Annotated in this window: 52 protein-coding genes (1 of these 52 only partly in view); 27 read left to right on the plus strand and 25 right to left on the minus strand. The window is 62.1% G+C overall.

Annotation, left to right across the window (positions count from 1 at the left end):
- Window positions 1–147: 147 nt before the first annotated feature.
- Together istB and istA are read right to left on the minus strand one after the other, a co-directional pair.
- Window positions 148–966, minus strand: coding sequence for an IS21-like element helper ATPase IstB (gene istB / locus ACFTR6_RS19205; protein ID WP_377959082.1), 819 nt, complete (start codon window positions 964–966; stop codon window positions 148–150).
- Window positions 963–2,639 (minus strand): IS21 family transposase, encoded by a 1,677-nt coding sequence (gene istA / locus ACFTR6_RS19210; protein ID WP_377959137.1) that lies wholly within the window; start codon window positions 2,637–2,639, stop codon window positions 963–965. The genes istB and istA overlap by 4 nt, the downstream gene beginning before the upstream one ends.
- A 75-nt stretch (window positions 2,640–2,714) precedes the next feature.
- Between istA and ACFTR6_RS19215 the strand changes: the two genes are divergently transcribed.
- Window positions 2,715–3,380: a hypothetical protein gene (locus ACFTR6_RS19215; RefSeq protein WP_377959083.1), complete on the plus strand. Its 666-nt coding sequence runs from the start codon at window positions 2,715–2,717 to the stop codon at window positions 3,378–3,380.
- Between the two features lie 21 nt (window positions 3,381–3,401).
- On the opposite strand, the gene ACFTR6_RS19220 is transcribed toward ACFTR6_RS19215, so the two are convergent.
- Together ACFTR6_RS19220 and ACFTR6_RS19225 are read right to left on the minus strand one after the other, a co-directional pair.
- On the minus strand, window positions 3,402–5,675 hold the full coding sequence (locus tag ACFTR6_RS19220) for a tyrosine-type recombinase/integrase (protein WP_377959084.1): 2,274 nt from the start codon (window positions 5,673–5,675) through the stop codon (window positions 3,402–3,404).
- A 203-nt stretch (window positions 5,676–5,878) separates the two neighbouring features.
- Window positions 5,879–7,030 carry a tyrosine-type recombinase/integrase gene (locus ACFTR6_RS19225; protein WP_377959085.1) on the minus strand — a complete coding sequence of 384 codons (1,152 nt, stop codon included), beginning with the start codon at window positions 7,028–7,030 and terminating at the stop codon, window positions 5,879–5,881.
- 40 nt (window positions 7,031–7,070) lie between these two features.
- Between ACFTR6_RS19225 and ACFTR6_RS19230 the strand changes: the two genes are divergently transcribed.
- Window positions 7,071–7,973, plus strand: coding sequence for an ATP-dependent DNA ligase (locus tag ACFTR6_RS19230; RefSeq protein ID WP_377959086.1), 903 nt, complete (start codon window positions 7,071–7,073; stop codon window positions 7,971–7,973).
- Here the strand turns inward: ACFTR6_RS19230 and ACFTR6_RS19235 are convergent.
- From ACFTR6_RS19235 to ACFTR6_RS19260, 6 genes are all read right to left on the minus strand, one after another.
- Entirely contained in the window at window positions 7,970–8,116 is a 147-nt protein-coding gene (locus ACFTR6_RS19235; RefSeq protein WP_172411828.1) for a hypothetical protein, read from the minus strand. The two genes, ACFTR6_RS19230 and ACFTR6_RS19235, sit on opposite strands and share 4 nt — an antisense overlap.
- 9 nt (window positions 8,117–8,125) lie before the next feature.
- Entirely contained in the window at window positions 8,126–8,842 is a 717-nt protein-coding gene (locus tag ACFTR6_RS19240) for an SOS response-associated peptidase (RefSeq protein WP_377959087.1), read from the minus strand.
- Between the two features lie 297 nt (window positions 8,843–9,139).
- Window positions 9,140–9,895 carry a TIR domain-containing protein gene (locus tag ACFTR6_RS19245; protein WP_377959088.1) on the minus strand — a complete coding sequence of 252 codons (756 nt, stop codon included), beginning with the start codon at window positions 9,893–9,895 and terminating at the stop codon, window positions 9,140–9,142.
- A 5-nt stretch (window positions 9,896–9,900) separates the two neighbouring features.
- A complete protein-coding gene (locus ACFTR6_RS19250) occupies window positions 9,901–10,071 on the minus strand; it encodes a hypothetical protein (protein ID WP_377959089.1) in 171 nt (56 codons plus the stop codon).
- Between the two features lie 47 nt (window positions 10,072–10,118).
- Window positions 10,119–10,379 carry a hypothetical protein gene (locus ACFTR6_RS19255; RefSeq protein ID WP_377959090.1) on the minus strand — a complete coding sequence of 87 codons (261 nt, stop codon included), beginning with the start codon at window positions 10,377–10,379 and terminating at the stop codon, window positions 10,119–10,121.
- Window positions 10,380–10,383: 4 nt separating this feature from the next.
- Window positions 10,384–11,400 (minus strand): hypothetical protein, encoded by a 1,017-nt coding sequence (locus ACFTR6_RS19260; protein ID WP_377959091.1) that lies wholly within the window; start codon window positions 11,398–11,400, stop codon window positions 10,384–10,386.
- Window positions 11,401–12,093: 693 nt separating this feature from the next.
- Here ACFTR6_RS19260 and ACFTR6_RS19265 point away from each other — a divergent pair.
- Together ACFTR6_RS19265 and ACFTR6_RS19270 are read left to right on the plus strand one after the other, a co-directional pair.
- Complete coding sequence (locus tag ACFTR6_RS19265) at window positions 12,094–12,993, plus strand: ParA family protein (RefSeq protein ID WP_377959092.1); 900 nt, start codon at window positions 12,094–12,096, stop codon at window positions 12,991–12,993.
- A complete protein-coding gene (locus ACFTR6_RS19270) occupies window positions 12,990–13,736 on the plus strand; it encodes a hypothetical protein (RefSeq protein WP_377959093.1) in 747 nt (248 codons plus the stop codon). Before ACFTR6_RS19265 ends, ACFTR6_RS19270 begins: the two co-directional genes overlap by 4 nt.
- A gap of 187 nt (window positions 13,737–13,923) precedes the next feature.
- Here ACFTR6_RS19270 and ACFTR6_RS19275 read toward each other — a convergent pair whose 3' ends face one another.
- From ACFTR6_RS19275 to ACFTR6_RS19300, 6 genes are all read right to left on the minus strand, one after another.
- Window positions 13,924–15,765 (minus strand): MarR family transcriptional regulator, encoded by a 1,842-nt coding sequence (locus ACFTR6_RS19275; RefSeq protein ID WP_377959138.1) that lies wholly within the window; start codon window positions 15,763–15,765, stop codon window positions 13,924–13,926.
- Between the two features lie 202 nt (window positions 15,766–15,967).
- Window positions 15,968–16,204 (minus strand): hypothetical protein, encoded by a 237-nt coding sequence (locus tag ACFTR6_RS19280; protein WP_087874225.1) that lies wholly within the window; start codon window positions 16,202–16,204, stop codon window positions 15,968–15,970.
- A gap of 194 nt (window positions 16,205–16,398) precedes the next feature.
- Complete coding sequence (locus tag ACFTR6_RS19285) at window positions 16,399–17,841, minus strand: chromosome partitioning protein ParA (RefSeq protein ID WP_377959094.1); 1,443 nt, start codon at window positions 17,839–17,841, stop codon at window positions 16,399–16,401.
- Window positions 17,842–17,847: 6 nt separating this feature from the next.
- Window positions 17,848–18,381, minus strand: coding sequence for a hypothetical protein (locus ACFTR6_RS19290; protein WP_377959095.1), 534 nt, complete (start codon window positions 18,379–18,381; stop codon window positions 17,848–17,850).
- Window positions 18,378–19,463: a CHAP domain-containing protein gene (locus ACFTR6_RS19295; RefSeq protein ID WP_377959096.1), complete on the minus strand. Its 1,086-nt coding sequence runs from the start codon at window positions 19,461–19,463 to the stop codon at window positions 18,378–18,380. The genes ACFTR6_RS19290 and ACFTR6_RS19295 overlap by 4 nt, the downstream gene beginning before the upstream one ends.
- A 22-nt stretch (window positions 19,464–19,485) precedes the next feature.
- Window positions 19,486–19,761 (minus strand): helix-turn-helix domain-containing protein, encoded by a 276-nt coding sequence (locus ACFTR6_RS19300; RefSeq protein ID WP_377959097.1) that lies wholly within the window; start codon window positions 19,759–19,761, stop codon window positions 19,486–19,488.
- Window positions 19,762–19,904: 143 nt separating this feature from the next.
- Between ACFTR6_RS19300 and ACFTR6_RS19305 the strand changes: the two genes are divergently transcribed.
- The 11 genes from ACFTR6_RS19305 (at window position 19,905) to ACFTR6_RS19355 (ending at window position 31,653) form a co-directional block, all read left to right on the plus strand.
- Window positions 19,905–20,519, plus strand: coding sequence for a DUF6668 family protein (locus ACFTR6_RS19305; protein ID WP_377959098.1), 615 nt, complete (start codon window positions 19,905–19,907; stop codon window positions 20,517–20,519).
- A 14-nt stretch (window positions 20,520–20,533) separates the two neighbouring features.
- A complete protein-coding gene (locus ACFTR6_RS19310; RefSeq protein WP_377959099.1) occupies window positions 20,534–20,821 on the plus strand; it encodes a hypothetical protein in 288 nt (95 codons plus the stop codon).
- A 12-nt stretch (window positions 20,822–20,833) separates the two neighbouring features.
- On the plus strand, window positions 20,834–21,559 hold the full coding sequence (locus ACFTR6_RS19315; protein ID WP_377959100.1) for a hypothetical protein: 726 nt from the start codon (window positions 20,834–20,836) through the stop codon (window positions 21,557–21,559).
- Window positions 21,559–22,905: a hypothetical protein gene (locus ACFTR6_RS19320; RefSeq protein WP_377959101.1), complete on the plus strand. Its 1,347-nt coding sequence runs from the start codon at window positions 21,559–21,561 to the stop codon at window positions 22,903–22,905. Before ACFTR6_RS19315 ends, ACFTR6_RS19320 begins: the two co-directional genes overlap by 1 nt.
- A gap of 1 nt (window position 22,906) precedes the next feature.
- A complete protein-coding gene (locus ACFTR6_RS19325; RefSeq protein ID WP_377959139.1) occupies window positions 22,907–24,418 on the plus strand; it encodes an SCO6880 family protein in 1,512 nt (503 codons plus the stop codon).
- The gene (locus ACFTR6_RS19330) at window positions 24,418–26,055 is read left to right on the plus strand and encodes an ATP/GTP-binding protein (protein ID WP_377959102.1); all 1,638 of its coding nucleotides are present in this window, start codon (window positions 24,418–24,420) and stop codon (window positions 26,053–26,055) included. The genes ACFTR6_RS19325 and ACFTR6_RS19330 overlap by 1 nt, the downstream gene beginning before the upstream one ends.
- Window positions 26,055–27,824 (plus strand): type IV secretory system conjugative DNA transfer family protein, encoded by a 1,770-nt coding sequence (locus ACFTR6_RS19335; protein WP_377959103.1) that lies wholly within the window; start codon window positions 26,055–26,057, stop codon window positions 27,822–27,824. Before ACFTR6_RS19330 ends, ACFTR6_RS19335 begins: the two co-directional genes overlap by 1 nt.
- Entirely contained in the window at window positions 27,817–28,239 is a 423-nt protein-coding gene (locus ACFTR6_RS19340; protein ID WP_377959104.1) for a DUF4913 domain-containing protein, read from the plus strand. Before ACFTR6_RS19335 ends, ACFTR6_RS19340 begins: the two co-directional genes overlap by 8 nt.
- Window positions 28,240–29,035: 796 nt before the next feature.
- Window positions 29,036–29,389 carry a CU044_2847 family protein gene (locus ACFTR6_RS19345; protein ID WP_377959105.1) on the plus strand — a complete coding sequence of 118 codons (354 nt, stop codon included), beginning with the start codon at window positions 29,036–29,038 and terminating at the stop codon, window positions 29,387–29,389.
- 50 nt (window positions 29,390–29,439) lie between these two features.
- Window positions 29,440–31,047, plus strand: coding sequence for a CHAT domain-containing protein (locus ACFTR6_RS19350; RefSeq protein WP_377959106.1), 1,608 nt, complete (start codon window positions 29,440–29,442; stop codon window positions 31,045–31,047).
- Between the two features lie 234 nt (window positions 31,048–31,281).
- Window positions 31,282–31,653, plus strand: coding sequence for a hypothetical protein (locus ACFTR6_RS19355; RefSeq protein WP_377959107.1), 372 nt, complete (start codon window positions 31,282–31,284; stop codon window positions 31,651–31,653).
- 400 nt (window positions 31,654–32,053) lie between these two features.
- Here ACFTR6_RS19355 and ACFTR6_RS19360 read toward each other — a convergent pair whose 3' ends face one another.
- The 3 genes from ACFTR6_RS19360 to ACFTR6_RS19370 all read right to left on the minus strand — a co-directional run bounded on the left by ACFTR6_RS19360 (window position 32,054) and on the right by ACFTR6_RS19370 (window position 34,193).
- The gene (locus ACFTR6_RS19360) at window positions 32,054–32,533 is read right to left on the minus strand and encodes a hypothetical protein (RefSeq protein ID WP_377959108.1); all 480 of its coding nucleotides are present in this window, start codon (window positions 32,531–32,533) and stop codon (window positions 32,054–32,056) included.
- A gap of 11 nt (window positions 32,534–32,544) precedes the next feature.
- On the minus strand, window positions 32,545–33,204 hold the full coding sequence (locus ACFTR6_RS19365; protein ID WP_377959109.1) for a DUF6152 family protein: 660 nt from the start codon (window positions 33,202–33,204) through the stop codon (window positions 32,545–32,547).
- Window positions 33,205–33,566: 362 nt separating this feature from the next.
- Window positions 33,567–34,193 carry a hypothetical protein gene (locus ACFTR6_RS19370; RefSeq protein WP_377959110.1) on the minus strand — a complete coding sequence of 209 codons (627 nt, stop codon included), beginning with the start codon at window positions 34,191–34,193 and terminating at the stop codon, window positions 33,567–33,569.
- A 500-nt stretch (window positions 34,194–34,693) separates the two neighbouring features.
- Between ACFTR6_RS19370 and ACFTR6_RS19375 the strand changes: the two genes are divergently transcribed.
- The gene (locus tag ACFTR6_RS19375; RefSeq protein ID WP_377959111.1) at window positions 34,694–35,581 is read left to right on the plus strand and encodes a helix-turn-helix transcriptional regulator; all 888 of its coding nucleotides are present in this window, start codon (window positions 34,694–34,696) and stop codon (window positions 35,579–35,581) included.
- A 485-nt stretch (window positions 35,582–36,066) separates the two neighbouring features.
- Window positions 36,067–37,209 (plus strand): alpha/beta hydrolase, encoded by a 1,143-nt coding sequence (locus ACFTR6_RS19380; protein ID WP_377959112.1) that lies wholly within the window; start codon window positions 36,067–36,069, stop codon window positions 37,207–37,209.
- A gap of 1,468 nt (window positions 37,210–38,677) precedes the next feature.
- Here the strand turns inward: ACFTR6_RS19380 and ACFTR6_RS19385 are convergent.
- On the minus strand, window positions 38,678–39,613 hold the full coding sequence (locus ACFTR6_RS19385) for an aldo/keto reductase family oxidoreductase (protein WP_377959113.1): 936 nt from the start codon (window positions 39,611–39,613) through the stop codon (window positions 38,678–38,680).
- Window positions 39,614–39,919: 306 nt separating this feature from the next.
- Here ACFTR6_RS19385 and ACFTR6_RS19390 point away from each other — a divergent pair, with 306 nt between their 5' ends.
- The 8 genes from ACFTR6_RS19390 to ACFTR6_RS19425 all read left to right on the plus strand — a co-directional run bounded on the left by ACFTR6_RS19390 (window position 39,920) and on the right by ACFTR6_RS19425 (window position 47,661).
- The gene (locus ACFTR6_RS19390; RefSeq protein ID WP_377959114.1) at window positions 39,920–40,135 is read left to right on the plus strand and encodes a hypothetical protein; all 216 of its coding nucleotides are present in this window, start codon (window positions 39,920–39,922) and stop codon (window positions 40,133–40,135) included.
- Between the two features lie 127 nt (window positions 40,136–40,262).
- On the plus strand, window positions 40,263–40,982 hold the full coding sequence (locus ACFTR6_RS19395; protein WP_377959115.1) for an ABC transporter permease: 720 nt from the start codon (window positions 40,263–40,265) through the stop codon (window positions 40,980–40,982).
- A 108-nt stretch (window positions 40,983–41,090) separates the two neighbouring features.
- The gene (locus ACFTR6_RS19400) at window positions 41,091–42,092 is read left to right on the plus strand and encodes an ABC transporter substrate-binding protein (RefSeq protein ID WP_377959116.1); all 1,002 of its coding nucleotides are present in this window, start codon (window positions 41,091–41,093) and stop codon (window positions 42,090–42,092) included.
- Window positions 42,093–42,252: 160 nt separating this feature from the next.
- Window positions 42,253–43,086, plus strand: a complete 834-nt coding sequence (locus ACFTR6_RS19405; protein ID WP_377959117.1) for an ABC transporter ATP-binding protein — start codon at window positions 42,253–42,255, stop codon at window positions 43,084–43,086.
- 237 nt (window positions 43,087–43,323) lie between these two features.
- Window positions 43,324–44,838 (plus strand): aldehyde dehydrogenase family protein, encoded by a 1,515-nt coding sequence (locus ACFTR6_RS19410; protein ID WP_377959118.1) that lies wholly within the window; start codon window positions 43,324–43,326, stop codon window positions 44,836–44,838.
- A gap of 146 nt (window positions 44,839–44,984) precedes the next feature.
- On the plus strand, window positions 44,985–45,725 hold the full coding sequence (locus ACFTR6_RS19415; RefSeq protein ID WP_377959119.1) for an SDR family NAD(P)-dependent oxidoreductase: 741 nt from the start codon (window positions 44,985–44,987) through the stop codon (window positions 45,723–45,725).
- Window positions 45,726–45,869: 144 nt separating this feature from the next.
- A complete protein-coding gene (locus ACFTR6_RS19420; protein WP_377959120.1) occupies window positions 45,870–46,886 on the plus strand; it encodes a zinc-dependent alcohol dehydrogenase family protein in 1,017 nt (338 codons plus the stop codon).
- Window positions 46,887–46,989: 103 nt separating this feature from the next.
- Window positions 46,990–47,661: an SDR family NAD(P)-dependent oxidoreductase gene (locus tag ACFTR6_RS19425; RefSeq protein ID WP_377959121.1), complete on the plus strand. Its 672-nt coding sequence runs from the start codon at window positions 46,990–46,992 to the stop codon at window positions 47,659–47,661.
- Window positions 47,662–48,440: 779 nt separating this feature from the next.
- Here ACFTR6_RS19425 and ACFTR6_RS19430 read toward each other — a convergent pair.
- The 5 genes from ACFTR6_RS19430 to ACFTR6_RS19450 form a co-directional block, all read right to left on the minus strand.
- Complete coding sequence (locus ACFTR6_RS19430; RefSeq protein WP_377959122.1) at window positions 48,441–49,427, minus strand: ketopantoate reductase family protein; 987 nt, start codon at window positions 49,425–49,427, stop codon at window positions 48,441–48,443.
- Window positions 49,428–49,463: 36 nt separating this feature from the next.
- Window positions 49,464–50,255: an HpcH/HpaI aldolase/citrate lyase family protein gene (locus tag ACFTR6_RS19435; protein ID WP_377959123.1), complete on the minus strand. Its 792-nt coding sequence runs from the start codon at window positions 50,253–50,255 to the stop codon at window positions 49,464–49,466.
- Between the two features lie 30 nt (window positions 50,256–50,285).
- A complete protein-coding gene (locus ACFTR6_RS19440) occupies window positions 50,286–51,737 on the minus strand; it encodes an aldehyde dehydrogenase family protein (protein ID WP_377959124.1) in 1,452 nt (483 codons plus the stop codon).
- A gap of 35 nt (window positions 51,738–51,772) precedes the next feature.
- A complete protein-coding gene (locus tag ACFTR6_RS19445; protein ID WP_377959125.1) occupies window positions 51,773–52,594 on the minus strand; it encodes an SDR family NAD(P)-dependent oxidoreductase in 822 nt (273 codons plus the stop codon).
- A gap of 525 nt (window positions 52,595–53,119) precedes the next feature.
- Window positions 53,120–53,914: an IclR family transcriptional regulator gene (locus tag ACFTR6_RS19450; RefSeq protein WP_377959126.1), complete on the minus strand. Its 795-nt coding sequence runs from the start codon at window positions 53,912–53,914 to the stop codon at window positions 53,120–53,122.
- A gap of 472 nt (window positions 53,915–54,386) precedes the next feature.
- Between ACFTR6_RS19450 and ACFTR6_RS19455 the strand changes: the two genes are divergently transcribed.
- Together ACFTR6_RS19455 and ACFTR6_RS19460 are read left to right on the plus strand one after the other, a co-directional pair.
- Complete coding sequence (locus ACFTR6_RS19455) at window positions 54,387–55,904, plus strand: aldehyde dehydrogenase family protein (RefSeq protein ID WP_377959127.1); 1,518 nt, start codon at window positions 54,387–54,389, stop codon at window positions 55,902–55,904.
- A 675-nt stretch (window positions 55,905–56,579) separates the two neighbouring features.
- On the plus strand, window positions 56,580–57,153 hold the 5' portion of the coding sequence (locus ACFTR6_RS19460; protein WP_377959128.1) for an extracellular solute-binding protein. The gene runs 548 nt beyond the window's last position; 574 of the gene's 1,122 nt are visible here — the first part of the coding sequence; the start codon lies at window positions 56,580–56,582; its stop codon lies off the right edge, out of view.

Below are 57,153 nucleotides of genomic sequence, written 5' to 3' on the forward strand. Positions count from 1 at the left end.
AACAACGCCATCAAAAAACTCAACAGCCTAGGCTTCAACGTCACCATCACCCCGGCCACCGCAGCCTGACGAACCTTACTTTCGTATTAGACCTAACGAACTGTGCCGTGACGGGTTGGATGTGCGGTGGTTGGCCTGATCGCCCGGCTAGCCTGCGGCTTGTTGGGCGATGGTGTGGGCGAGGCGGTAGGAGTCGGTCCCGGTTTCGATGATGGCACCGTTGAAGGTGAGCCGATCCACGATCGCAGCGCAAAGACGTGGGTCGGTGAAGGTCTTGGTCCAGCCTGAAAATGACTCGTTCGAGGCGATGGCGATGGAGTTTTTCTCTTCCCGTTCGGTCAGGACTTGGAATAGGAGTTCGGCGCCGCGCCGGTCCAGTTCCATATAGCCCAGCTCATCAATGCACAGCAGATCCACCCGGCCGTAGCGGGCGATGGTCTTGGCCAGGACCTTCTCGTCGGCAGCCTCCACGAGTTCGTTCACCAAGCGCGTGGCGAGGGTGTATTTGACCCGGTAGCCCTTCTCCGCCGCGGCGGTGCCGAGCCCGATGAGCAGGTGGGATTTGCCGGTTCCGGAGTCTCCGATCAGGCACAAGGGTGCACACTTGCGGATCCAGTCCCCGGTCGCGAGGGTGTGAATGGTGGCTGGGTTGATGTTCGGGTTCGCGTCGAAATCGAAATCCCCGAGCCATTTGTCCCTGGGAAAGTTCGCTGCCTTGACGCGGCGGATGGAGGAGCGCCGGTCCCTATCATCACACTCAGCCAGCAACAGCTCGGCCAGGAAGCCCTGATAGCTCAGTTGTTCCTTCCCGGCGACCGCCAGCGCATCGTCCAGGACCGCCCGGACTGTGGGCAGACGCAACCGCCGACAGGCCTGATCCACGGCCGCGACAGCAGCCTGTTCGGTCAGCCCGCGCCGTCGGCGCAGGGTCGGGGTGATGGCGGTGGCCGCTGCGGTCGGGCTCATGAGATGTTCTCCTTCGACGCTGTTCCTGCGGGGTGTTCGGTGCGTTTGGCCAGCAGCTCGTCGTAAGCTCTGACCGATGGCCGCGGCCGGGTGTCGGCAGGGAGCCCGGCGATGACCGCTGCGGGGTCCATGAGCCGGCGCTGGGTAAGACTGACAACCCGTTGCACTTTCAATTCGGCGTGAGCACGGGGATGACGGTCCGGACCGGCCTCACCTGGGGAGGACATAGTTGCGTGTCTGCGGGCTTCGACCGCGACGACGTCGGCACTGACGGCCCCCACGTCCAGCGCGGCGGTGATTCCTGCCTGGATGTCGCCGGAGTCCATCGATCGGTGGAGGAGCAGGACGTCGATGAGCTCACGGGTTCCGTCGGCGTCGCCGTTGACCCGGCGGGAGGCGGCCCAGAAGGCCTCGTGGGCGCTGGTGAACGCTCCGGACTCCCGCGCCCGGGCCAGCGCAGTGGAACCGGGCAGCGCCCCGGGTTTGGTCTTGAGGACCTCGAGGTAGTGATCCAGCTGGACAGACTGCCCATATTTGGCGACGATCCGCTGATGCCTGGCCACTAAGGCATGGCCGTCGAACACCACGAGCTCGGATGCCCGCAAGGACACTCGGACCTTCCTTCCGATGAGCCGGGCCGGAACGGAGTACTTCACCATCCGCACCGTAACCATCGACGACCTATCCACCCTGGGTGTCAGAACCAAGCCCGGGTCAAACTCTTCTGCCGGCAGCGGTGCCAGGAACGGCTGCTCGGTCTCGAAGTCTTGGCCGATGGTGTGGATCCGGTCATTGATCCGCCGCCTATTGTCCAGTGCCTCCCAGGCCCGGATCCGGTTGTTGAGCTCATCCAGGGACTCAACGACGGGCATGGGCGAGAGCCGGTTGCGTCGGAACCAGCCCACCTCTCCTTCGACGCCGCCTTTTTCGTGGGCTCCGGCGATGCCGGGCTGGCAATAGAACGCATCAAAACCGTAGTGGGAACGGAACAGCACCCACCGTTCGTTCTCCTGGCGCTGCCGGCCCTGGCCGAACACCACGGCGGTGACAGCGCTGGTGAGGTTGTCATAGCGGATGTGCCTGACCGGCACGCCCCCAATCTCGTTGAACGCCTCGATGTGGCCTTCCAGAAAAGCCTCCTGGGCCTGCGTCGGATAAATCCTGTGGATGGCCTTGCCCGAGTGGGACAACCGGAAGACGAACATGTGGCACTTCGTCTTCACACCGTTCAGCACGACCCAGAGTTCCCCGAAGTCCACCTCGGCCTCTGCGCCCGGGGCGTGTTCCTGCGGGACGAACACCTCCACCCGGCGCCCGGCCTCCACGTCGATTTGGGCCCGCCGGACCCGCACGTAGTCGCGCACCGTCGAGTACGAGAGTTCCTGCGCGCCGTGCTCCTCGATGAGCCGGGCCAGTATCCTCCTGGCCGTGTGGCGCTGTTTCCTCGGCGCCGTCGTGTCCTCGGTCAGCATGGCATCGATCGCAGCCTTGAACGCTTCCAGCCGCCAGGACACCCCTTGCCTCGGTTTGCGTTCCGGAGGGGTAGCCGATTCGAGAGCCTGCCGGACCGTCCTCCGATGGACGCCGTGCCGGGCCGCCAGCGCACGAACAGACAAGCCCTCGACCCGGGCATCCCGCCTGATCCGCGCGAACAAATCCACTCTCGACTCCACCCTGCCCCACCCTCCGCCGCGTCCATCCACTGATGGATCCAACGTTGAAGGTGGGGCCACGAATAACCGTCACAAGTGCCCGGCGAGTCACGAAGTGGGGCCAGAAATAACCGTCCTACCGGGGCCATCCAAACCTGTCACAGCCAGCGGGCGTTACTGGAAGAACTTGCCACTCAGTGGTCTCCTCCGCTGTCGCTTTCACCTCAAACAACTGACCGAGATCTTGCCAGGGAATGGTTTGAGGGTTTGGCCGGTGCCGGGATGGAGGGGCTGGTCATCAAGAGCAGCAGCCAAACCTACACGGGTGGGAAACGGATTTGGCTCAAGGCCAAGCACGTTTCGGAGCTGGACATCGTGTGCGCCGCTGTCATTGGCCCCTTGCATCGACCCACCGAAATAGTGGCAGGCCTTCCCATCGGCGGTGAACTGCGCATCGTGGGCCGCAGCACGGCGCTCAAGGCCTCCGATGCCCGGGCCATCGCCCCTTGGCTCCGTCCCCCTGCAGGACCGCACCCGTGGCCGTCCACGGTCAAAGGAACCGCCCTTGACCGGTTCAACCGGGATGCATCACCGGTCGAACTAACACTCGTTGATCCCCTCGTGGTCGAGGTCATGGCCGATGCCGCATGGTCAGGCCAGTCCTTCCGGCATGCCCTCCGCTTCCGCAGGGTTCGTCCGGACCTCGACCCGACCACCGTTGACCTCCCGTCCAGATTTTCCGGGGCAGACAAGGAAACCTGAGCCCCAGGAACGGCCTGCCATCTACTCAGGAACGGCGGAGTTGGCAGCGGCCCGTTGCGCTTCGTCTCGCCGGCGGCGCAGGTGGATGAGGCTTTGTTCCAGCGCGCTCACCTCACCGAGCCACTGGTGCGTGCGTGCCTCATCCAGCCTTTGTTCGGCGTTTTCGGTCATCTCCTCGATCCTTCCGGCTTGGGCCGGATCAACCTGCAGGAACCGGCATTTGATACACGCGTGCTCGTGCACGCAGGGTGTCGCGTACGGGCGGTGACAAGTTCCCAGGGCGACCCGGCGGAGTAGGAAATGCTGTTCGAACTCCTGCCATTCTTCCGAGGTAGCCGGGCGCAGTTCATGCTCCGGCCGGCTCTGCCGGCGCCGTTCGATGAAGGCGTGGTGCGCCTGAATGACGTGCTCAGGAAAGACCGCGGTGTATCCGCGGGTTGTTTCCAGGTTCAAGTGGCCGAGCAGTGTTGAGACGATGTGCAGGGGAAGGCCCGTCCCGACCAGCTCGGTGGCGAACAGGCGGCGGAAGTCGTGCGGGGTGAAAGTGACAGGTATCCCTGCCTCGCTCAGCCCCGCATGCGTCGCAATCCCATTGAGGAGCTTGCGCGCGTAGCCGGGGGAAATGACGCTCTGGGTAGGGCCCAGCAGCCTGGCGAACAAGTGCGGGAGGGGATCGCTAAAACTCTTTTCATACGGGTCATAGCGGACCGACAAAGGCACACTCGCCTCCTGCCCACGCGCCCGCCGCTGCACCTCCAGGAGGACTTTGACCAGCTCTGGGGACATCGGAACCAGCCGTTCGCGGTCAGTCTTGGACGGGACAACATGTAACAGGGGGACGATGGTGTTGGTAGTGGGGGCCACGTAGTGTCGCAGGGAAAGTTGAGTGAGTTCCAGCAGCTCCTCAATCCTGATGCCGGTTTCTTTCAGGGTGGAGGCCACAGCCCATCCCCAAAACCCCTCCGATTCGACCGCCGTGACATCAAGCCGCTTCCCGACCGTCACTGCCGACGCGGTTCCCCCATCATGGGCCACGACTTCCGCCCAGATCCGTGCCCGCGTATTCCCCACACTTCTTACCGGCGGATCATGCCTCCGGTAGGTCACCCCGTCCACGGAGTAGGTTGCGCCATGCCCGGCGGCCAGCGTGTGCTCGAGCAGCAGGTTCCCGCGCTCACGCAGTTCAGTTGCAGCCCGCATAAAATCCGGCAGCAAAGGGGTCAGGGAACGTGTCCGTTGCTGCATCCGTGCTTCGCGCTGTCGGCGCTCTTTGGAGACAGAACGGGATTCGGTTCGCGGCACCGGTGTCGGTGCGACCCAGACCGCCCAGCGGTGTGGTTCATCGTGTGCCCACTCGGCAAGGTCCCGGTAGAGGGCGCGGACGGCGAAATAGGTTGAGGATAACTCCCGCCTCGGTTTCCCGTCCAAAGTGGTGTGAAGGCGTTCCCGCCATTGCAGGGCAACCTCTGGGGCGAGCCGGAGGTCTTTCTGGGCCGGGTTGATGTCGATAATCTCAGCCCAAAACAGCCGTACTAGTCGGTAGGCGAGCCCTTCAAGCGACCCGTAATCCATGGAGGGCTTCAGCTCTTCCAAGTAATCAATGAGCAAATCACGGACACCCGATTCAGGGATTCCATAGCGCCCCACAAGGGTTGTCACGGTATGGCGGCGGGAGGAGACACTGGCGTGCCATGCAGCCCGCAATGTCGGTGGCTCCCCGGCAAGGGGACCAAGGGCCACGAGCAGTTCCCACGCCAGATATTCCTTGGCATGCCTACGGGACACGCGGGCGATGTGTGTATAGGCCAGGACGTCATCGCCAGTCAGCTGTCCGAGGCGTTTCCCCGTTCTGACCAGGATTCTTTCGATGGCATTCTCTGCACTGCGCCTACTGGGCTCTGGAGCGCGCTGATACTCCGGCAGCGCCCGCATCTGTGCCGCGGCGACCGGTTCCGCGGCGTCCAGGAAACCTACCGGCCCGGCGGTGCCGCTCCACTGCTTTGCTGTAAACATCCACTCATAGGAAGGGCGGATCAGCCTGGATCGGACCAGCATCGTGACGCCCATGCTCAGAAGCTTCAGGGGCTGTGCCAGCCGAACCGTAAGCTCCCGCAGACCTTCACGCGGGGCCTGATCCATGCCTGAATTCAACCACCGCTCGTCCCAAGAGCGCCCAGGGAAACGCTGCAGCCACTTCAGTACGTGCCTGCTCCCCAGCACCCGGGTCCGGGCACTGCGCGGATTCAGCCCATACAGTTCGATGCACTCCGCGACCCATTTCAGCGCATCATCCACTCCCAGTTCCTGAAGCGCTGCAAACTTTTCGTTCGGGATTGCCGGAGGTGGCACTCCCCCATCGAAGGCTTGCCGCGGCCATACCTTGTCTGCCGTCGTGCGCGTACTGTCAGCGGCAAGACGAAGCTCCCGGGCCCGGCGGTAGGTTCGGGTCGCGGCAACCTGCTCCGCTGACGGGCTCGCTACGGCGAGGTCATCACCGGTCACGAGGACAGACCCAGCAACTCACGGACCGCTGCCTCATCGTATTCAGGTTCGACGGAAGCGGCCGGGGGCCGGGGCTGCGCATAGTGCTCCAGCACCTTCTGAAGCACGTCCTCCATCCTGGGCTGCGTGTAGACCGTGGTCGTCGTGATGCTGGCATGCCGCAGGACTGTCTGGACGTCGACCAAAGTGAATGCGGGGTCCGCGATCATGCGCTCGGCCGCGGTGTGCCGCAGATCGTGAAGCGTCCAGTTTGATCCCAACACGCTTTGTGCCCGGGCGAACATCCGCCGCGCCGCCGAATAGGTCAGGGGCCTGCGGTTTCTCGGCGGTATCGTCCACCACACCGGGTCCCCTGGCGACGCTGGCTGACCTTCTTTCATATAGAGCGCCAACCACACGAAGGCATCGGAACTGGCTGGCACCATGTCACGGTTACGTGTTCCCTTACTGGTCACGAAGAACGTGTGCTCGCCAAAGTCGTAGTCACCGTGGCGCATACCCAACAGCTCCTCGGCTCTGACCCCGCTACTGAGCCAGAAAGAGAGCAGGGCCCGATCGCGATGGTTATGCACCGCGTTAAAGATCGCCGCTATCGCATCCTCAGGGATACCCCGCCAGGCTGGGCGCGGAACTCGTTGGCGGTAGGAACCGCGGCGCGTCCGCTGGAACGGATCCATGGGATTGTGGTGCGAGTGCCTTGCAGTTTGTCTCGGCACAGGATTCACCAAGGGGCCCAGATCCATCTCAAGGGCGAAGTCGTAGAAGCTCGACAGCACGCTCAGCTGGTGATTGATGGAGTTTGCCGAGAAAGACTTGCCGGGCCCTGCCTTTCGGGTGACGGCGTTGGTGGTCGCCGCAGCCTCCAAGCCCCTGCGCAGCGCATTCGCCGTGGGCGCCGCCTTCATGTGCTCTACCAACTCTCTGACATCAAGCCGCTCTGCTTTCTCCCACGGGGTGAATCTGTCGGAGAGGAAACGGAACCACCGCAACAAGTCGAATGCGTAGCTCCGCAAAGTAGCAGGCGAACAATCGGAAGCGGCAAGCTCCCGTAAGAATGACGAAGCCGCCTCGTGCTCCGAATCCGGAAAGAGTAGCCGGTAAGGAAGACCCTCCGAAGACTTTACGACCCTGCCCAGTTGCGCCGTCACTGCCCCAGCCTCTCATCAAGAGCCGCTCACACCCGTCAAGGTGCAGTTAACATGCCGGGCTCTGGTCATCCGGGACAATGAACGGGCGACTCTGTGGTCACGGCAGGGCAAAGAACTGACCCGGTATTTCCCCGAGCTCATTCAGACCCTGGAGGCTGCTGTCCCTCCCGGGTGCGTGATCGACGGCGAAGCCGTGATCTGGACCAACGGCCGGCTCGACTTCACCTCTCTGCAGCAGCGCCTCGGTGCCGGCCCGAAAACCCTTCCCGGACTGGTCCAGCAGACGCCCGCGAACTACGTCGCCTTCGATATGTTGGCCGTCGCCGGCCATGACGCCCGCGACCTGCCCTTAAGCCAGCGGCGGGCACTCCTTGAAGAACTGGCCAACAGTTGGGAACCGCCACTGTCCCTCTCCCCCACCACCACGGACCGTCGTGTTGCCGAGCAATGGTTCGAAGACCTGCCCCATACCGGGATCGAGGGGCTCATCATCAAGAATTTGAATCAGCCCTACACACCAGGCGTCCGCTCCTGGCTGAAGCTGAAACACCGGGAAACCGTAGACGTCATCTGCGGGGCCGTGATCGGACCGATCACCCAACCCTCAGAGATCGTGGCCGGACTCCTTCTCGAGGGTGAACTGCGGATCGTTGGCCGGTCCACCCCACTGAAGACCGCCGACGCCAGGGACCTGGCCCGATGGCTGCAACCGCCCAAGGGCCAACACCCCTGGCCGGCCACCGTTAAGGGCACGGCCCTGGACAGATTCAACCGCGACAGGGAACCCGTCACCCTGACACTCGTGGAGCCCCTGGTCGTGGAGGTCTCCGCCGACACCGCCTGGTCAGGCCGGTCCTTCCGGCATCCCCTCCGCCTGCTCCGGGCCAGACCGGAACTGCCCCCTGCCGATGTCACCCTCCCGGACAGGCTCCACACGGGTTAGCGGTCAGTGCGGATGGTGATCAGCTTTTGTCCATCTTCCAGCCGCGCGTAGAGGTTGCCCCGCGCTTCCTCGTAGGTGTCAGCTTCGACGTCGATGTATCCGTAGCTGCCGTCGGAGTTAGTGATGGTCCCGGTGAGTTTCACGGCATGAGTCTATGAGGCCGCAGGTTCGGCGGGCTCAATGAGTTCGGGCCCGTTGTTCCGCACACTGTTCACGCGGGGGCTGACGATCCGGGGCGTCAGGGTCGGTTCCGGCAAGGAGTCCAGCAGGTGCAGAATACCGTCCTTGTCGGTCAGGTCCGGGTCCAGCCACTCCGCGAAGCGGTCCCGCGGGATGATCACCGGGGACCTGTCGTGGACGTGCCCCAGGGCGTCCTGCGTCGTCGTGGTGAGCACCGTGCAGCTGAGCAGCCACCGGCCCGGGTCGTCCTCGGGCAGGGACGGATCAGCCCACCACTCGTACAGGCCGGCGAAGCCCAGCAAGGGCTCCTTCTCGGAGTACAGGTAGTTCGGGATCTTCTTCCCGTCCTCGGTCTTCTGCCACTCGTAATAGCCCTCTGCCGGCACGATCGCACGCCGCTTTATTGCAGCTTTCCGGAAGGACGGCTTCTCCAGGATGGACTCACTGCGGGCGTTGATCAGCTTGGAGCCGATCTTGATGTCCTTCGCCCAGGACGGGACCAGTCCCCAACGGGCAATGAGCAGATGCCGGTCAATCGTGCCCTCATCCAGGCGTTCGGCAACGATCGGCACGCTCTGGGTTGGCGCCACGTTCCAGCTCGGTGGTGGCGGGCTTCCTTCCACCTCTTTGGCCTCAAAGTGGCTCAGAAGGTCCCCCGTTGCTTTGGACATCACATATCTGCCGCACATGCGCCAATTCTGCCTCAGCGGCGTTGTAAATCGCTCGCCGGAAACTTGGGTAGAGTGTGCTTGTTGGTCTAAAGGCGTGCCCTTTTGGGGACAGGGAAGGCGTCCAGGCGGCGCCCCGGGGCGGATGGAGTCCGAACCGGCTTCGGGACGGGGCGATCCCGTAACGAGCGAACTGAAATCTTGATGGACGCCCGGCGGCCGACCAGACGTGGCAAGCCCATAGGGAGCCCTTGGTGGATGCCAAGTTGGAACGTCGGCCTCCTGCAACGGAAACCGTCATGGCCAAGTTGCAGGAGGTCAACCAGCGTTATGTGGCCGCCGTATGTTGGCATCAAACCGGGCGCCGCCGCTGCGGAGTTCGCGGATAAACCGTTCAAAGTCTGCCTGCATTTTTTGGGGCTGCCCCATCTTTAAGGTGTATTGAGTCCCACGAGGACTTTTTACCCTCAGCGTGGTTCGCGCCTCATTCCATTTGAAAGTCCACCCTTGAGGCGTGAGGTTACTTCTCAGAAGCCGAAGGTCCCCGTCCACGTCGCGGACTGGGGCAAGGGTTGAAGGAGGCTGCCGATGAGGTGCCGTGGGTTCACGACGCGGTCCTAGGCTCCTTACTTCGTCAATGATAGCGATCACGACACTATTCAAAGCCGCCGCCATATTTCTATCGTTTCTGCGTGGATAGGGCAGGTAAGTGATACCTGAAAGATCCGTCGGGAGCTTTAGGTTCACTCCGGCGGGCAGGACCATATAGGTCCGCTCCGGGCCCAGCGACCCCATGAACAGGCCCAGTTCGAAGACGACATTGTCCCTTGGTGCCCGTGCTTTGGAGGACCGGCTTTCCACATCATCGTCCGGGCTTAAGACCATTACTGCGAAGTCTGCTGCTTTGGCCCGGTCTACGAGGGCGGCAAGCGGGTGTTGGCCTTGACGGAATACGCCGTGAGTCCACACTGTGGATTCGGTTAAACCGGAGTGATCAAGACCTGCCGCTAATCGGTGGGCTACGTCCTGTCCTTCACTTGACGACCCAATGAATACATTCGACAACCCGTTCATTGGCTCTATGGTGCCGGATTGGATGGAATATCCAGGCCGTGCTGGCGGAGGCGGGCAAGTACCTCGTGGGCAGCGTGGTCTAAAGCCTCGCCTTCCAGCTGGTAACGAAGTGCGTCAACCACCGTGGCATGTAGATCCTCGTAGTCTTCTTTTGCTGTTTCCATGCTGTGGGCCATATAGGCAGATTACGCGAACCTTTTCCGGATTCGTCCGAGGCGCCATTTCAATCAACCAACGTCGCCCAGATGAGAGCAGCAGTGCAAACAACCAGGCCGACTGTCGCTAAAACCAGCGCCCACGAGGCTCTGTAAATACGCTCGGACATCTGCTGATCGAGTTTGGCCCGCTGCTCGATGACCCAGACGTCGAGGGATTCCTTTGCACCCCAAACGACGTGTTCACCACCAATGTGGCGCAATAGTTTGCCTATTCTTTCCAAATCTTCAGTCGTGGGCTGGGGGACCTCATAGTTCAACTTGCTCATACGACTATCCTGCCCTGAGGGGCGCCACTCCTCTCCAGGGAACGGTTTCGAGGAATTCAAAAACCGCGCGTGGATCGTTGACGAGCGCAGCCAAACCAACCAACTTCGAAGGGAATGCAGCCGGCTCCGCCGTCAGGTTCTTTTCGTTATAGAGCCGATGAAACCTGTCGCGGATACCGAACGGCAACGTGTCAGCGACTTCCTCTTCGAGTTTGGACGCTTCGATGGAAAGCGCCGAGGGCCTGTGCCTCTGCATGCGTTCGAGCCTGGTTTTTGGCTCTGGTGCGGGCCGGGCTGCCGCGTCTAGCAGTCGCGCCGCCGCGGTACTCACCCAAGCATCTGCCCGCGTGACCGGCAATGGAATAGGGATCACCTGCACGGCCAGGATCGCTTCAAACCTGACGGCAAGCGAAACACTTGATGGGTCTTCATGAGTGTTTACATAGCGAAGTATGTCAATGCCAGCTTCGCCGAGCTCAGCCAGCTGCACATCGCCCATCATGTCGGCGCGCTCCGGATGCACACCTGGTTCGAGGGACGCGTCGCGGCGTAGGCGGACCCGATACAAATAGAACCTCTCGTCGACACCGTCCTGGTCAGTCATCCGCCTCAACATGTTCTCGATCGCCGCCTCGTAGGTGCCCAGATGAAGGGCTTTAGCCTTCTGGCGAGCGGCCCAGCGCTCCAGCCCTCTCCCGTCGGCCCCGATTGCTTGCAATCTTCGTTTGGTGACGTCCGTGAGGTTAGCGGTTGGGTTGAAGGCTCGATCGGGCCAGTTCGCGTGCGTTGTCGTGTGATACCAAAACGTATCCAGCACCGTCGAATCATCATGGGAAGGGTCGTCTTGTGCAGCCCAAAAGTCAGGCCGCCTCTCGGCCTCGCAATTGGTGCCGCATTTCGGACAGCGTTCATGTCCTTGGTGAAAGCGACTTAACCACTCAGCGTGTGCCCGCCACTCATTGCTACAAGTCCCGCAACGCATCCAACGTAGGCGTTCAAAATCCACTGCTCGCTCAATCACGGTCACAGTTTCACACGAGGGGCTGACAGTATGACTTTCGAAGACAGCGGTTTTTCACGGCGCTATTGGCGCGTGGTGCCTGCAAGAAAATCCTTTGCTGTCCCCCGGCTTGTCCGGTGACGAGGCACTACGAGGCTGGCGGACATTCTCGAACGTGGTCGACCGGCTAGACCAAAAGTGGTTCATGCCATAATGCGCACCATAAGCACTATAGGAACCCCAATGGTCGAGCAAATTATCGAACTTGCCTTAGTCCACACCGCGTACACTGCATGAAGTTCCATTCAAATACACACCAGATATCGAATGAATAAAGCAACAAGAAGGACGATGGGCTCGCTGGCAGGAACTCTCATTGGATGTGCTACTTGTGGTCAGGCGGTGGACGACACTGGAAATCAAACCCAAACAAATGCATCTATCCCCATGTTCCGCCTAACTGGACGGCTTCATGTGGTGAGTTGTAAGAACACTCATAAGGACCCGAATACGAGTCCAAGCCTTCCTTTCAACATGCGGCCTCATGACAGAAACAATTCGAGATCCTGTCTTGAGTCATATGCGTGTCAATGCAAGCGTTTCAAGAGACCCGCACATAGCCTTAACAGTAGGACAGCATGCAACCACACCAAGTAGGAGAGTCGCCGGCCGATGGCACGATCACTGCAAACCCCTGCACCCCCAAAACCCCAGATGACAAGAGCCATTGACCGTGTCATCTCCCTGGCGAACGGCAAAGGCGGAGTCGGCAAGACGACCACCGCAGCCAACGTTGGCGGGTACGTCGCGCTGGCTGGCTCCCGTGTGCTGCTGATCGACCTCGACCCTCAGGGCGACCTGGCCCGCGACCTAGGATACGAGCGGCAGACAGGGAGGGAATTCTTCCAAGCCCTGATCGCCGGCACGGCCCCGCTGATCCTGCGCGACGTGCGAGAAAACCTCGACGTCATCCCGGGCGGCCAGGACCTCGAAGACATTCAAGGACTGATGGTGTCCCGCTCCAGCCGCTCCGACGCCGGCGACTTTGGCGACATGCTCTATGCCGTCCTGGCACCGCTGGCAGACGACTACGATTTGATCCTGATCGACACCCCTCCGGGGGAGCGAATCCTCGTAGAAGGCGCCTTCGCGATCTCCAGTGCAGTCGTCATTCCTACCCGTTCCGATGATGCGAGCATCGACGGTGTCGAACGCATCGCACGCCGCTTCATGGCTGTACGTGACCGGAACCCCTCCCTGCAGTTGGCGGGCATCGTCCTGTTCGGTGTCGGTCCGCGCTCCATGCGACTCGAACGCAGTGTCCGAGACACTTTGGAAGAAATGCTCGGTACCGTCGCCCCTGTCTTCGCCACCCGCATCAGGAACTTGGAGAGCGCAAGCGCGGACGCCCGCCGCAAGGGCCTGCTCTTCCACGAGCTTGAAGGTGCCGTAACCGACGCTCAGAAGAACCGACTAAAGGCGCTCCGGGCGGGGGAGAAGCCTGCAGACGGCTTCTTCTCGCGCAACGCCGGGGGACTCGCTGAAGAGTACGAGCAGCTGACCGGCGAGATCCTTGCACGACTGAACGAAATCGAAAGCGGAAACGAAGCATGAGCGGTCGACAGAGCCTTGCCGGGGCATTCGCACCTGTAGCGCCCACCCGCGGTGCAGCACTCCAAGGGTTGCTGGCTCCGAAGCGGGGGAGAGGCGCGCCTGCAACGGAACTCAAACCCGAAGAGTCTCTGGCGGCACCAGCCAAGGAACTTGTTGAAGTGCCGCCAACAGCAGCACCCGAGCCCGCTCACGCGCAGGTACCTACTGAGCAGCCACAGGCGGATAAGCGGCCCACCATTGAGCAGCCGCTTGTTGAGGAGACAGCCCTTGAGGCGATAGGGCAGCAGGCGCCTACATCCATCAAGTCCCCCAAAGCCAGCACGCGGCAGCAGCCTGGTTCCAAGAAAGTTGCTAGCGCGACCAAAGCCTCGGAACTGGTCCCCGGGGCGCTGCGCAACGTCGGCGTGTACTTGCCACCGGCGCTCCTGGCGCAGGTGAAAGATTCCGTCTACCAAGAACGGACGACATATGCCGACCTGCTAATTGACGCTTTCGAAGCAGTCGACGATAAGCAGATCGCGGGGGAATTCACCGCCGAGACCAAAATGACCAGATCCGGCATGCCCCGTCGTGCACCGCGCAAGCGAGGAGAGGCTGGCATTCAGATCCAGCTCCGTCTCGACGGGCTACAGGTTTCTTGGCTGGATGAGAAGGTCACCGAATTCGATGCGCCGTCACGTAGCGCCCTGGTCTCGGCCGTGTTCAAGCTTTATATCCAGGAGAGACAAACTTACGCAGAGTGACGTTAAGGCTCTAGCGCAAAGTACCGCTCGGGCACCCGTAGTACTTATGGCTTGAACTATGGCATGAGTTATGGCACCAAACTCAGAGTGTCAAGGCTGACTAGGGACTGAGTACAGCGATCCCCCGTCGAGGTATACGGGCCGGCGGAGAGCCAGACTCACAACTACCGAACCTTGGCGCTGAACCTCATCCCGTTCTATTGAAAGCTATGTCGGAAAGTGACCATTCGTCGGGTGGCCCTTCGAACATCTCCCACGGATAGTCGTCGTCGGGGGAGAGCAGCTCGACGACGGTATTGACGTTCTTGGCGAGCCATTCCCGCCAGATGATCCGATCATTGCGGTAGCGCTGTATCTGTGCAGCGACAGCTTCCAGGACCCCCAACTGCTCTGCAAGCTGCTTCAGTGAGGTGGCCGCGACGGTGGACCAAGAGCGGTCGGCACTGCGGGTGATGAGATTCCAAGCTGCCAGGACTTCCAGGGCTTCGTTCACGGCGGACCGGGAGAGCCTAGTTACGCGTACGATTTCTGATGTCAGCATGGCGGGGGAGTGCTCCAGAGCCTCATAGACGAACGCTGCCGGCAGTCCCAGTTCACGGAAGACCGGGCGAAGGGCGTGGATTCTCCCTTTGTGCCAGCTCGCATCCTCGGCCGCTGTCTTCAGCTCTTCCGGGATGGTGAGCATATAGAGGTCTCCCTTGGTTCCACGGCCTTCCTCAACCAGAGTGACCAGCGGATTTTCCTCGGCCCTCAACTCCCGGAGATGCATCGCTACCGTGGTGTGGTCCAAGCCGGTCGCGACAGCGATAGAACGAACACCGAACTCCACGAACCTGGACGCCGTCATGTGTGCTGCCTCCCCCAATGACCGCAGCACCATCCTCCTCGCCATACCTGTCCTGGATTCCTGGTAATTCACCTCCCTGATCCGTAGAGCGTTGCGCCAGGTACGAATGAACCGATGCTCTGCATCGGGATTCGAAATTGGATTTATGCCCTGCACTGCAGGGGGGTGTGTATTTGGCTTGCTTGTGGGGGATCTGCGGACATTGTTCTTTCCGTTGCTGGCGGCCTTGTTTTTGCTGAGGTATTTGAGGGCGTTCTGCCAGTCACGCCGCAGGGAAGGTAGCCGGTTTTTTGCGGAGTAGCGCGCGTAGAAGGAGGCCAGGCCCGGCCAGGTTCCCTGCAGCATGCGGCGTTCAACATCAACCAGCTGCAAGCCTGCGGCCGCGGCCGCTAGGACGACGGCTTGGCGTGCCTCCGAGTCTGAGGTGTACCGGTTCGTGTCGTACAGGCCGGTTTGGGCGAGGACCTGCATGGGGCGGGACATCCGTCCCCTGGGCTCGTCGACGACGGGCGCTTCCGCGGTGGCCAGGCTAAAGGACTCTTCCTGCCGGAGGGCACGGACAGCCTTTATCTCGAAGGCCAGATCCTTGGTCATGGCGGCCCATACCGAGTTGTTGTTAGGACGTCGGGCAATGTCGTAGGCCATAGACAGACTCATTGCGAGTTCCTGGTGGCCGCCACGCTTGTGGGGTGACCCGGGCGTTCGCATGCAGCCGTGAAGCAGGTTCTGGTGCGGGGTTTTATCCAGGGACCGATACCGGGTGCCCAACGCCTCGACAAGATCACGCGCCTCGGAAAAGGTGACCCGCTGCGCCAGCGGGACGTAAACGTGGCGGCCACCGTTCGGTGAGAAGTCCTCAATCCACCGGGCCCCAACGGAATGCAACCATGCATGAACGGCGCGGACGTCGGCATGGACCCGGTCGGTGCCGGCTACCGAGGAGTCGAAGTCGAGGAAGATCGCCGCACAAGTGCCGTCCTTACCGAAAATTCGTACTGCAGCAGGCAATGATGGAAGGGATTCGGTGAGGTTCCGTTCGTGTTTCTGCGGGTAGGTCTTCCCTGCGTCGCGAGACAATCGGACACGAGGCTGCCCAGCGAGCAGCGGAGCTAGCGCAGCCCAAACGGTTGCTGGGTCGTCTGGCTGCCATGACACGCCCAATTTTGGGCGCGCTGGAAGCACGGAGACGTGCTGATGTACGATGTGGGTAATCCTTTCGGGGATTGAGGTACGAAAAAGGGCCGATCCTGCCAGATCGGTTTTATAGCAACACAAAGGATGGCCTTTTCAGGCTCTCCACGACTTACAATCTGATCCGCCGGCAAGCAATCCAGAGGGTAAGTCTCAAGCTTCGAAGGCCCGCCTCGTGCGGGCCTTCTTTTTGTTATGAGGCGATGCGGATCGGCAGCTCCTGCTGGTAGTCATCCTGGTCGAGCGCAGCCAGGTCCTCTTTAAGCTTTGGCTCTACAACGGACAGAACGTATTCAGTGACGGTCAGGCCCCTGTGGGCTGCCACTTTGGCGATACCGTCAGCAGTGTGTTCCGGTGTGCGGAAACCAATGAACTTACGCAGGCCTTTGCTGGGACGCCCGCCGCCTCGATTTACTGCTACTGCCGTCATGTGCTTGTCCTTTGAATTTTGTATCCGCCGCAGCGAACACAGCTTCATCGTTGTATGCCCAGCCGCTAGCACTGACTTCGATGCCGTTGCGACTGCTCCGAAACTACCACCGTGTAATTGCCCTCTGGGGGATTTGTTTTCAGAAAACGGCCGCGTGTCGGATTTGTGACGGAGAGCTCGCAGGTTGGTCATGGTCAGAAGCCCCGAGCTACGGCGGCGGCTGCGGCGAGCCAGGCGCGTTGGGTGGCGGGCTGGAGGGCGTCGTAGCGGATGGGGCCGTTGACGAGGGAGGGGTCGTAGGGGATCCGCACCACGGCCCGTGCATGGGGGGCGAAGCCCTCGGCGATCCTTTGGGCCTCGTCCTTGGCGCGTTTGAGCGCGTCGCCGCTCATGCTGCGCTTGGCGTCAGTGGACTCGGAGACGATGACGACGGCGTTGCGGGCCAGTGCTTCGTCGTGGCCGCCGCGGGATTCGAGGGTTTGGAGGGTCAGGCGGGCGGCTTCGGCGCGGTCTTCGATGGCTGTCACGGGGACGACGAGCTGGTTGGTGTGGTGGATCATCCGGCGCCAGTTGGCGGCGCGGGCTGTGTTGCCGGAGTCCATGACGATGAGCCGGTAGTAGCGGGTGAGTACCTGGTGGGCGATGTCCACTTCTTCGGCGGTGACTTCGTGGTCGCCTTCGTCGTTCTCGTCGGAGCGCAGGACGTCGAACTTGTCGGCGGTTTGGTGGTGGACGAACCGGGCGATCTCGGCTGCCTGGGCGCTGGGGGAGAGCAGTGCCTGGGATGAGTCGATGAGATCCAGGACGCTGTTGTTGTGGCCGCCCTTTTCGGTGCGCCAGCCGAGGGTTCCCTGTGATTCGTTGTTGTCCCAGGCGACGGTCGCTGCGCCGCTGTAGCGGGCCAGGATGGCGCTGAGCATGACGACGGTGGGTGTCTTGTTAGCGCCGCCCTTGCGGTTGACGACCGCGACGGTGCGGGGCCCGGGCCAGTGTTGGCTGACGGTGCGGATGTCATCACGTTCCGCCAGCTCTTCAGACGAGGGGTCCATCCGGAAGCCCAGGCGGCTGAGAGCGCCGCGCCAGCCACGCGTGGCCGGCTGGAGCACGGGAGCGCTGATCAGGAATGAGGTGTCTTTGAGGCTGCGCCGAGTGCCAGGCTCCTCAGCGGCTGGTGTGGCGGCCGGTACGGCCTCCTGGGCGGTTGCGTCCGTGACAGCTGCACCGAAGGTCACCGGCCCAGCGCCGGCAGGTTGCGCTGGCGTTTCCTCGGTCGGAGGGGCGACGGGCGACGGAGCAGTCCCGGCTATGGCTTTGGCCGATTCCGGTGCGGGGGCGCCCCTAACGGACGAAGTGTCCTCCCGTCGGGAGGCAGGCTTGATGGGAGTGGCTTCGCTGACGACACCGTCGGGGGAGACGATGATGAGGCCCTGCCCGTCCGGATCGGTGGTGCTGACGCGGACGGGCCTGCCGAGTTGAACGGCGGTTTCGGTGATGAGGCGCAGGGCGTCGGTGAGGACGGCGGCTTCGTCGGCGGCTTCGATCGCGTGGGAGGTCCCGTTGATGGTGACTTCGCCGGTTCCGTTGGTGCGGAGAACGGCGTTGATTTTGGGGAAGTCGAGTGCCTGGGTTTCCATCATCTGTCCTTACTTCGTGCCGTTCGGGGGCGTGAAACGGTTGGCCAGCCAAGGCTTATCGGCCGCTGTGCGGAGCAGTTGCACGTCATACACCCCGGCGTCCGTCGGGAAGAGAACATGGCAGCCGAAGCCGTTCTTCTCATCGACCTTGAGCTGGCCTGGTCCGGTGACCTTGGTGACCGGGATGTTGGCCGGGTCAACGTATTGGTAGTCGGCGGTGGCCTGGGCGGTCAGGAGTTGGCCGAGGTCCTGGATCCATTCCTTGTCCCCGACCGTGGGGCGGGCGTAGAGCGTCATGGCCTCGGTCGCGGTTACCAAGGCTGCCTTTTTGCTTGCCTCGTCCCAGGCAATGCCCAGGGTAGCCGGTGCTGTGCCGCCGGGTGCCTGGGGCTTGCCGCCTGCACTGAGAGTGGCCGGCGCTGTAGTAGACGCCGTGGTGGTGGGAGTGCCGGGTGTTGGTTCCTTGGGCGTTGTGCTGGATACCGGCGCGCAGGCTGTGCACATCATCACAGCGGCCGCGAGGGCTGTCAGGGTGCGTTTCATCGTTCCTCCGGTGAGTCACTGCCGGGCAGGTAGAGAAAGGCGCTGGGTGTGCCGTTCTGTACGGTGCGGGTGTAGTAGGTGTGGTCGTTGGGGGCGGGGTTGCCGTTGTAGCCCTCTTCGAGGAAGCTGCCGTCAGCGTTGACGGCTTTGACGATGGCGACGTGGCCGTAGGTGCTGTCTGCGCCTCCGGCGCCGGGGGCGTACCAGACGACAGCTCCAACATATGGGGTTTTGCCGGTGGGCCAGCCTTTGGCGTCCCAGCCGTCCTCCCACGTCAGCGCTGAGCCGAGCCGTTCGCCGTCAGGCCGGAAGGTGCTGTTATGCACCTTGAAGGGGGCGATGCTGCTGCCGAGTTGCTGGTTGACGCGCCAGAGGGCGAAGTCGACGCATTCACGGTTGAACATGCCCAGCGGTGAGGCCAGGCCGATTGTGGCGGTGCGCCAGGGCAGGTCGTCGCCCTTACCGGATTCGCCCGGGATCCCGCAGGAGCTGTCGCCGTTAGCCTCGGCCGTTTTCACGTCGCCCAGGGCGGCGACGACCTCCACGGCGACCGGCCAGTACCGCTCGTAGTGGTAGGGGTCGGCGTTGCGCTGGACCCGGTGCGCGGCCATAGTCGGCTCGAGCTGTTCCCAGCCGTCGACCTTCTGCAGGGACTTGAAAAAGTGAGTGGCGGAGATTGAGGGATTCATCCGGTCGCCATAGGTACCCCAAGCGCCGTTGTCGCGCTGCTGGAAAAGCCCCCGGGAGTCCGGCCCCGGGCCGTCCCCGTGGTCAAGGACCTTCAGTCCGGATTCGCCCATGGCTGTCATGACCCCGATGGTCTGCCCCCTGGCGGAAAGGTGCAGGGCTTTACCGGCGTTGATAATCATGGCGGCGTTCTTCAGCTGATCGCCCTGGTAACCAGCCACGGGCACTTTGGGCAGCTCGCCGGTATCAGCAATGACGCTCTCCGACCCCGGTGAACACACACTGGCGGCGTCGGCCTCCGATCCGCCGCCCAAAAGGACGATGGAGAGCACCAGGGCGACCGGCGCGGCAATGGCCCCAGCAACCAGCACCGGCCCGCTTTTGCGGCTCTGCATGCTCCCCCTTCACATCCCCTAATCAGGCTTCCGGTTCCCCGGTCGAAGGAGGCGTTCGGCCTTCCTTCAAGGAGTTCCGGTTCTCCCACACCCAGTCCTTGACTTGCTCTCGGGAAATCAACCATGTTTTCTCGACTCGGTAGGCGGGGATAAGCCCCGTCTGCAACCACTTGTAAATCGTGTTGCGGGACATCCCGAAGATCTCTTCGAGATCCTGCGGTGTCAGTCGCTCCGGGTACTTTGCGAACAGCGCATCAACGTACTTCCGGTCCACGACTAGCAATCCGTCCCACAGCACACTGACACAATACAGTACGAATTGGTACCATCAGGTACTAGACGTGACCATTTGGTATTTAAAGTGCCGCTGCGCGTCATGGGGGGCCTTTCGGGTCTGCTGGTATGTATACGATCTTTGCGGACGAAACAGGGAGATGGGAAATGTCGGTCTCAAAAAACCGATGGGTGACGCTCGGCGCAGCCACTATCGACGAACCCTCAATCATCCCGGAACAGGCGCCTCTCATCCCTACAGGGGCCACAAGGCCGCAGCTCAGTGTTCCGCAGCCAGACCAAGCGGACCGGCTGCCGCGCAGAAATGTTTCGGGAAGGGAACCGGATTTTTGGTGGCTTGGCGTCCACGGCGGTGCCGGCGAAACCTCGCTGGCACGTTTGGACAAGAACACCAGGGCAGCCGATCATCACTGGCCTTTGATGGCGACCGGGTCCGTCGTCGTCCTGGTTGCCCGTTCCAACATCCCCGGCCTGGCCGCGGCACGGTTGGCGGCACGTGAATGGGCTTCACGGTCGCTTCCCGAGATCGAGGTTGCTGGCCTGGTGGTCATGGCCGACGCTCCCGGACGGCTCCCCAAAGAAATCCGCGACTTCTCCCGCATCGTCGGTGGGGGAGTGCCCCACGCGTGGCACTTTCCCTGGGTGGACGGATGGCGCTACGGCCACGACGTCGCCCCCGAAGAACTTCCCAAAGAAGCCCGCACCGTCCTCGAGCAGGTACACCTCGCAGTAACTGCCGCCGCCGCACTCACGGCCAAGTAGAAAGAAGAAACCCCATGCTGTTTTCCAAGGCCATGGAATGGTCAAGCTTTGCCATCACCGAGATTCCGAACCCGGGCACCGGTGAAGCACCTCCCGGCTCCGAAGGATTGATCACAATCCTCAAATGGATCGCCTGGATCGTCTTCGGCCTGGCAGTGGCCGGCATCCTGATCACCGCCGGAACGATGATGATCAACAACCGACGCGGCGAAGGCGGCGAGCACGCCGGCCGCCTCGCATGGGTCCTGGGCGGTTGCATCCTGGCCGCCTCCGCAGGCGGTGTCGTAGGCGCCCTGGTCTAAGGAGCGAAAGCCATGACTGAACCGACAGTGAACGAAGACCAGAACCCGCTGACCAAACCTAAGTTCATCATCTCGGCCGTTGTCGTGGCGATCATAGTCGCACTTGGGATCATCCTGGCCCTGCTCCCCAAAGGGGGAGAAACCCCGACAGCCGAGCCAAGCAACGCCGGATCTGCCACCGCCAGCACGCAGCCCAGCGAGGCAGCCGCCGACAGTGTCTGCGGCTTGCCTTCGGGCGATCAGGCCAAACCAGCCACCGCTCCGGCTGACACCAAATGGGAACTGGTGGGAAAAGTCGCCGCACCGACATCGCCTACCCAGTTCGGCCCCGGCAAGACCGAAGCCAACGGCCTCCGCTCCTGCTTCGCACACTCACCCACAGGGGCGCTATATGCGGCGTCGAACGTCGCCGTGCTGTCCGCTACAGGGAAGGCTCGACTCGTCTACGAGCAGTTAGCAGTTCCTAGTCCCGAACGAGATGCACTGCTGAATCAGCCTGAGCCGCAAGAGACATCAGCTGTCACGGCGCAGATCGCAGGGTTCCAGATCCGCTCATATGTCGCCGATCGCGCGGTGATCGTGATTGCAGCAAAGGGCAGCAACGGTGCGCTGGTTTCGGTGCCTGTTCCGCTTCAGTGGCATGGCGGAGACTGGAAGGTTGTTGTTCCGGCAACCGGCAGCACGGGCGGGGGACAGATAAGTGACTTGTCCGGGTTCATTCCCTGGTCTGGTGTCTGATGGCCTGCGAAGGATGGGACGCCTTTAGCATCGGCTGCCACGCAGGTGCGGCAATCGAGGACGCCGCCAATGATGCGATCAAGAACATGGCAAAAGCGATTGCTGATGCCGTAGGACAGACTGTGAAGACGCTCGGGACGTTCTGGGTCAATGTGGGAACTCCCGACCTTACCTCCGCACCGGGAGGTTCTACCGCGAGTGATCCGGTCTTGTTCCTGCAGAACAGTCTCTATTTTTGGACTGCGTCACTGGCTGTGCTGTCTGTCCTTGTGGGCGCGGCAAAGATGGTGATCGAACGCAGGGGCGCACCCTTGCGTGATCTGGGGCGTTCGCTGGCGACCCTGGTCGTCGTCTCTGGCGCAGGCGTAGCGGCAGTGGGCCTTCTGACGGTCGCGGCCGACAAATTCTCCGCCTGGATCATCGAGAGCTCCACGGATGGGACGTCGTTCAACGAGAACATCACGTCCCTGTTGCAACTTTCGGCCACCAGCCCGATCGGGTCGATCATGATCATCCTCCTGGGGCTGATCGCGATTCTGGCCTCCGTAATGCAGATCGTCCTCATGATCGTCCGCGGTGGCCTGCTCGTCATCCTGACAGGGATCTTTCCCACGGCTGCAGCCTTTACGAACACGGAAGCTGGCAAGGGCTGGTTCCAGAAGTGCACCGCCTGGCTGTTCGCCTTCATTCTCTACAAGCCCGCGGCCGCCATCGTCTACGCCACGGCCTTCCAACTGAGCGGCAGCAAGATCTTCGGGAACGCTGGTGACGGCAAGGACTTCGGCTCAGCACTGATGACGACAATCACCGGTTTGGCCTTGATGGTCATTGCTTTGTTTGCCATGCCCGCGCTGATGCGCTTCGTGACACCGATGGTAGGTGCCGTTGCCGGCGGGGGTGGAGCTTTGGCTGCGGGAACGGTCGGCGCACTGGCTTCCGGCGCTGTCAGCATGGGCAGCGCCGGCCGTGGCGGTGGCAGCGGCGGTTCGGTTAATTCCGCACCGGCGGGCAGCTCCAGCGGATCAGGGGGACCCGAGGGACCATCAGGGGCCGGTGATACCGGAACGGCCGGTTCGTCGGGGACACCGGGCGAGACCGGGGGAGAGGGCACATCCGCGGCCGGCCCGTCTGGAGCCGGTACTGAGGCTGCCGCAACAGAAACCGCCGGCGGCGGTGCCACGGCTACTGGGGGCAGCGGTGCAGCCTCCGGCGCGGCGGCCGGCGGGGCAGCCGCGGCGGGACCTGCTGCACTCGGCGTGATCGCGGCGCAGAAGGGCGTTGAGGCCGGCCAGGCTGCCGCCGGTGCTGCGAAGACTATGACTGATGATTCAACGGGGGGTGCCTGAGATGGCAGCGATCGAGAACACCTACAGGGAACCGACCTACGGCAATTGGCGACGTCCGCGGAAGGCCGGGATCGGTACTCTTGGCGGGCTGGCCACAGCAGGATTGTTTGTTGGCCTCATCATGACGGTGATTTGTTTCTTCGTCGGCGGCTGGTTCGCGGGGCTGGTTGCTCTGCTCGTCCTGGGGTTGGCGCTGGCCGTCGTCTCGGTGACCGACAAGCACAACAAGTCTGTGGGGGAGCGGGTCTTCGGCCGTTTGGCGTTCGGCCTGGGGCGGCTCAGGAAGACGAACATCTACCGTTCCGGCCCGTTGGGACTGACGCCCTGGGGCGAGTTTCAGCTGCCGGGGATCGCTGCCGGTTCCAAGCTGTACGAGTTCACCGACTCCTACGGGCGCCCGTTCGCGTTGATCCACCTTCCTTCCACCGCGCACTACACCGTTGTTTTCGGGACGCAGCCGGACGGGGCGTCGTTGGTCGATCCCGAACAGATTGATGCGTGGGTGGCTAACTGGGGCGGGTGGCTGGCTTCGTTGTCGAATGAACCTGCCGTCGTGGCTGCCTCCGTCACGGTCGAAACTGCCCCCGATTCCGGGGCGCGGCTGCGCCGGGAAGTTGAGTCGAACATCCACGACGACGCTCCCGCCATTGCCAAGGCCATGCTCCGGGAGGCCCTGAGAACCTACCCGCAGGGATCTGCCACCATCCGGGCCTGGGTCGCTCTGACATTCAGCGCGGCCGCCCGGGCAGGCGGCAAGCGGCGCACCGCCGACGAGATCGCAAAGGATCTCGCGTCACGGCTTCCCAGCCTCACCGAGCGGCTGGAATCCACCGGCGCCGGCGCGTGCGCACCGTTGGACGCCCAGGAACTGTGTGAGGTCGTCCGGGTCGCGTACGACCCTGCTGCGGCACGGCTCATCGACGAAGCCCATTACCAGGGCACGCCCGTTGAGCTGGACTGGAGCGACGTCGGACCGTCCGCCCACCAAGCCGACTGGGACGGCTACCGCCACGATTCCGGGCACTCGGTGTCCTGGTCCATGACGGGCGCACCCCGCGGCCACATCCTGGCCTCAGCCTTGGCCCGCCTGGTCGCACCGCACGGGGAGATTGCCCGTAAACGGGTCACTCTGCTGTACCGGCCGATCGAAGCCGGCCGCGCGGCCGCCATCGTGGAGTCGGACCAGACAAACGCCCTCACCCGGGCGTCCTCGACCAACCGGCCCACAGCCCGCGCCCTGGTCGACGCACGCGCAGCCCAGGCCACCGCAGCGGAGGAAGCCAAAGGGGCAGGGCTAGTCAACTTCGGCATGGTCGTCACCGCGACGGTGCTGTCCGCCCGTGACCTCGATGACGCCGTGGCCGTGGTGGAAGGCAACCTCGGCCCCTCGGCACGCCTGCTGTTACGGCGCGCCTACGGCTCACAGGATTCCGCCTTCGCCGCGTCCCTGCCGCTGGGACTGGTCCTGCCCAAGCACCTGAAGGTCCCCGAAGAGATCCGCGAGGCCATGTGATGTTCGGCAGCAAAACCACGCCCAAGCGCACCCAAGCCCCCGCCACTAAGCAGCCCCCTGCGACCAGGCTCGCGGCCGCGGTTGCCCGCCGCCCGGGCCTGCGGGGCTGGCGCGGCCAAGGTCAGGGCGAAGCCGTCTACGTCACGGCCGCCGACGAATGGCGCGGAACCTCGGTCCAAGTCTGCGGTCTCTGGCCATTCGTGGGCGGCAGTGGGACGCCGATCCTGGGGGTGCCGATCGGTGTTCACACCGACACCGGGGCCCCGTTCGGGGCTGATCCGATCAGCTGGTTCATGCACGGCATGATCAACAACCCCTCCATGTTTGTCCTCGGCCTGCCGCACTACGGCAAGTCCACCCTGGTCCGGCACATCGTCCTCGGCCTGGCAGGGAGGAGCATCAACCCGTTGATCCTCGGGGACCTGAAGCCGGACTACGTCGACCTGATCGAAGCCCTCGGCGGACAGGTCATCAGCCTGGGCCCCGGACGGGGCCACCTGAACGTCCTGGACCCCGGTGAAGCCACCGGCGCCGCCGCCAGGCTCCTCGCCTCCGCCGAAGAACACCGGACCAACGCGAACCGGGCCCTGAACGATCCAGAAAGCAACCAGGCCGCGGCCGTGCCGCTGCTCGCTGCAGCGGTGAAGGCGGAGAAGCTGGCCGAACAGCTGATGGCCGACTCGCACAACCGGCGCCTGAACATGATTACGGCGCTGATCACCATCGTGCGGAACGCCAAGCCCAGCGCCCACGAGGAATCCCTGATCGACCGGGCCCTGCACATCCTGGACGAGCGCCTGGACCGCGTGCCCCTGATCGGGGACCTGATCGAGGTCATCAAAGACGCGCCCGACGAGCTGCGGGCCATTGCCTTGGATCGTGGCGACATGAGCCGGTACCTCGACGCAACAGACCAGCTGCGCCAATCGCTGTACTCCCTGAACGGCTCGGGCCGGTTCTCGGACATGTTCTCCCAGCCCACCGACCAGCCGATGGACCTGACCAAACCCGTGGTCTTCGACCTGTCAGGGATCTCCGACACGCAGCGCGACATCCAGGCGGCCTGCCTGCTGGCCTGCTGGTCCACCGGGTTCGCCACCGTCCAGGTCGCCCACACCCTGGCCGACGCCGGCCTGGAACCGCGCCGGAACTACTTCGTTGTCATGGACGAACTCTGGCGGGCACTGCGCTCCGGTGAAGGCATGGTCGACCGGGTCGACTCCCTGACCCGCCTGAACCGGACCGAGGGCGTCGGGCAGGCCATGATCACGCACACCATGAGCGACCTCGAAGCCCTGCCCACCGAGGCCGAACGGATGAAAGCCCGCGGCTTCGTCGAACGCTCCGGCATGGTCGTCTGCGGCGCACTCCCCGGAGCCGAAATGGAAAAACTCAACAAAGCCGTCACCCTCTCCCGGGCCGAGCAAGCCCGCCTCATCTCCTGGGCTGACCCGGGGTCATGGACCGACGTCGGCGGATCCCGCAAACGCGTCCGCCCGGGCCTGGGCAAGTTCCTCTTCAAAGTCGGCGGCCGGCCCGGCATCCCCGTCGCCCTCAAACTGACCACCGTCGAGGAAAAACTGCACGACACGAACAAGCGCTGGACGATCAGCCGCAACGGCGAAGGGGAGAACTGATGGGCGCACCAAGCAGCGGCAAACGTTCACAGCTCGACACCGAAACAATCCTGCTCTGGATCTTCATCACCGTCGTGGTCCTCGGCGTCGGCTCGGTAACCGGCGCCGTGCACCTGGGCTCACTGCTGTCCAATGACGGGCAGAAGCTGCCGGCCAACCCGTTTGAACTGGTCTTCGGCCTGCTCTCGCACAAGGTCATCTGGCCGCCGGCCGCCACAGGGGTACTGATCGGCTTCGGTGTCCTCATCATCGTCGTGGCCGTCCTGGTGGTCCGAGCGGTCCTGCGCCGACGGTCCAAACGCTCCCGCGTGGACGCCGCAGCCCAGCACATGGCCAAAGGCCGCGACCTGCGCGCACTGAGCCTGCGCGGCGCCACGGCCACCGCCGAACGCCTCGGAGTGAAAGGATCACCCGGCGTCCCCGTCGGTAAGACCGTCCTGGGCGGGCAGATGGTCTACGGCTCCTGGGAAGACATGCACATCGACATCTGGGGACCCCGCACGGGCAAGACCACCTCCCGGGCCATCCCGGCAATCCTCGCAGCCCCGGGCGCCGCATTGGTGACCTCGAACAAGCGGGACATCGTCGACGGAACCCGCGACGTCCGCGCCGCAGAGGGCCCGGTGTGGGTGTTCGACCCGCAGTCAGTCGCCCTCGAGGAACCTTCCTGGTGGTGGAACCCCCTGTCCTACGTCACGGACGAAGTGCGCGCGGCGCGCCTGGCCGATCACTTCGCCGCCGGCTCCCGCGGCCCGGACGCCAAAACGGACGCCTACTTCGACCCGGCCGGGCAGGATCTCCTCGCCGGCCTCCTGCTCGCCGCTGCCCTCGACGGCCGGCCCATCACCCAGGTTCACACCTGGCTCACCCGCCCCGCCGAGGATGAAGCAGTGGACATCCTCAAGGCCCACGGCTTCGCCCAGACCGCCAACGCCGTCGGTGGCGTCATCAATGCCCCCGAGAAGCAGCGCGGCGGCGTGTACGGCACGGCGCTGCAGATGGCCTCCTGCCTCACCAACCGCCAGGTCGCCCGGTGGGTGACCCCGCAGGGCGAGAACGACACCCGGCCCCAGTTCGACCCGGCAGAATTCGTCCGCTCCAAAGGCACGCTGTACAGCTTGTCCAAGGAAGGCAAAGGCACCGCCGGCCCGCTCGTGACAGCACTGACCGTGGCCACGGTTGAGGCCGCCGAAGAACTCGCCGTCCACTCACCCGGCGGGCGGGTGGCCACGCCCATGGTCGGTGTTCTCGACGAAGCAGCCAACGTCTGCCGGTGGCGTGAACTGCCCAACCTCTACAGTCACTACGGCTCCCGCGGCATCGTCCTGATGACCATCCTCCAGTCCTGGTCCCAAGGCGTAGAAGTCTGGGGCCGCGACGGGATGCGCAAACTCTGGTCCGCCTCCAACATCAAGGTCTACGGCGGCGGCGTCGCCGAAGCCGAATTCCTCAACGAGCTCGCACAGCTCGTGGGCGAGTACCGGTACTCCAACATGACCAGAAGCCGCTCCAAACAAGGCACCTCCTACAACCACGACAACGACCGCAAAGAACGCACCCTGGACGTGTCGGACCTCGCCGCCTTCCCCCGTGGCCGGGCCATCATGTTCGCCTCCGGCGCCCCCGCCGCGCTGCTGGAGACAGTGCCGTGGATGAACGGGCCGCACGCTGAAGCGGTACGCGCCTCGATCACCGCACATGACCCGGCTAACAAGCCGGCGGCTGCAGCAGGGCACCGGTGGATCACCGCGGGTTCCTCTCATGAGTGAGGGCCTCGGGGAGTGGGACGACGAACTCGAGCACACCGCAGCCCCTACCGCGTCGACTGATGACGATGCCGACGCCCCTGAGCTGTTCTACCCGAACGTCGCCGAGTTCGTCAGCGGCAAGCTAGCCGTCACTTACCGCCGCCAGCTCAACGTGCAGGGCGGGGTGACTTGGTGCCCGCAATGGTGGAAACACGCCGAAGCGATCAGCCGCCTCGAAGCGCTCTGGCGTGCCTGGGAGTTCCTGCGCCTGGACGGCACCACAGGGATGAGCGTGTGGTGGCGCGACCACGCAGACCACCACATGTCCGTCCTGCTCTCAACAGACGGGCCGTTCAAAGGCTGCACCCCGGACGACGGCCACCGCTCCAAACTCGCACCACTACCCTGCGAGGAACCACCCGCAGGACTGTTCTAAACCGGCCGTTGCCCTCACTCAAGGTGACTACGACGGCTGTCCAAAGTTGGGGTCAATCCGGGTTATCCACGGCCGGAAATCGGGAGCCACCAGGAAAGCTCCCCTCAGCAGCAGTAGCGGTGGATAACCCCTCCAGGATTGTCCCCGGCTGTGGGCAGCGAAACCAATTGTCCGGACACCTCTGGATAATTGCGCGCAACGCTCTGGCCGGGTCGCTGCGTTGATCTGTTGCGGTCCGCAGACAGGTCAGGGGTCCCTGCCATGTATAGCGACCGACACCGTCTGCCGGTCGGTGGCCGACTACCCGGTCCTCCGTTCCCTTCCCGCTGCTTGGGAAGGGAACGGTCATCGTAGCGACCATCGCTGATACCTGGGCACGATGATTTCTATTCCAACCCGTCCTTTGTCCTTCCGGAGGTTGCCGGTTTGGGGTCCCCGCGACAATTTGTCGGGACGGGCCTGGCTGCGGTCATCTTAGAGGGCCGACACCGTTGGGCAAGCTGCAGCGTCAGGTCCAGCCCAACCCGCCCCCACAGATTCTTGAGGCAGACCGACCATACGCAAGAGAGAACACGGAGACTCGTGAACTCCTGGTCCCCGCGTTATTGACCCGAGTATTGACTAAAGTCCGCTACGGGTCCACTGTGAACGATGTGAGCGCCGGATTCATCAACGCCAAGTTTAAACGGCATTAACACTGCCCTTTGCTCAGTCAAAGTGATCACCCCAAAACGCCCGATTGGAATGTCTTCAATTCGAATAGGGACTAAATCCGGAGGGAGGACAGGAGAAGGTTATGGGAACTGATTCAAAACTGGTGGAATTTCCCCTTGAAAACGGCGACAGCATCCTCGTCCAAGTTTTCGACGGGAGAAGTGCTGACGGTGAGACCAGACGAGGTTGGGGCGACCGAGATGATCGAGTGGTCGAGCAAGCCCAGCAAAGCTTCGAACGCGCAGTGGCTCGCGTGCAGCCTGCCGTACAAGGTCTGCTGAACCAGCTGAGGTCGCTTGCGGAGACGCCGGAGCAGATACAAGTTGAATTCGGGCTTCAGCTTAGCGCCGAGGTCGGCGCATTTGTCGCTGGAGCGAGCACCAGCGGAAACTTTAAAGTGTCGATGACGTGGCATCGTCGCCCGGGATCTACCTAGGCCTGACGGGACGAAAACATAGCCGAGGCAACTATCGGTAAGACTTGATCATGATGCCACAGCACGCTTACTTGGATTTCGACCTACTATTTGAGCCCACACGTCAGGGTGGCTATCAGGCCCGCGTGCTCAAGTCTCCGGCGGGGGAGGTTCTGCCGGTCCCAGTGAAGGTTCCGTTCTCGGACCTGGAGCTTGAAAACTTTCTTTTGAGGGTTGGCCGCCCACGTCGCCAAGTCGTTCGAGGCATCAAGTCGCCTGAGGCCGCGGCTGTACTCGACTTTGGTGCCAAACTTTTCGATGCGGTATTCAAAGATCGGCTGCGTTCGGCGTTGACCACCAGTCTTGATCACGTTGAGGGTATGGACAACACCGGACTCCGCGTGCGCTTGCGGCTTTCAGATTGTCCAGAGTTGGCTGATCTGCCATGGGAATATTTGTACCATGGCGATCTCCGCCGGTATTTGGCCCTATCTGAGTGGACGCCAGTCGTTCGATATCTAGAACTGCAAGGTCGAATCCGGCCCCTTGCGGTGGATCCTCCATTGCGTATTCTCGTGATGGCCTCGAGTCCCAGTGACTTCGAGCCCCTAGACGCGTTGGCAGAGTGGAACAAAATTCGTCAGGCGCTGGACGGGCTGCAACAAGAAGGCCTGGTACAGCTGGACCGAGTTCCTGTCGGATCGCTTGCTGACCTACGCCGTAATTTGATGACTGGTCAGTACCACGTTTTCCACTTCATCGGCCATGGACGCTACGACTCGGAAGGGCAAGATGGCGTCCTCGCGCTAGAAGACCGCGCTGGACAGGCACACCTGGTCAGCGGAACGGATATCGGTGCGATCCTGCATGATCACAAGAGTCTGCGACTGGTAGTGCTTAATGCGTGTGAAGGTGCGCGGGGTGGTCTCCGGGATCCATATTCGGGCGTCGCACAAAGCCTCATTTACCAAGGCATTCCAGCCGTGGTGGCCATGCAATTTGAGATAACGGACAGGGCCGCCATCGCTTTCGCCCAAAGTCTGTACGAAACTGTTGCCAACGGCTATCCACTTGACGCCGCAATGGCCGCAGCCCGTAATGCAATCCGGGATGAGCCGAATCCCCTGGAATGGGCCACTCCGGTGCTCTACCTCCGTGCCCCCGATGGACGCATTTTCGACGTTCCACAACGCGGACATCCGGGCACGAATTCCCGAGTACGTCTTCCGATCCCGGAGCCTATTCAGACCCCTAGCCCAAGCGATGACGGGCGATATGGGCCTCCGACGCGCTCGGGCGACGCCAATTCTCCAGATGAACACGCCATTGTGTCATCGGTTCCGAACCCTGTGTCGGGGACGCCCTGGGCTGCGCGCGGCACTCGACTCAGCAAATGGAAATCAGACTGGCGTGTGGAAGTCACGCTCACTCAGGAGAAACACTCGATTGAGTTCCGGGAGGGGTGGAGGAAGGGTAATTTATCGATCGATGGTGTCCAGGTAGAAGAGAGCGGGCTGACGTATCGCGCTCTAAGGAGACACTCATACAAATTATCGGATGGTGATAAGATCCGCTCCTTGCGCCTTGCCGGTAGTTGGTTTGAATTTGGGTTCGCGGACAAATTCCTCGAGATATGGATTGATGAACAACTACTCCTTCGAATGCACATGTCCGAATAAGTTCGTTGAAAAGGGTGCAAAACCTTGTGATACCGGGCGCGGTTAGTATCTAGAGCACGCTCATCTCGCGGCCATCGCCGCCCCGCGGGCGCTCCCCGATCCGGACATCGGAACCTCCAGACTGTCGCCTTCCACCCCCGACCGATCTGCAGAGGACGCAGCTGACCGTCCATCCGGCGGTCCGAAGCAGCGCTCATCGCGAAGGAAACCGGCTTACTCGACCAGATCGTCGAAATGACAATGCAGCGGTGGGCGATGCCGGCACGCGCGTCAGCCGTCATCACCGGAAACGCCAAAGCGCGGCTGTGGACCGCGATGAAAGACTTCAGCATCACCAAGGCCGGAAGCCTCACCGCCAACCTCTACATCTGCAACCCGGGCTCCAACAACTGCACAGCAGCCAGCACCCCAGTGAGTATCACCAGCCAGGGCAGCTGGAGCGGCGGCAGCGCTTCCTGGGTCTCTGTCGACTTCGACCTGGGCAGCATTTCGGTGCCGAACAACCGCGTTCTGCAGCTACGCGTCAGCGTCGGGACCGCCAGTTCCGACGCCATCATCCGCGCCTACGACACCACCGCCCACCCGGCCCGGAGCACGATGGGATAGGGCTTTGGCACCCGGCTGAGTTACGTTCAATAGAAGCCCCCGCGAATCAGGGAAACTGACGGGGGAGGGAGCGGCGTTGATTCATGGGCTACTCCCTAGCGCCAGCTCGATGACCAAGGGCGCCCCGTGTCCGATCCTTAGGCGCTGCTTAAGCACCCATCAGCCAACACTGCCGAATGTCAGGTTGAAATCTTAGATCTCCTTGGAAATACGTCCAGAAACGCTGATCGGGACCCTATTCTGACGACTTTCCGGGCTGCATCCGACGTCAGGTTAGGGTGTACTCAAATCTGTTGATCACGTGCTGTGGCTGGTCTCTAATGGACGGGCGTTCTTCGGCCAGTTAGGGCCCGTCTATTGTAGGTTTCTTGGTCGAAGCTCGGTCGTGCGCCTCGGCCCGTCACGTGTACGCCAGGAACCTTCCCGCAACCGTGACTCCCATCCATGAGGCGAGAGAGACTGCAGCCGCGAGTCGTGCAGGCATAGGGGTCCGGTTCAGATCCCAGTCGCCGACACTGCGGTAGGTTCCCTTGTGGAAAATCAGAATGTTCAGTCCTGCGATCAATAGGAGGCCGAGCTTCCAAGGGGCGCTGCCGCGATCAGCGATGAGGCTCGCACCAGGCACGAACATGACCACACCAGTGATTACCGCGATCCCGAGGCCGAGGCGTGAGATGGGAAGGAGATACTTCGCGGCTTCCGTAACCGGCAGCTTGTGCTGGCCGAGTCCCAACAGACGAAGCTCGAAGGCCGCAGCCGGGCCGACGAGCAGGGCGATGCCGATGATGTGGATACTCTCGAGCATCGGATAGAGGTAGGTCGTGCCACGGATGGCTTCAGCGAATGCCGCGTTCTCGAGCCAGGCGAAGAAGTCGTCCATCGTGGGTGTCGTCAGACTCGACGCGAGCGTGCCCGCAGGTAGAGGGCTCCGCCTGCGGCGGCGACCAGTAAGGCGCCGGCCAAGATCACGCCGGCAGTCGATGGCATGCTCTCGGAAACCTGTTCTGTCGTCGGCTCATCCTGGCTGCTCTGAGCGGCAGACCCGTCGGCAGCGGGTGCACCTGTGCCAGGTTCTCCGGCCGCGGGGTATGGCACCGCCAGGGGCGTTGCTGGCAACTTGCTACCCAGTACTTGATTGACCGGGTGGCCGTCTTCGTACCAGAACACGACGGGACGAAACTCATCGTTGTGGCTCCTGCCTATATACCCGACGGCTTCGACCCGCTCGCCGTCTACGAGCGAGCGGTCAAGACCCCATCTGCCTGTGTAGCTCGGGGGTGCGATGACGACTTCCAGTGCTTGGTGGGAACCGTTGTAGGACGGTGCCGCTTTGATAGGGCCACTGTCCTCCGGAGCTCGCAGCTGCTCCGGCAGCGCCAGTTCGGGAGTGTCAGCAGGGAGATCTTTGTCGAGGGCCACCTTGAAGTAGGAGTGCGGTTCTCCCCAGCGAACCTGAGAGACGGTACCCGAGATGTAGTGGAGGCGGTCAGTGTCGAAATCGGCGAACCCGTGATGCGCCTGCGCAGCGTTCACGGGGAGCACGGCAAGCATTATCGAAGTGAAAAGGGACGCGGCGAATCTGGTGCGGCGACCCCCGGCGCCAGCCCGGGTTTTATAGGACGCGCTCTTGATTGGATGAAGGTCGAGCCGGTCCGTTCCAACGCTTCGCATTTCTGGACATTCCTTTCCCTCGCTGGTTGCTTACGGCTTCTGATGTAATTCCTCGTTACTTCGAGCAAAACAGCTTGTGATCGTTCTAGGGAGTCCCTGCTGTAACTGGTACTGGCAGAACCCCTAAACCAGACGCGGGTTTAGATTAACCACCGCCCCTCTGTTGGGGTGCGGCCTGGCAATGCCAACCCTCGAGCCTGCGATGTTCATCACCTGGGAACAGCACAGCCCGAGCCTCCCCATTAGTTGGGACTTCCACGCAGAACGTCCACGTGCACGTGATCGAGGTGTCGTAGGATCGCGTTGCTCGGTTCAGGTGCGTCGTAGTCCTGCCACTGTCCCCGGGTGCTGTGTACGCTCCACAATCGATCGTCGAAGATTACGTACTGGACGCCGAGATCCTCGGCGTGAGCGATGAGCCAGTGGGCCAAGATCCACCCGTCACGCCGGTTCTCCTCGCTCACGGGACGAAAGAAGATATCGATGGCCCGGCCGTCATAGTGCGTTGACTCTGCTCCGTGGCCCTGACTGATGCCACCTGGGGCGAAGCCGCCTAGGCTTTGCTCACCGAACACCTCGATCATCGCGGCGCGCAGCCGCTCGGCCCGCGGTGTCAGGCCGGTGACGGTCAGTTGCTGTTCTTGCAGATTAGGGGAGGCCCGCCCCTGACAAGTGAGACTGCCGCCAGCGTCTTCGAAGGGCCCCTCAGTCAGCCTCTGCAGCACCGACTCCTCGATTCCGGAGGTATCAGGGGCTTCCACCCCGCGGGCCGAGAGCGCAGCCGCTGTCGTGGCCAACTGTGCCTCGTCCCGGTTGAGCTCAACCTCTCCCTCGGCGGTCCTGACGATGCACTCTGGTCCTCCTCGCATCCAGCTTTCCTGGATCCGCAAGCTGCTGAGCAGGCTGGGCCCGAGGCGTGCCAGAGCCGACGCGAGCATCACGAGCAGGAAAAGCCACAAGAGTAGCTGACCGGCGCGGCGCCTTTCGCCACCGTTCGCATTCCTGCTCATCAGTAGCGCAGACCTGCATACATTGAGCTGACTTCGTCAGTGCCAGTGTCAGCAAAATCTTCCATATCGAAAGGCTATGCGCTGTGCGGTGACCGAGGGAGTCTCTGTCAGGGCCCCTTCACGTTCTGGTCCATTCCGGGCTAGCAGCGGTCGCGCCATCCCTCGAAAAGGGGGGAAGAAGCGGGTACGAGATCCGCAGGCAGGACACTTCCCCCTGCTCACGCTGCCCGCACCTGTCGGTCGGTGGCATCGGCCCATACACCCGGAGCTAAAGTGTGGCACCTTCCGCTGGGGGGCCTGCCAGAACCGGTTATGGCAGAGCCTCCCAACGCTTTTCTGATCCAACGTAACCTGTCTATGTGAATAGCAGAGACGAGGTACGACAGTTCCTTTCGACGCGCCGTGGACGCATCTCGCCTCAGCAGGCGGGGCTGGAAACGTTTGGCGGCCGACGCAGAGTGCCGGGGCTGCGCCGTGAAGAAGTCGCCCGTCTGGCAGGGGTCAGTGTTGACTACTACACACGGCTGGAACGCGGAAACCTCACCGGGGTCTCCGACAGTGTCCTGGACGCCATCGCCCGGGCGTTAGAGCTGGACCGCGCTGAACATGACCACCTCTACGACCTCGCGCGCACCGCCAACATGACGGGCAGGAAGCGTGCCACAGCACCCGCCCCTGCAGGGGTCCGATCTGAGCTTCAATACCTCCTAGACACCATCACCGGAGCTCCGGCCTTTATCGGAAACAACCGCATGGACATCGTGGCCGCCAACACGTTGGGCTACGCCCTGTACTCCGACATGTACCGCAGTACGGCCCGGCCGGCCAACCACTCCCGTTTCATCTTCCTCGACCCCCGTGCGCATGACTTCTACCCTGACTGGGAGAGGGCGGCGAATACCAACGTCGCCATCCTGCGCCGTGAGGCAGGCCGCACGCCCCACGACAAAGGCATCGCAGAGCTTATCGGAGAGCTGTCCATGCGCAGCGACGAATTCCGCATGCGCTGGGCGGCGCATAACGTCCGTCGCCATTACGCAGGGACAAAGCTTTTCCAGCACTCCGTGGTCGGCCTCCTCGAACTGAATTATCAGGTGCTGGGCCTGGACGACGATCCTGGACACTCCCTGACGGTTTATCCCGCCACACCCGGCAGTTCCACTGAGGAAGCACTGAAACTCCTCGCATCCTGGGCCGTCACAGTGAACATCGCTGAAGTGGTGTCGGCACACGCCCCGAGCCGCTAGTCCCGCCGCCCAGACCCGTCCACTTGTTCCGCCTGCTGAGCTACTGGAGCAGCAGTCTACGAGAGTGCGGAGGACTCAGAACCCGGCAGTCTGACTAGCTTTTTTCACCAGGCCCAAACGCTCCCGCGCCAATGACCTTGTCTCTGTCCCCGAGGGACCAGGCACAACATGACGCCGATAGCGCTCATTAATGCAGGACGTGGGTTCTGCCACTCGGCCGGTGATAGTCGGCATGGAAGGGGTTGGCAGGGGCGCCATTTGCCCGGCAGCGGCTCTAGCGCCGCAATACCTCCAGTGCTACATCCTCGACGAGGAGTAGGCCATTGCGCATAATTTTTGGCTGTTGAACGGGCACGAATTTTAGAGGGGTTCTGGCATAACCCGTTCCAGCAGGGACTCTCACTGCACGATCGGGCCGTGTTTTGCTCGAGAGTGCGACCGAAACGCACCAAGATACGTAACCGACGATCACGAGGATAGATACGATGAGCACGAACTTCGACGTAAACCACAACATGAGCGCCGGAGCAACAGGGGAGCGCGGTGTATCACGCCGCAACCTGATCAAGCTGACAGGCGCCGGTGCGGCGGCTCTCGGGTTGGCCAGTGCGGCGGGCCTGACAGGAGCAGAGCAGGCCTTCGCTGCTCCGGCCGACCGAAAAGACCTGGCTCCGGGGGACACCTCTAACGGCGCGGACAACTTCTACACCAGCGACCAGGTCACCGTCCGGAAGATCTCATTCAAGAACCGGTACGAGATGATGGTTGTCGGCAACCTGTTCGTTCCCAACAGCCTGAACCGCAGCACCACCAACCCGGCGTTGGTGGTGGGCCACCCCATGGGCGCCGTGAAGGAACAGAGCGCCAACCTTTACGCCACCAAGATGGCCGAGCAGGGTTACGTCACGCTCTCCTTCGACCTGTCCTTCTGGGGAGAAAGCGCCGGAAAGCCGGGAAACGCTGTGCTGCCCGACGTCTACGCTGAGGACTTCAGCGCCGCCGTGGACTACCTGCGCTCACGGCCCTTCGTGGACAAGGAGCGCGTCGGCGCCATCGGGATCTGCGGTAGCGGCAGCTTCGTGATCAGCGCGGCCAAGATTGACCCCCGGATCAAGGCCATCGCCACGGTGAGCATGTATGACATGGGTGCCGCCAACCGTGACGGGCTGCGGAAATCCGTCACCTTGGAACAGCGCAAGGCCATCATCGCCGAGGCGGCCGCGCAGCGGGACGTCGAATTCTCAGGCGGTGCAATCCAGTACACCGGCGGTACGCCGGAAGAGCTCACCGCAGCTTCCACTGCAGTTGACCGGGAGTTTTACGACTTTTACCGCACGCAGCGCGGATACCACCCGAACACCACCACGCACCCCGCCCTGGCCACCAACACCAAGTTCATGAACTTCCACCCGTTCAGGGACCTGGAGTTGGTCGCACCGAGGCCGCTGCTGTTTATCACCGGTGACCAGGCACATTCGCGGGAGTTCAGTGAAGAAGCCTACCGGCTCGCCACCGGCCCGAAGGAACTCTTCTGGGTCCCGGGAGCCGGCCATGTCGATCTTTACGACCGGGTCGGCCTTATCCCCTTCGACAAACTCACCGAGTTCTTCCGCGGCAATCTGAAGTGACGTATGGGGAGCCCCGTGCACTTCTGTCCGTGGGCTCCCCTTTCAACGCCCGTCTCTCACAAATTGTGGGTTATCTCGATTCGTTGAAATACCCGCGTCCGGCGGAGAACATGAAGCAGTAGCTAGTGTCTTTTTTGGGCTGACGGCGGCTTGGCGAGGTGAACGCGCATGGCGGTCCGCGCAGTAAGACGTATTCGTTCGCTCCTCCGTGCTCTTGCGTGTGGTGTCTGTTTCGGCATCGCCGGTCTGGTTTGGTCCTTGCCGCGTTTCCGTGCCCGCAGGCTGCGGCGGGCGGTAACGTGCCGGACCTGCGCATCGCACATGAGGAAACGCAACGTGGCAGTCTTCCTGGTTGCGGCGCTGCTGATCGCGGGGGCTGCTGCTCGCGCCCTCGAGGGCATTGCGCCGCAGATCATCTGCCACAGTCACATCACGGCCGACGGCCAAATCCGGCCGGAGCCTTTTCTTCAGATCTCACCCCCCATTGCCTGGGACATCACTCGAAACGTCCTTGTTGCGCCCATCAGCGGAGTAGGGGTCTTGGCCGGCCGGGTGTTGGGGATGGAGTCATGTTCCGGCCCACCCTTGCTGGTCATGTTCTGGCCGCCTCCCCGGACAAGCGGTGGCGGTAGCACTCTGGGTGACGTGTTCGTCGCGTGGATGCCACCGGGTGAAACGCGCGCCGGGCCCTTGAGTATCAACGGGTATGGGACTGAGGGCGAGCGGTTGTACGTCAGGTATGGCCCCAATATCTCCCAAGCCCGGGCTGAAGAGGAGGAACTCGGCTACCACGAGTCACGCCACGTGGACCAGTGGGCAGTAGCCAACCTCCTGGGAGGCCCGTTCGCCTTCCCGGCAGCCTACTTCCTTGATGATGCCCTCTTTCCCGCATCGCGCAATCACTTTGAGCGGGACGCCGGGCTCTCCTCGGGCGGATACACACCAGCCACCGATAACTGGCCGGCTCCGAAGTGGCCTGAGACGGCAGCCCTCGCTGCAGCAGGTTTGTTGATCTTCCGCCGACGTCTGCGGTGGTTCCTACGGGTCATCCGCGGCGGCCAAAGCCAGCGGACAGCTCATGAAGACCGCAGGTGCCCAGTACATACACGCGGCTGGAATCCAACAGCCAGTGTCTCTCCACCCTGCTGATTCAACTCAGGACCCGGAGCCGGGGGTCTGTCGGAATCAGATTAAGCAGGCCCCCGCTACGCCTGCGGACGTTCGGTTGGCCTGGCTTTCGGATAGATGAAATAAGTCGGATCAGGGGCGGATCCAAGACAATCTCTTCCTGCAGTTGCAGGCTAATAGGGAGCCATCGCGTCTAACCAAGCCGCCTCCGGCCCGGTACGCGCCCACACAACTCCGGGCTGGCCGCCTCTGGTAGGCACTGGCACCTAGCGAGAATTGCCCAGTAGTTTCCGGTTATCCTCCAGGCGGGGCCACAGGAGGACAGATCGACTTCGTCGGATTAGGGCACCTTGTGCCCGGCAGCCTGTATGAGGCCGTACCACTCGCCGCGAGTTAGTGGGATATCAGAGCCTGCCGCAGCGTCGATAATTCGGCCAGGTTTGGTGGTCCCGAGGACGACCTGGAATTCAGCAGGGTGGCGGGTGATCCAAGCTGTGGCGATGGCAGTCGTGGTCACTCCATACTTGGCCGCGAGGCGATCGAGTTCGGCATTGAGTTTGGTGTGTTCGTCGGCGCCGAAGAACACCCCGTCCTGGAAGCCTTTTTGGAAGGGTGACCATGCTTGCAAGGTGATTTTGTTGATGCGGGCGTAGTCGATAATGCCACCGCCGTCACGGGTTATTGAGTCCGCCTCGCCGGCCATGTTCGACGTGAGGCCTTGGGCGATGATTGTGGAGTGGGTAAGCGACAGTTGCACCTGATTCGCGACAATGGGTTGAGTCACAGCGGTCTTGAGTAGCTCGACCTGGCGGGGCGTGTGGTTGGAGACGCCAAAAGCCCGGACTTTCCCGCTGGCCTCCAGGTCATCGAACGCGCGTGCGACTTCTTCAGGCTCTACGAGCGCGTCCGGGCGATGCAGCAGCAGCACATCGATGTAATCGGTACCGAGCGCTTCCAGCGAGCCTTCCGCGGAGGCCATGATGTGGTCATACGAGGAGTCATAGTGCCACTCCTCAGCAACAATGCCTGTCTTGGTTTGCAGCGTAATCTGCTCACGCTCAGACGAGGTCAACTTTAGGGCTGAGGCGAAGCGACGTTCACAGGTGTGCCGCTGGCCGCCGTACAGGTCGGCGTGGTCGAAGAAGTCGATCCCGGCTTCACGCGCCGCCGTGTACAGCGCGCGCACTTCATCGTCGGAACTTTCCCTGATCCGCATCATCCCCGCAACGATGTTGGGCACCCGGCTGTCGGTCTGTCCAAAGGGAATGGTACGCATGGGTCCTCCGTATGTTCTCGAAAGTGAGTGAAGCTGACGAGCATGGCGATGGCACTTGCATGGATCTGCCCTTTGCCCCGATGGGACAAGACGGGTGCTGGCTAAGCAACTGTCTTGCAGGACAGCACCGGAAGCGCACGCCGTCGCCGCTCCGCCTTGTCGGTTGCCGGTGCCGGCAGCAGCCATAGGCAGGGGAGTCTTCGACTCAGGCTGGAACGCTCATAGAAGTCGCTAGACAATGCCGCCTCCGCGGGTTAGTGAAGTAGATCTCACATTACAGGATTTTTCTATTGACGATGTCCCACAATGCAGGATATCGTCACAGAAGTTGATTTTCGTGATCTGCCCCATAGTCCCGAAGAGCTGACGGACTATGAGGAAACCACCGCGCCAGGTGCCCGCTTGGGCGCCGTTTCCCCCTTCTTATCGCGCTTGTGCCTGCGGGAGCAGTGGGGTTGGGCTGCGATTGTTGTTCCGCTCAAGGAGGAGAAGGTTCATGTCGAGGAAAAACCTCACCGCTGATCGGCCTAGCCAGACAGCATCCGCCGTTGCCTTGCCGGCGTCAGGAATGGCCCCCCGCAAACCGCGGGAACCATCCGCCACGAGACGGCGAATCGGCTCCATCGCCTGGTCTTCGTTACCGCCCCTAGTGTTCGTAGCGATCCTGGTGGCTTGGGCTGCAGCGGTAGAACTGTTCAAAATTCCGGCATATCTCCTTCCCGGGCCCGTTGCTGTCTTCAAGCGTCTGTTCACTGATGCGGGCAGCCTTTGGGTCCACACGCAGTCCACTCTCGTTGTACTCATGGTCGGGCTTTTGCTCAGCATCGTCATCGGCATCCCGCTTGGCCTAGTCATCGCCTTGTCCAAGACCGCCAAACAGGTGGTTTACCCACCGGTCATAGTCCTGCAGCTGGTGCCAAAAATCGCCGTCGCTCCACTGCTGCTGGTTTGGCTCGGCTTCAGCCTTAACACGAAAGTTGCGCTGGTCGTTCTTATCACCTTCTTTCCCTTGCTGATGGCCAGCATCAGTGGGTTCCGGATTCTTGACGACAGGCTCCTGTACCTGACGCGCTCGATGGGCGCGAGCCGCTGGCAAACGTTCTGGGCGCTTCGCTTTCCAGCAGCGCTTCCCGTGATCTTTTCCGGAATCAAGACCTCGGCGACCATTGCCATCACCGGTGCACTTGTCGCGGAGTTCCTCGGCTCAAACAGCGGGCTGGGCTACGCCCTGTTGCGCGCAAGCGGCGCGATGGACACCGAATACATGTTCGCGATCCTGGTCATCCTGACGGTCATCGGCGTGATCCTCAATTACCTCGTGGAGGCAGTCGAATGGTTGCTGACGCCGTGGCAACGACGCGCTGCTTAGAACCTCACATCACAGGGACTCCGGGCCAACCATCGGCCGGTCCCAACGCTTTTCAATCTATTGGCAACAAAAACTAGAGGAATCGTTATGCAAAGAGGCATTACCAAGTTGCTCGCAGCTGCGTTCGCCGCGGGGGCAATGCTGCTCTCTGGCTGCGCTGCTACCCCTTCCGCCAACGGTACAGGCAGTGAAAACGCAGTCCGCTTTCAAATGCACTGGTCCTGGTCGGCTTCCACCGCAGGTTTCGCAGTCGCCCAGGCGGACGGCCTGTATAAGGAAGCCGGGATTGACGCAAAAATTGAACAGGGCACGGGATCGGGCACTGCAGTCCAGCTCGTGGCGAATGGCCAGGCAGACATCGGTATCGCCGACGCAGTGCCCATCAGTCAGCAGATTGAAAAGGGCGCCCCGCTGGTCATCGTTGCAACCGTGAACCAGGTGACCAACATTGCCATGCAGGTCCTGAATTCATCCGGGATCAACTCCGTACAGGACCTCAAGGGCAAAACCGTTGCCGTTCCCCAAGGTAGCGCCCATGCATTCCTGTTCCCCTTGTTCCTCGAGGCAAACGGCCTAACCGAAAAGGACGTCACCATTTCCAACGTTCCCTTTGCCTCCATGCCAGCGGCGCTGCTCCAGGGAAACGTTGATGCAATCGTGGGCGGCCAGGACACGGCAGTATCGCTCGAACAGCAGCACGCAGACTTCAAGAACTTCCCGTTCGCTGATCATGGCGTCTCCCCAGTCGCCCATTCAATTTTTACCACCCCAAATTTCGCCGAGAAGAACCCGGATGCGGTCAAGAAATTCGTTTCCGCGAGCCTCAAAGGCTGGGCTTCGGCACGCGAAAACCCCGAACACGCAGTGACAGCCGTCAAGCAGCTTCTCCCAGATTCCGCCAACGACACCGTACGGGCAGAACTTAAGTTCCTGCTCCCACTGCTGTGTGCTGCGGATGCAAACGCCATCGGTAAGGCCGAGGCTGCACACTGGCAGCAAAGCAACGACATTCTGACCAAAGCCAAGCTGCTCCCGGCTCCCTTGGACACGGCCAAATCCGTCTCCTACGATTTCCTTCCCCCGGCTTCTGAGTTGAAGAGCTGCAAGTAATTGAGCTGGGCAGGCCCTGGACTACATGACGACTCACCCGGGTCTGCCCATGGGTCACAGGACCAGACGTCAGTACCTACAGTCTGGGCTCACCTTGAGGGGTCGAGGTCAACAATGCGGATTCAGATCCATCACTGCACGGATCGAGAAAGGCACACCAGTGAACGACACAGCACTGCAGACAAGGGCGGCAGGCCTGCCCATTTCAATCAAGGGCGTCGCCAAAACGTTCAACAGCCCGTCAGGGAAGTCTTTTGAGGCGCTCAGGCCCGTTTCAATGGACATCAAGCCCGGGGAATTCATTTCAATCGTCGGACCGTCCGGTTGCGGCAAGAGCACCCTTATGCTCATGGTCGCGGGGCTCCTGGAACGATCCGACGGCGACATCCGTGTCGGTGGAACATCGGTAAACAAGCCCTTCACCGACATCGGAATCGCCTTCCAGGACCACCTCCTGCTGGATTTCAGAACCGCAATGGAAAACGTCCTGATTCACGCGGACATACGTGGGCTGGATAAGAAGGAACTGCGGTCCCGGGCGACCGAACTCTTCAAACAGCTACACATTGAGAAGGCAATAGATAAATACCCGCGCCAGCTCTCCGGCGGTATGCGCCAACGGGTGTCACTTATCCGCACCATCGTCCACGAACCGTCGGTGCTCCTGCTTGATGAACCGTTCGGGGCACTTGATGCCTTGACCCGTCTCCAGGTCAGGGCGGACCTCGAGGCCCTGTGGCTGCGCAACAGGCCCACTGTGCTCTTCATTACCCATAGTGTTGAAGAAGCCGTCGGCCTCTCCGACCGGATCTTCGTCATGAGCCCGACCCCCGGCGAGGTAGTCGATGAAATCGTGGTCGATCTCCCGCGCCCTCGTCCCCTCGCACTCGTCGAATCCCCCGACTTCGGAACGTACGTCGACAGGATCTACACCCACTTCGAACGGATGGGAGTTCTTCACGGCATCGAAATTCCCAAGCGAGGAAGCGAGTAGAAAGTAGCGGTTTCCGTTCGCGCAGCCACCGCCGTCGCCCAGGGCGGTGTGGGCTCCTTGTCCGCTGGGTCACGCCCAGCCCACGTGCTGCAGGGCCGTGGCTCCCATGGGCCTCACCCAGCATGTCCAACAGCAGTGAAGAGAGCGCACAAAGGCGCTACTGAAACGAATCCAGGGTTGTACGGCCCCACCGATTGAGTCCGGGCTTTTTGCCCCGTTTTGAAGGAGTTTTTGAGTATGAGTACGAAGGTGTCGGAGGAGTTTGATGTGAGCGTGGGTGGGGGAGTGCGCCGCGTGGGGTTGATTTCGGCTGCCGGTGTGGTGGTCCCTTCGGATGGGTATGAGATGGAGATCCAGAACCCGGCCACGGGTGAGGTGATCGGTTCCCTGCGCGAGGCCGATGCTGCTGACGTAGACGCTGTGGTCGCCGGTGCGAAGGCGGCGTATGAAAAGGTCTGGCGCCGCACCGCGCCCGAGGTCAAGGCCAGGATGCTTACCGCCTGGGCGGATGCGATCACCGCGCACCGTGAGGAACTGGCCGATATCGAGGTCTCCGATGTCGGACACCTGCGCCGCGAGGCCATGGCCGACATCGACAACAGCGCCCGGGTCCTTCGCTACTACGCCGGCCTGGCCGACAAAATCGAAGGCCGCACGTTCGCGCAGCTGCCCGACCGGCTCTCCTACGGACTCGACGAACCCTTCGGCGTCGTCGCCGGCGTCAGCCCTTACAACGGCAACGCGAACTTCGTCGCCCTGAAAGCAGGACCGGCCCTGGTCGCCGGGAACTGCATCGTGATCAAGGCCCCCGAGGTCGCCCCGTTACTGAATGACCGGATGGACCAACTTGCCCTCGAAGCCGGGCTTCCGGCAGGTGACGACAACGTCGTCACCGGCCGCGGAGACAAGGTAGCGCCCCTGCTCACCGAGCACCCGGACAACGGAATGATCGCCTTCACCGGCGGGCCAGGCTCGGGACGGGCCATCATCCACCAATCAGCGGCCAACATCGTGCCGACGTTCCTGGAGCTCGGCGGTAAGAGCCCGGCCATCCTGCTCCCGGACGCGGACCTGGACATCGCCATCCCGTCACTGCTGCACTCAAACTTCGCCAAGAGCGGCCAAAGCTGCGTCACCGGTTCCCGGATCTTCGTCCCGGACTCAATGTACGCCGAGGTCACCGAACGGCTCGGGAAAAAGGCCAAAACGGTCCGGGTCGGGCTGCCCACCAAGGAATCCTCACAAATGGGCACGCTCATCAACCGCCAGCACCGCTCCCGCGTCGATGCCCTGGTCAAAAGCGCGATCGACGCCGGCGCGGTCGCCCTGGCCGGCGGCGGCCCGGCAGAAGAGGGCGAACTCGCCAACGGCGCGTTCTACCAGCCCACCGTCCTGGCAGAAGTCACCGACACCAACCCCGCAGCACGCAACGAGGCCTTCGGCCCAATGGCAAGCGTCCTGTCCTACACCGACACCGACGAAGTCATCGCCCGCGCCAACGCCTCCGAATTCGGACTCAGCGCCCAAATCTGGGGCAACGACGCACGAACCATCCAACACCTCGCCAAAGAACTCATCGCGGGAACGGTATGGGTCAACACCTACCGCTCCTTCCACCCCACCGTCCCCTTCGGCGGCATGAAACAAAGCGGCTTCGGCAAAGAAAACGGCTTCGACTCCATCGCCATGTACACCCGCCGCAAAGCAGTCGTCTGGGACCTCACCACCAAACGCGACCTCCCCTACAACTGACTACCAGCGCTGTCTGCCGGCTGACCTGCCGGGTTGGAGTCTGCTTGCCGAGATCGGTCGGGGTACCGGTGCCGTGTAAGCCTGCCGCGGGCCGGTCGTTCAGGCACCCCAGGAAATGAAGAACTACAAACAAGGAAACGTACGACATGAGTGACTATGAAGAGCCGCGTACTGAACGGCTCAAAGGGCGCCGGATCATTATCACGGGCGCCGCTTCCGGCATCGGAAAAAGCACCGCACAGCTGTTCGCGCGCGAAGGCGCGGCGGTTGGTCTGCTTGATCGTGACAAAGAGAAACTGCATGAAGCCGCTGAAGAGATCGGGGGTGCGGCCTTTCCCGTCGACATTACCGACGATGAGGCGGTTGCCAGGGCCGTCTCGGAAGCCGCAGCCGCCCTCAGCGGAATTGATGGTGTAGTTAACGCGGCGGGCATTATGTTTCGTGGGCACGCGGCCGACGTGCCGGCGCAGGACTGGCGCAGGGTGATCGATATTAATCTCACCGGCACCTACAACGTAGTCCGCAGCTGCATACCTTGGCTGCTGCAGGAGGCATCACCAACGGTCGTCACGATCGCCTCGGCGGCGGGGCTGCTGCCGAACTCGCCCGGGTACACGGCCTACGCTGCTTCCAAAGGCGGAGTCATCGCGCTGACGAAAGCCCTGGCCGCGGAACTGGCACCTACAGTCCGGGTAAACACTGTGTGCCCTGGCATGGTCGATACAGCCATGGCGGATGGACATAGGGGAAACGTTGGAAACTACGCGCTTAATCGCCTAGCTGACCCAATAGAAATCGCCCGCGCCATTCTTTTCCTTTCGACCCCGGAATCGTCCTACATCACGGGATCGGCCCTTGCAACAGACGGCGGCAGGTCCTTCCACTGATCCTTATCGCGACTATTGCACCGGATGGCAGACCCCTCTAAAGGGGGTCTGCCATAACCCGTTTCAGCAGGGCCCTCGCTACGTATGCAGGGCGCCGGTTTGATGGAGATATCCATCGCAGCAAGCACATAAGGAGTACCAAGGATGCGCGCAACCATTCTCCACGCCCCCGGCGACGTCCGCGTCGAGGACCGCGACAGGCCTGTCGTCCAGGAACCCACGGACGCCATCATCAAACTCGTCGCCACTTGTGTGTGCGGGTCGGACCTGTGGCCCTACCGGGGTGATGACGCTCTGACCGAACCCGTCGCCATGGGCCACGAGTACGTGGGCATCGTAGAGGAGATCGGCGCGAACGTACACAACATTCGAGTGGGCCAGTTCGTCGTCGGCTCCTTTTTCGCTTCAGACAACACCTGCGAAATTTGCCGCTCCGGCTACCAAAGCGGCTGTGTGCACCGGCAGGGTGTGGGTGGCGCACAGGCGGAGTACATGCGCGTTCCTTTGGCTGACGGCACCTTGGTGGCCACCCCTGGAATTCCCGACGCTGACAAGATCCCCGCACTGCTCGCTGCCTCCGATGTTCTAGGCACAGGCTGGTTCGCCGCCAAAGCCGCAGAAGTCGGACCCGGTAAAACTGTTGCGGTGGTGGGCGACGGCGCCGTGGGCCTCCTGGGCGTCCTGGCAGCGAAGCACATGGGCGCTGAGCGCATCATCGCCATGTCCCGCCACGCCGACCGGCAGGCTCTTGCCCGCGAGTTCGGTGCCACAGACATCGTGGAGGAACGGGGCGACGAAGGCGTGGAGAAGATCAAGGAACTCACCGGCGGCTTGGGCGCGCATTCGGTCCTCGAAGCCGTGGGAACGCAGGAATCCATGATGCAGGCCATCCGCGCAACACGCCGGGGCGGCCACGTCGGATACGTCGGGGTTGCCCACGATGTCGAACTGCCAGGCCTGGAAATGTTCTTCTCGCACGTGCACCTGCACGGCGGCCCCGCCCCCGTCCGGGATCACCTTCCCGAACTGATCGACCTCATCCTCACGGGCCGGATCAACCCCGGAAAAGTCTTTGACCTCGAGCTGCCCCTTGACCAGGCAGCCGAAGGTTACAAAGCCATGGACGGACGCCGCGCCATAAAGGTGCTCCTGCGCCCCTAGTAACAGACGAGGACCAGACAGCCTGTGCCTAGCTCGGCATACGGGGAAAAAGGTGCGGCTGTGCTGCTCAAAGCTGGTGGAATAACGTGCTCAGATTCAAGGAATGGATGACAAGATGACAACAATCGCAATCATCGGTGCAGGCAGGGGACTCGGGGCCGCAACGGCGAAGCGTTTCGGGCGTGGCGGCTTCGATGTCGCCCTGATTTCGCGCAGGCAGGAGCATGTTGATCTTCTCACTCGCGACCTCGTCAATGAGGGGATCAAGGCACAGGGCTTCGCCGCAGACGTGGAGAACCGCCAGTCGCTGAGCGCTGCTCTGGAACGGGCGGCAACTGAGCTCGGTCCGATCGAAGTGCTTCAGTACAGCCCGGTCCCGAGGAAAGAGTTCCTGCGTCCTGTGCTGGAAACGACAGCTGACGACCTTGCAGCAGCAGTCGCATTTTCCATTCTCGGGCCGGCCACAGCCGTCCAGCAGGTCCTTGGCGGTATGCGTCAGCTGGGCCGAGGAACCATCCTGTTTGTCAATGGTTCCAGCGCCGTCCGCCCCAATGAACAGGTGGCCGGAACCTCAACCGCCTTCGCCGGTGAGTCAGCTTACGCATCAATGCTGCACACGGCGCTGCAGCCTGAGAATATCCAGGTCAGGCAGCTCATTATCCCCGGGGCGATCGGTGGCGGTGACCCGGCTTTCGCTCCAGACGCCCTGGCGGATCAGCTCTGGGAACTGCACACAGAGCCTGGAATTCTCCGCAAGACCGTAAGCGAAAACTGAACGGAGGGTCCGCCGCACGCTCTAGGTTGCAGTACGGGACATTGGTCTTCAGGCAGACTCACGATTGTTGCGCGGCACGCTAATCAGTTTCCGGGCCGGTGCAGAAGGGACAGTCTCTGTTTCCGCCTCCATCGCAAAACTGGGTTCTGTACATATCCAACGGCGACGGTTCGCTCGTGGCGGTCTGCGTCGGAGTTTCCACGTCGCGGCCTTTCCCTTCCTCGCACCTATGAAATAATTCCGGATCTCGCTGCGGTCCTGTATAGATCGCCGGGGCCGGCCGGTTGCGGGTACGGCCGGCGCCGGCAAGACTTGTCGATCATGAGTCCGCGTCTTTATCACTCTGCCGGAGACTTATGCAGACCCGCACCTCAGCCGGGCCCCTCCGGCGAGGGTGCGGACCGGATAGTTTGTTCCTTTTCCCCGAGCGGAACGAAGACCCGCGGTTCTACCCCGTCGGCCGCTAACCAGAAGCCGGACTTGTCTTGCATGACTGCTTCGATGGGGCCCCGTCGCGTCCCGATCCGCGGTGCCTGTACTTCGATGTATTCGCCCGGTACCAGCTTCCAGCTACCGGCCTTCCGATCCTTTTGCTCATCTTCAGGAGTCATTTTTTGTCCCTTGAGTCAGTGGCTGAATTTGGTCAGGCGTGACGCCCCCTCGATGCCAGGAGACGTCGTGCCTCGACGGTCCTTGCTAGTGCCTGCCTTGAGACGCCCACGACCCGCGCGGCGGGATGCCAACAGGTGCGGCGAATTCCTGTTCGGCACCCGCCACGTTCATCTTCCGGTGTCCTTGTATAGGCCTGCAGCCCGTGCGCGCTGCGTGGCAAGTTCGATGACCAGGTCAAGGTTGGGGGTTGGGACCTGCGCCAATTCGGCCAGGTCGAGCGGTACACGGAACAGGCCGTCGATTTCCATTGACCGCCCGGCCAGCAAATCCTGGGCGATGCTTTGCAGGTGGTTCGACGTGGCGAGCTTTGCCAGGCCGTCGTCCGGATCGCCCGGGTCACAGCCAAGGGCACGGGCGATGGCGACGCCCTCATCTGCCATGGCCTTGGCTGTGCCCGCAACCGCGGGTTTGTTGAGCACATCCTTCATAGGGGACGCGGTCAGGGTGGCGAGCGAGCCCCCAATCAGGTTCATGACCAGTTTGGTCCAGATGGCGTCACGGATCTTGGTTGTGACGCTGACTTCGAGCCCTGTGGGATTCAGCAGCGCTGCCAGCGCGTCGAGGCGCGGGTCAGAATTCCCGTCGGGACGGCCGATGATGAGGCGGTTGCGTTCGTTTTCAGCACGGACCACTCCTGGAGCGGCGACGGTGCAGGCGGTGTAGGCGACGGCACCGATCGCCCGTTCTGGGCCGATATGTTCCCAGAGTGCACCTTCGGGGTCCAGCCGTCGCAGGCGGGTCCCGTCCAAGTCGCCGCCGTGGGCGTGGAAGTACCACCAGGGGATGCCGTTCATCACGAACAGCACGAGGCTGTTTTCGTGAAGAAGTGAAGCGACGTTCTCGGCGATGGCCGGCAGGGCCGGGGCCTTGACGGCGACGATCACGATGTCCTGTTTGCCAAGGTCGGCGGGATTGTCGGTGGCGACGGGACGGGAAACGAGTGTCCCTTCTTTTGTTTCCACCCGCAACCCGTTCTGCCGGATAGCCGCCAGCTGCTCCCCGCGGGCGATGAGTGACACTTCGGTTTCAGTCGTGGCAAGCCGGCCTGCGATGTGGCCGCCGACGGCACCTGCCCCGTACACGCAGATCTTCATGTTGTTTCCCTGTTCTGTGTTCCCTGATGCCGGCGGTTAGACGAACTGCTGACGTTTTTGTGCCGCCGCGCTGCTAAGGAACGTAATGTCGTTGCCGGTAGAGACGTAGCCGGCGCCCATCTCGAGATACTGCCGGATCAGATCCGGCCAACCGCCCAGGCCGCCGATTCCCACCGAAACCCCATTCGCCTGGCAGGCCTTAATAACCCGCATATAAGCGTCGTGCACTTTGGGGTGGTCCATCTGTCCAGCGATCCCAAGCCCGACGCTTAGATCGTTCGCTCCGACAAGGATCATGTCGAGCCCATCTACGGCAGCGATCTCCTCCACGGCGTCCAGTCCAGTCTGGGACTCGATCATGGCTACGACCATGGAAGTTTCATCGAGCACGCGGACGACGTCGGCGGGCGGGTACGTCCGGTAGTTCAGCTGGGGTGCGGCGCCGGCGAGGGAGCGTTCACCCAGGGGGGCGTGCTTAACTGCGCGCACGAGGGCGCGGGCCTGATCGGCCGATTCAACGTCGGGCACGATGATGCCCATCGCGCCGGAGTCCATGACTCTGGCGATGAAGGCCGGGTCCAGGCCGGGGACGCGGACCAGGGGTGTGACGCCGAGGTGGTTGCAGGCCATGCAGATCTGCCCTGCGGCTTCCAGGGAAAAGCTGCTGTGCTCCATGTCGATGTAGACGGAATCGAATCCCGCCGTGTGGGCGATCGAGGCGATATCCACGGTCCGTACCAGCCGGACGGTCATGGAGTAGACAGTTTCGCCTTTGGCCAGCTTGTCCTTGACGTTGTTTCGCAGGACGGGTGCAGCTGTGGTGTTCATTTTTGTCGTCTCCTGATCGACTCGTGTATTTCAGCCGAAGAGGGTCGGCAGTGTTTGTGCTTCGTCTTCGAATCCGTAGACGGATTTGATTTCGAGGTATTCTTCGAGGCCGAACCGGCCCATGGAGCGTCCGATGCCGGATTGTTTGTAACCGCCCATGGGGGTGTAGGAATCGGTGGCTGCGCCGTTGTAGCTGACCCGGCCCGCGCGGAGGCCGTTGACGACGCGGCGGGCGTTTTCCCGGTCGCCGCCGAAGACGTAGCCTCCGAGTCCGTAGGGGGAATCGTTGGCGATGCGGAGGGCTTCTTCCTCATCCTTGTAGGGGATGACGGCCAGGACGGGTCCGAAGATTTCCTCCCGGGCGATGGTCATCTCAGGCATGACGCCGGTGAACACTGTCGGCTGGATGAAGTAGCCCTGGTCCAGGCCCTCGGGCCGGTCGAGGCCGCCGGTGACGAGTTTGGCGCCTTCGTTGATGCCGCTTTGAATCAGGTCGCGGATGGATTTGTACTGGGCGGCGCTGACGACCGGGCCCATGGTCGTGGCGGTGTCGAGCGGGTCCCCGAGCCGGAAGCGTTGTGCTTCATCTGCGAGGAAGGCAGCTACCTGGTCGATCTGGCTTTCGTGGACCAGCATGCGGGAGGGCGCGTGGCAGGACTGGCCGGCGTTGAAGAAGGCGCGTTGGATGTTCCAGCGGGCGGCCCTTTCCAGGTCGGCGTCGGGCAGCACGATGTTCGCTGATTTTCCGCCGAGTTCGAGGCTGACGCGCTTGACGGTTTCCGCGGCGGCGGCTCCGACCTGCTGGCCGGCACCGGTGGAGCCGGTGAAGGAGATCATGTCCACACCCGGATGGCGGGACAATGCATCGCCGACTTCGCGGCCGGTGCCGTTGACGAGGTTGAACACCCCTGCCGGCACGCCGGCTTCGTGCAGCACCTGGGCAAGGAGGGTGCCGCTGGCGGCGGAGTTGATGCTGGGCTTGGCCACGATGGTGCAGCCGGCGGCAATGGCGTAGATGATTTTGATGACGCCGGTCTGGATGGGCCAGTTCCACGGTGAGATCAGGGCGCAGACGCCGATAGGTTCCCGGCGGACGATAGCGCCGCCGATACGCGTCTCGAACGGGTAGTCGCGCAGGATGTCCCGGGCGACCCGCATGTGATCAGCCGGGCCTGTGACCTGCGCACGGTTGCTGACAGGGATGCCCTCTTCACGTGCGATCAGCTCGGAGAATTCACCAATCCGGGTCTCATAAGCTTCGATGATCCGGTCGATCAACGCGATTCGTTCGTCGACCGTGGTGGTGGAGAAAGTCTCGAATGCCTTCTGCGCGGCTGCGACTGCGCGGTCGACGTCCGCTGCCGTTCCCAAAGCGACCTCGGCGAAGGCCTCCTCGCGTGTGGGGTCAATAAGCTCCATTACGCGAGAGCCGGTCGGTTCGGTCCATTGGCCGTCGATGTAGAGGTTCGGGTATTGCTTCATGAGCGGGTTCTCCTGTGCCTGGGCGTGCGTCGGGGTTAGCTGCTGTGGGTGTAGCCGCCGTCGCAGGCGATCGTCTGGCCGGTGATAAAGGCTGATGCCGGTGATGCGAGGAAGAGCATGATGCCGACCAGGTCGGTGGGGACCATGCCGCGGGGGATGCACTGCAGGGAAGCGGCGCGCTCACGGACCTCCACCGTTGGATTAACAGTGCGATCAACTTCCGTGGCCACGCTGCCTGGACGGATGCAGTTGGCGGTTATGCCGTAGCTGCCGAGTTCGCGTGCCAGCGAGTTGGTCATGCCGATCACCGCCGACTTCGACGTCACGTAATGCAGATAGTTCACCGTCCCGCGGGTCACCGCATCCGATGAAACATTGATGATCCGGCCGAAGCCGGCCTTGCGCATGTGCTCAGCAACCCCACGCGCGCACAGGTAGGTACCGGTGATATTCACCTTCAAAACGTTCTCCCACTGTGCCAGCGGGATCTGATCGAACGGGACTTTGTCCAAAGTGGCGAAAATTGAGGCGTTGTTGACCAGCACATCGATCCGGCCCCAGGTTTCGATCACCGTGTTGACCATCGCTGCGACGGACGGTTCGTCTGCCACGTTCACCTGAACTGCCAACCCGGTGCCGCCGGCATCGTGGATCTCCTTGACGACCGATTCGGCCTTTTTAATGTCGAGGTCGGCGACAACGGAGACGGCTCCGGCCGCCGCGAACTGGCGTGCGAGCTCACGGCCGATGCCCTGGGCCGCGCCGGTAACAATGACCACCCGCCCTTCGACGCTGAAGTCTCTCGCTGACGCCGGGACGCCGGAGTCATGGGGGGTGTGAGTCAGGGGAGTCGTCATAGGGGATCCTCGTGGCGTCGTCGTCATGGTGGATGTATTGAAACGGCCCGCCCAGGCTCCTAATTGAAGATTCCGGGCAACGGCACTGCATCAACAATATCCCGTTATGTGGGATTGCGTCAATAACTTTGTTCCCGCATGCGTCTCGGATGGTGAATTGGATTAAGAAGCCGGATCAGCCTCGGGGCGCCCCGGCGCAGCCGATGCGGCAAATCGCAGTCGTACCCCCGGTTTGCACCAAACCGACACGATCCATATCGCGACGTGCAACTTTGGGCGAGGTCCCGCCATTGCTGAGGAGGGGAGAGTCTAACAAGCTCCGGTGATACGGCCGTCATCCCGCGAGCCATATCCGCCTCAAACTCTTGATGCCGTCCTCGGATCCGCACTCCCGGGGGGAACTGGCGGGAATCGAAGTAGCTGCGAACGCACGCAACTACAGAGCTGGCGTTTTCGGTGCGGGTCAGTGGTGGGCCCAAGCCCTGTCCCCGGCTCTTTTCAGCTTTCCTTGGCTTATATCTGGCCCTAGATTGCGGCGAGGCGTTCAGTGATTTTGGTTGCCGCTTCCTTGACCGCTTGGATTGCCTGTTCGACATTGTCGCGTGTGTTTTCATCCCATGCGACGCCGACGCTGCCCACTGCTGTTTTTTGGTCAGTGAGGATAGGTGCTGCGACGCCGTAGATGCCGGGGTTGAATTCACCGCGGGTGAGCAGATAGCCGTCCTTCTTGATGTCCCCGAGCGTCTTGCGGAATTCAGCCCATGTGCTGCCAAGGCCGGTGCTTTCGATCTCCAGCTGGTGCCGCGGGTAAAGGGCCTTCAGGCGGTGATGGGGGAGATAAGCCAGGATGACTTTGGAGCCAGCTCCTTGGAACATCGGACGCCGCTGCCCGCGGCTGAATCTGTTCCCAGGGCTTGTCGGGGCGCGGCATTCCCCGATGCACAGAACTGAGTCACGAAACGCGGTCAATAGAAGCGCGGAATGACCGACATTTTCCACCAGATCCTCAAGAACCCCATGGCTAGCCAACAGGAGAGGGTCCGTCTGACGGATCTGCAGGTCCATCTCGATGATCCGTGGCCCGAGAGTGTAGTAGCCGTTGCGCACGCTCGTAAGCAGCCCTGCATCATGCAGCGTCTTGATATAGCGGTACCCGGTAGACCGGGAAGTCTCCAAGGCGTCGATGAGGTCCACCGTGGACCATACGGGCCCGGATTCACTAAACAGTTCCAAAATGTGCAGCATCCTGGCCAGGCTGCCCGCGCTATCCGATGCTTCTGAAAGTTCACCAACAGCACTAGCTAAAAGACGTCCACCCATGACGCGTGTCCTCATCGTTCTCTCCGTGGCTCTGCCCAGCTGGGCCCCATCACCCGAGCGGTAGATAAAATCTCATACTACAGGATTAATTTATTCTGGCCCCGCTCGCCTGGGATCCTCTGCTCGAAAGGCGCCACTGAAGGTCTTGCCTCGCCGGAGCCCATGATCGGCGAGAAGTGACGCCGGGGGAGCTCAAAGAAGGCGATGGCCTCCGGCTGAACATCCAAAGGCGTTGACGTCATCGTCTCGCATATGGAACCATTTTTTATATACAAAATACGCTTGTATTGTCGCACCGAAAGTCCGGGCCCGGGAGGACCAAGTGGGCCTGTGGACAATACGGTGGCCTGTGCCCGAAGCAGCTGGAAGAGCAGGTACCCGTGCACGGCAAAGGCGATGCAAGTAGAAGTTGATCGAGGGCAGCGTCTGCAAGATAGAGCCGCGGCCGCAGGACGCTAAGGAGTTTTTGAGTATGAGTACGAAGGTGTCGGAGGAGTTTGATGTGAGCGTGGGTGGGGGAGTGCGCCGCGTGGGGTTGATTTCGGCTGCCGGTGTGGTGGTCCCTTCGGATGGGTATGAGATGGAGATCCAGAACCCGGCCACGGGTGAGGTGATCGGTTCCCTGCGCGAGGCCGATGCTGCTGACGTAGACGCTGTGGTCGCCGGTGCGAAGGCGGCGTATGAAAAGGTCTGGCGCCGCACCGCGCCCGAGGTCAAGGCCAGGATGCTTACCGCCTGGGCGGATGCGATCACCGCGCACCGTGAGGAACTGGCCGATATCGAGGTCTCCGATGTCGGACACCTGCGCCGCGAGGCCATGGCCGACATCGACAACAGCGCCCGGGTCCTTCGCTACTACGCCGGCCTGGCCGACAAAATCGAAGGCCGCACGTTCGCGCAGCTGCCCGACCGGCTCTCCTACGGACTCGACGAACCCTTCGGCGTCGTCGCCGGCGTCAGCCCTTACAACGGCAACGCGAACTTCGTCGCCCTGAAAGCAGGACCGGCCCTGGTCGCCGGGAACTGCATCGTGATCAAGGCCCCCGAGGTCGCCCCGTTACTGAATTACCGGATGGTCGAACTTGCCCTGGAAGCCGGGCTTCCGGCAGGTGTCGTCAACGTCGTCACCGGCCGCGGAGACAAGGTAGGGCCCCTGCTCACCGAGCACCCGGACATCGGAATGATCGCCTTCACCGGCGGGCCAGGCTCGGGACGGGCCATCATCCACCAATCAGCGGCCAACATCGTGCCGACGTTCCTGGAGCTCGGCGGTAAGAGCCCGGCCATCCTGCTCCCGGACGCCGACCTGGACATCGCCATCCCGTCACTGCTGCACTCAAACTTCGCCAAGAGCGGCCAAAGCTGCGTCACCGGTTCCCGGATCTTCGTCCCGGACTCAATGTACGCCGAGGTCACCGAACGGCTCGGGAAAAAGGCCAAAACGGTCCGGGTCGGGCTGCCCACCAAGGAATCCTCACAAATGGGCACGCTCATCAACCGCCAGCACCGCTCCCGCGTCGATGCCCTGGTCAAAAGCGCGATCGACGCCGGCGCGGTCGCCCTGGCCGGCGGCGGCCCGGCAGAAGAGGGCGAACTCGCCAACGGCGCGTTCTACCAGCCCACCGTCCTGGCAGAAGTCACCGACACCAACCCCGCAGCACGCAACGAGGCCTTCGGCCCAATGGCAAGCGTCCTGTCCTACACCGACACCGACGAAGTCATCGCCCGCGCCAACGCCTCCGAATTCGGACTCAGCGCCCAAATCTGGGGCAACGACGCACGAACCATCCAACACCTCGCCAAAGAACTCATCGCGGGAACGGTATGGGTCAACACCTACCGCTCCTTCCACCCCACCGTCCCCTTCGGCGGCATGAAACAAAGCGGCTTCGGCAAAGAAAACGGCTTCGACTCCATCGCCATGTACACCCGCCGCAAAGCAGTCGTCTGGGACCTCACCACCAAACGCGACCTCCCCTACACCAACTGAGCCAACTTGAGGGTGAAGTCGCTCCATCCATAGAAATTCGAGGCACCGGTCCGGGTGCTGCCACGCAGGCAGCACCTGACCGTTCCACTGGAAGGATTCAGGGTGCAGTTGCTGAGCCATTCCATTGCTAGGCCGGTCCTGTCCAGCACTGGGAGTTCCGCTTCTTGATACCTTCGTTCAGCTTGCACCCCAGACCCAAGCCCTGGCCATGAAGCGGCAATGGATCCAGCGAGGCCTCGAAAAATCCCCGATACCGCCTTAACCGGCTTGTTGACGATTTCGCATAATGCGGGATATTGTCTGCAACAAGCATTGTCCGGTTGGTTCTTCTCAAGCACTTCTGCGGTGTCCGGTACGCCGGGTTGAAGATATGGAATTCGGCTTCCGGGCGCTGATGCGTCCCCTAGAAGTCTTTAGAAGCGATCGAACGGTGTTGTCTACCGTCTTTCAACGACCCGCAGTTCCCCGCTGCGCCGTAAGAGCCACGGGCCGAATTTATCCCTCGGCTTTTATTGCTCAAGCAGGAGATAGGCACCCATCGACGAAGATCAGGCAACAGCTTGAGAGCAATTTCAAACCAGTGAGTGCAGCGCTGTGCGCAGCCTGACGGCCTTGAGCTGCACACCGGCTAAAAGACTGGATGTGGCTTCGAGGCAGCGATCAAAGGAGATCAAAATGGACTACAGAGCAGTATCGCGACGCCGTACTTGGAGTTTTGGGCTGGCGGCCTCAGTTCTGGGTTTGACCCTCGCGCTGACTGGATGCGGCGGAAGCGTAGAAGCAAGTCGCGAAGCAGCGGAGATCTCAGAAGATCAAAAGGCACTTTACGAGGAGGCCGTTAAGGCCGGAAAAGGCATAAACCTCTTCATCGGAACCGCCGCAAACAAGGACACCGACCAGCTGATTGACCGGTTCCATGACACATTTCCTGACCTCAAAGTCGGATACGTGTCCGGAACAGGGAACGAGGTGACGGAACGATTGCTCACGGAGAAGCGATCCGGCCTCAACAACGCCGATGCTCTGCTCGTAGCAGGAATATCCACGTTCAAACCCGTGGCGGACGAGAAGTTCTTGGCAGATTTCGTGCCCAAGGACGCTGATCTTTTTACCAGCGAAAAAGGCGTATACCTCGAAAAACAGGCTTACTCGTTCGGAGGGCAATACAACGGGGTCTGCTACAACCCAAACAACGTCACGCCTGAGGAAGCTGAGTCGTTGAGGACCTATGACGGCTGGGCCAATCCGG

This window comes from Arthrobacter sp. NPDC057009 (assembly GCF_042673905.1).
GTDB lineage: Bacteria > Actinomycetota > Actinomycetes > Actinomycetales > Micrococcaceae > Arthrobacter.

What these genes read in the sequence shown, in the direction of transcription:
- ACFTR6_RS19390 (WP_377959114.1), top strand. Translation starts at nt 39,920, where the DNA reads ATGCAGGATATCGTCACAGAAGTTGATTTTCGTGATCTGCCCCATAGT.
- ACFTR6_RS19445 (WP_377959125.1), bottom strand. Translation starts at nt 52,594, where the DNA reads ATGACGACTCCCCTGACTCACACCCCCCATGACTCCGGCGTCCCGGCG.
- ACFTR6_RS19345 (WP_377959105.1), top strand. Translation starts at nt 29,036, where the DNA reads ATGGGAACTGATTCAAAACTGGTGGAATTTCCCCTTGAAAACGGCGAC.
- ACFTR6_RS19385 (WP_377959113.1), bottom strand. Translation starts at nt 39,613, where the DNA reads ATGCGTACCATTCCCTTTGGACAGACCGACAGCCGGGTGCCCAACATC.
- ACFTR6_RS19295 (WP_377959096.1), bottom strand. Translation starts at nt 19,463, where the DNA reads ATGCAGAGCCGCAAAAGCGGGCCGGTGCTGGTTGCTGGGGCCATTGCC.
- ACFTR6_RS19370 (WP_377959110.1), bottom strand. Translation starts at nt 34,193, where the DNA reads ATGCGAGGAGGACCAGAGTGCATCGTCAGGACCGCCGAGGGAGAGGTT.
- ACFTR6_RS19335 (WP_377959103.1), top strand. Translation starts at nt 26,055, where the DNA reads ATGGGCGCACCAAGCAGCGGCAAACGTTCACAGCTCGACACCGAAACA.
- ACFTR6_RS19270 (WP_377959093.1), top strand. Translation starts at nt 12,990, where the DNA reads ATGAGCGGTCGACAGAGCCTTGCCGGGGCATTCGCACCTGTAGCGCCC.
- ACFTR6_RS19250 (WP_377959089.1), bottom strand. Translation starts at nt 10,071, where the DNA reads ATGGCCCACAGCATGGAAACAGCAAAAGAAGACTACGAGGATCTACAT.
- ACFTR6_RS19380 (WP_377959112.1), top strand. Translation starts at nt 36,067, where the DNA reads ATGAGCACGAACTTCGACGTAAACCACAACATGAGCGCCGGAGCAACA.
- ACFTR6_RS19350 (WP_377959106.1), top strand. Translation starts at nt 29,440, where the DNA reads ATGATGCCACAGCACGCTTACTTGGATTTCGACCTACTATTTGAGCCC.
- ACFTR6_RS19330 (WP_377959102.1), top strand. Translation starts at nt 24,418, where the DNA reads ATGTTCGGCAGCAAAACCACGCCCAAGCGCACCCAAGCCCCCGCCACT.
- ACFTR6_RS19285 (WP_377959094.1), bottom strand. Translation starts at nt 17,841, where the DNA reads ATGATGGAAACCCAGGCACTCGACTTCCCCAAAATCAACGCCGTTCTC.
- ACFTR6_RS19365 (WP_377959109.1), bottom strand. Translation starts at nt 33,204, where the DNA reads ATGCTTGCCGTGCTCCCCGTGAACGCTGCGCAGGCGCATCACGGGTTC.
- ACFTR6_RS19290 (WP_377959095.1), bottom strand. Translation starts at nt 18,381, where the DNA reads ATGAAACGCACCCTGACAGCCCTCGCGGCCGCTGTGATGATGTGCACA.
- ACFTR6_RS19255 (WP_377959090.1), bottom strand. Translation starts at nt 10,379, where the DNA reads ATGAGCAAGTTGAACTATGAGGTCCCCCAGCCCACGACTGAAGATTTG.
- ACFTR6_RS19310 (WP_377959099.1), top strand. Translation starts at nt 20,534, where the DNA reads ATGCTGTTTTCCAAGGCCATGGAATGGTCAAGCTTTGCCATCACCGAG.
- ACFTR6_RS19340 (WP_377959104.1), top strand. Translation starts at nt 27,817, where the DNA reads ATGAGTGAGGGCCTCGGGGAGTGGGACGACGAACTCGAGCACACCGCA.
- ACFTR6_RS19355 (WP_377959107.1), top strand. Translation starts at nt 31,282, where the DNA reads ATGACAATGCAGCGGTGGGCGATGCCGGCACGCGCGTCAGCCGTCATC.
- ACFTR6_RS19420 (WP_377959120.1), top strand. Translation starts at nt 45,870, where the DNA reads ATGCGCGCAACCATTCTCCACGCCCCCGGCGACGTCCGCGTCGAGGAC.
- ACFTR6_RS19455 (WP_377959127.1), top strand. Translation starts at nt 54,387, where the DNA reads ATGAGTACGAAGGTGTCGGAGGAGTTTGATGTGAGCGTGGGTGGGGGA.
- ACFTR6_RS19280 (WP_087874225.1), bottom strand. Translation starts at nt 16,204, where the DNA reads ATGACGGCAGTAGCAGTAAATCGAGGCGGCGGGCGTCCCAGCAAAGGC.
- istB (WP_377959082.1), bottom strand. Translation starts at nt 966, where the DNA reads ATGAGCCCGACCGCAGCGGCCACCGCCATCACCCCGACCCTGCGCCGA.
- ACFTR6_RS19430 (WP_377959122.1), bottom strand. Translation starts at nt 49,427, where the DNA reads ATGAAGATCTGCGTGTACGGGGCAGGTGCCGTCGGCGGCCACATCGCA.
- ACFTR6_RS19245 (WP_377959088.1), bottom strand. Translation starts at nt 9,895, where the DNA reads ATGAACGGGTTGTCGAATGTATTCATTGGGTCGTCAAGTGAAGGACAG.
- ACFTR6_RS19305 (WP_377959098.1), top strand. Translation starts at nt 19,905, where the DNA reads ATGTCGGTCTCAAAAAACCGATGGGTGACGCTCGGCGCAGCCACTATC.
- ACFTR6_RS19265 (WP_377959092.1), top strand. Translation starts at nt 12,094, where the DNA reads ATGACAAGAGCCATTGACCGTGTCATCTCCCTGGCGAACGGCAAAGGC.
- ACFTR6_RS19360 (WP_377959108.1), bottom strand. Translation starts at nt 32,533, where the DNA reads ATGGACGACTTCTTCGCCTGGCTCGAGAACGCGGCATTCGCTGAAGCC.
- ACFTR6_RS19240 (WP_377959087.1), bottom strand. Translation starts at nt 8,842, where the DNA reads ATGTGCGGCAGATATGTGATGTCCAAAGCAACGGGGGACCTTCTGAGC.
- ACFTR6_RS19410 (WP_377959118.1), top strand. Translation starts at nt 43,324, where the DNA reads ATGAGTACGAAGGTGTCGGAGGAGTTTGATGTGAGCGTGGGTGGGGGA.
- ACFTR6_RS19320 (WP_377959101.1), top strand. Translation starts at nt 21,559, where the DNA reads ATGGCCTGCGAAGGATGGGACGCCTTTAGCATCGGCTGCCACGCAGGT.
- ACFTR6_RS19315 (WP_377959100.1), top strand. Translation starts at nt 20,834, where the DNA reads ATGACTGAACCGACAGTGAACGAAGACCAGAACCCGCTGACCAAACCT.
- ACFTR6_RS19415 (WP_377959119.1), top strand. Translation starts at nt 44,985, where the DNA reads ATGAGTGACTATGAAGAGCCGCGTACTGAACGGCTCAAAGGGCGCCGG.
- ACFTR6_RS19440 (WP_377959124.1), bottom strand. Translation starts at nt 51,737, where the DNA reads ATGAAGCAATACCCGAACCTCTACATCGACGGCCAATGGACCGAACCG.
- ACFTR6_RS19325 (WP_377959139.1), top strand. Translation starts at nt 22,907, where the DNA reads ATGGCAGCGATCGAGAACACCTACAGGGAACCGACCTACGGCAATTGG.
- ACFTR6_RS19450 (WP_377959126.1), bottom strand. Translation starts at nt 53,914, where the DNA reads ATGGGTGGACGTCTTTTAGCTAGTGCTGTTGGTGAACTTTCAGAAGCA.
- ACFTR6_RS19435 (WP_377959123.1), bottom strand. Translation starts at nt 50,255, where the DNA reads ATGAACACCACAGCTGCACCCGTCCTGCGAAACAACGTCAAGGACAAG.
- ACFTR6_RS19425 (WP_377959121.1), top strand. Translation starts at nt 46,990, where the DNA reads ATGGATGACAAGATGACAACAATCGCAATCATCGGTGCAGGCAGGGGA.